This is a genomic window from Phycisphaerae bacterium, assembly GCA_035275405.1.
In the GTDB taxonomy this organism is placed as follows: Bacteria; Planctomycetota; Phycisphaerae; order UBA1845; family UTPLA1; genus DATEMU01.
On sequence record DATEMU010000001.1, the window covers coordinates 173,014 to 230,684 of the forward strand.

The window sequence follows — 57,671 nt, forward strand, 5'->3', positions numbered from 1 at the left end:
ATTGAAAGAGGGACAAATCCCGCCCCTTGCGGATCGGCCCGTGGTCCCCTAGTATTCCCCGGTGCTCCTTGGCGGCCCACAGGAGGCCGGAAGTCGATGATCCGGCGAACGGTCCTCTTTTCCGGCCGCGTTCAGGGCGTGGGTTTCCGTTATACGACCTGTGGCGTTGCCGAGGATTACGCCGTCACCGGTTATGTCAGAAACCTCACGGACGGTCGTGTGGAAACCGTCGTCGAGGGCGACACATCCGAGGTCGAACGATTCCTGACGGCATTGAAGGCGGAGATGGCAAGTTATATCCGGGATGTGCAGCAGCACGATGGCCCGGCCGCGGGCGAGTTTCGCCGTTTTGAAGTCCGCTTTTGAAAAGGAATTCAGGGAGACCCGGGGGTCTCCGGCGCGACACACGATCCAAATTGCTTCCGGTCATGAGCGGCTGAGCCGCTGCCGGAGGTGCCGCACACCGCAGATCGGGGAAGCATCCCGACAGGTTTTCGCCGACCGCGATTACAGGTCAGGCGAGAATCGTTTGTATCCAAGGAAAGACCCATCGATGGATCATCAAGATCAGACGGTCGCAGGAACATTGGAGCTAAATGAGAGCGGAACGGGGTTTCTGCGCGATCCCGCACGTAATTACGCCGTCGGCCCCAACGACGCCCAGGTCCCGCGCGAAGCAGCCAAACGTTTTAATCTCCGCGGCGGCGAGACGCTCAAGTGTCTGGCCAGCCGGGGCAAAAAAGGACGAGGCCCGCTGACGGTCGTGCGAATCCTGGAGATCAGCGGTAAACCGCCGGAGGCCTATGGCGCGGTTAAGCCGTTCGACGAACTGCAGGTCATACATCCCACGCAAATCCTCCGCTTCGAGACTCCCGGCGGGCCCGGTTCAACGCGGATCGTCGACCTGTTGGCGCCGATCGGCAAAGGGCAGCGCGGGCTGATCGTCGCGCCGCCGCGGACCGGCAAGACCGTGCTGCTCAAACAGATGGCCGAGGGGATTCGCGCCAACCATCCCGAGATCTTCCTGATGATGCTGCTCATCGACGAGCGGCCGGAAGAAGTGACGGAGATGAAGCAAATCGTCCTTAAGGAGGGTTCCGGCTGGCGACACGGCGCGCCCGAGGTCGTCTATTCCAGCAACGATCACGACGCCAAGAGCCATGCCCGCATCGCCCGGCTCATGATCGAGAAGGCCAAGCGCCACGTCGAGCAGGGCGAGGATGTGCTCATCCTCCTCGACTCGCTCACGCGGTTGGGACGGGCGTTCAATCAACTCGTCGGATCCAGCGGCCGGACCATGACCGGCGGGCTGGACATCCGCGCGCTGGAGCATCCCAAGCAGATGTTTGGCTCAGCGCGCAAAATCGAGAACGGCGGCAGCCTGACGATCATCGCCTCCGTCTTGATTGAGACCGGTAGCCGCATGGACGACTTCATCTTCCAGGAATTTAAGGGCACGGGGAACATGGAATTGGTCCTCTCGCGTGAGCTGGCGAACTATCGCATCTGGCCCGCCATGAACTTGTCGGAATCCGGCACGCGCAAAGAGGAATTGCTTCTGGGTCAGTCGACGTACGACAAGATGTCGCGCGTCCGACGCCGGCTGCTTTCCATGACGCCTCAAAAGCAGATGGAGACGATGCTGGAGGAACTGGGCAAGTATTCGACGAACAAGGAGTTCGTCGATCGGCTCGCATAACTGAATCCATACCTGTTAGGTAGCGATCAATTGGGACGAATCCCACTTTGACGACCCCTTTTCCGATTCGTATAGTTCTTAGGAAGGCGCAGTCAGAAAAACACACCCCCCATACGCCGCGTGCTGGAATGAGGCTGCGGCGGGCCTTCAGTTCCCATATCGGAGAGGGAAGTGTATCGCGGAAATCGGTCTGCGATGACAAGAATGGAGTTCACCAATGTTCAAAAGAACCTTCCGGTACGCGATCGCCCCGCTATTATTCGGTGCTGTTTCCTTACTCGGTTGCATGGCCTTTCCGTCGAACTTCGGGGCCACGGGCAAACTCGTCCTGCAGGTGACCGACAAGCCCTTTCCCGTCGATTTCATCGCCGAGGCCCTCGTGACCGTCACGCGGGTCGAGGTGCGGCAGGCGTCGGAGGACGAAAACGCCGAAGATGGATTCGTCGTCATCTTCGAGGGAGAGCGAACGCTCGATCTGCTTGACCTCCGCAATGGTCGCACCGATCTCCTGGCCGAAGCCGACATCCCCGTCGGCATGTACGACCAGATGCGGCTCGTCGTGACGGAGGGCCACATCACGTTGACCGATGACAGCGAATTCGATCTCAAGGTCCCTAGCGGCGAGTCATCGGGGATCAAGTTGAATTTCGAGTTTGAGATCGTCGAGGACGAGGAGCTGGTCCTGCTGCTGGACGTCGACCTCAGCCGCGCCTTCTCGGCCATCCCCAGCGGTCACATCGATGATGTCAGCACGATTACCGGTTTCCACTTCCATCCCGCCTTCGCCATGCGGCTGATCAGCGTGCTGGAGGCCGGTCAGATCACCGGAATCGTCAACGACAACGCGGATCCGGCCAATCCCGTTGCCAACGCCCTGGTCACGGCCTTCAAGGACGATGTAGAAGTCACCAGCACCGTGACCGAAGCGGACGGCGCGTTCACCCTGATGGGCCTTCCCACCGGCACCTACCGCGTCGAGTTCTCCGCCACCGGCTTCGACGACCTGACGGTCAACGACGTCGAAGTCATGGCCGGCGAAACGACAGACCTGGGCGCGGTGGTAATGACGCCGACACCGCCGTGACAGTCGTTTGGGTGGCACGGTCTCGCAGCAGCGAGGCGATGTTGCGCTTATCCAACACGGCCCGTGCAATCATCGGGCGCAGTTTTCAACAGCATTATTCCCATAGTTGCGAATCAGCAAACGGGCGTTTTCAATGAGGTAAAGGTGCCGCATGAAAACCGCCCGCTACCATCAGACCGGTCAGCCTGACGTCATCAAACTCGAGGAGGTCCCCGACCCCAAGCCCGCCTCGGGCGAGGTCGTCATCCGCGTCAAGGCCGCGGCCCTGAATCGACTCGATATCTTCATCCGCTCCGGCGCCTCGACCATGCCGGGGTTCAAGATGCCCCACACCGGCGGCTTCGACGTCGCCGGTGAGGTCGCCGAGATCGGCCCCGATGTCGCCAACGTGAAAGTCGGCGATCCCGTCGTCGTCGACGCGCGGGTCACGGGCGAGCGGGCGAAGGGCAAGCTCGACATCATCGGCATCACCCGCCCCGGCGGATTCGCGGAAAAAGTCGTCGTGCCCGCCCATTGCCTGCGAACCAAGCCGACCGGTTATTCCTTTGAGGAGGCCGCCGCCTTCGGCTGCGTCTATCTGACGGCCTATCGCGGCTTCGCGATGTACGCCGCCGTCAAGCCCGGCGAGGTCGTCCTCGTTCACGCCGGCGGCAGCGGCGCGGGCACCGCCGCCATCCAGGTTGCCAAGGCCATGGGCGCGACCGTCATCACCACCGTCGGCAGCGACGACAAGGCCGCCAAGGCGAAGGAACTCGCCGGCGCCGATTACGCGGTCAACTACCGCACGCAGGATTACGCCAAGACCGTTCACGACGTCACCTGCGGCCGCGGCGTGGACGTGGCGTTCGATCCCGTCTGGGGACCGACGACCAAAAAGACGCTCGAAGCGCTGGCCCTCGGCGGCCGCTGGATCGTCATCGGCATGGTCGGCGGCTTCGACGCCACCCTCCCGGTCGGTCTCCTCCTCTTCCGCGAGGTCCGTATCCAGGGCGTCGTCGAGTTCTACACGGACAAAGACCGGATCGACGCGGCCTGGGCCATGGCCCATCGCGGCCTCGTCCGCCCGATCATCGCCAAGACCTGGCCCCTCGCCCAACTCGCCGAGGCCCACCGCCAGATGGAGCAGGGCGACGTCTTCGGCAAGATCGTCGTCACACCATAGATGGAGTTCAGCTGCCCTCGGCTGTTATTGGAGTCGGGCAGTCCACACCTGATTCTGGCCCTGGGGCCGGTAGGCCCACGGATCATCGCCATGGGCGCGTAGCCCGTGATCAGGAGACCCTCAAAAAAAACTCACCTCGGCCCGAATCGGACGAAGGAAACCCATAGCCGAATTTCCTTGACTTTTCCCTGTAGAGTGTTAGGATATTGTTAGGAAGCGAGGCTCCCATCAGTGCGGGCCGCTGGATGTGGCGTTTCTGTTCCTCGGCGGTTGGTGGACGTCCCAGCTAGTCCCAGCCAGTAGCGCCTAAGAAAAAAAAATAGATTTCAAGAGGGGGTAGCAGCATGAATCGATCGCCGACCTACAACCAGGGCAATCAATCTTCGGTCTTCGCCCGGCTCGACCCCGATCTAAGAAAAAAGCTCGACCACGCCATCGTCGACCGTAAGCCGGCCACCCTCCAGGCTTGTTACGACGAATTCTCACTCGCCGACCTCAGCGTCAGCCGCGCTGCCTTCTACCGCTATGCCCGAAAGCTCCGCGGCCAGGCCGAACTCCACCACGTCGCCGAACTCGTCCACCCCGACGACCCCGACCCCAGACGCTACAACCACCGCCTGATCCAGCGCCGCCTCCTGGACCTCCTCCTGAACCACAAGGACGCGTCGGCCAAACAAATCCACAGCCTCGTCAACGCCGCCGCCCGCGTCACCCGAAGCCCTCGCGATTAGGAGCGTAACAGCTTGGCAACGCAACGCACATGTCTGTCCCTTACGTCCCTTTTGTCCCTTCAGTCCCTTTCTCTTCCCCCTTACGATGATCGCACTATGATCCAACTCGCCGGAAAAACGCTCCCCTCCCTCGGCGCCGGCATCGGTCTCCGCCGCCAGCACTTTACCGAGATCATCGAACGCAAGCCGACCGTCCGCTGGTTCGAGGTCATCCCCGAGAACTTCCTCAATCGCGGCGGCTTCTGCGCCGATGCGCTGCGAAAAATCGCCGCGAACTACACGCTCGTCGCCCATGGCGTCTCGCTCTCCATCGGCAGCACCGACCCGCTCGACATGGACCACCTTCGCAGCCTCAAGCGGTTCTGCGATGACATCAACAGCCCCTGGTTCGGCGACCACCTCTGCTTCACCATGGTCGATCACGTGAATCTCAACGACCTTATCCCCTTGCCGTTCACCGAGGAGACCGTCCATCACGTCGCCGAGCGGTCGCGGATCGTGCAGGACGTCCTTGAGCGGCCCTTCCTCCTCGAAAACGTCACCTACTACATGGCCCCGTCGCGCTCGCACATGACCGAGGACCAGTTCATCACCAACATCCTCGAAGAGGCCGACTGCGGACTGCTGCTCGACGTCTCCAACGTGCTGCTCAACTCCAAGAACCACGGCTTCGATCCCGTCGCGTTTCTGGATTCGATCCCGCTTCATCGCGTGGGTCAGGTCCACTTGGCGGGCTTCGAGCGGCAGGGGGATATCCTGCTCGACACGCACGCCAGACCGGTCGACGCCGAGACGTGGGAGCTGTACCGCCGCGTGCTGGAGCGGATCGGCCCGACCTCCGCCCTGGTCGAATGGGATGCCGAGATCCCGACGCTCGATCGCCTCCTGCAAGAGGCCGACATGGCCCAGACGCTCATGGACGAAGTCACGTCGGTTTCGGCGGGTTGACGATGGCCCTCGCGGACTTTCTCTCGGCCATGCGTGTCCTGATCCTGGACGGCCCGGCGCTTCCCGAGGCTGCGGCCGAACGCCGGCGATCGCTGGCCGAGCGATTCCCACGGCTCAGCCAGATGGAGATCGACGATCTCGCGACCCTTCCACCTGATCGCCTTCAGGTCTATTCCGACCTCGTCTTCGGCGGCGAGCGCTCCATGCTCCGTTGGGCCTTCCCTATGACGTTCGCAGCGATCCAGGCGATAGACCCGTCGACGGACCTCGCGCGCCTCGTCCGCGACCTGCACCACCATCGCACCTGGCACAGCGCCTCATCGCGCGAACTCGCCCGCATTTTTCAGGCTTACCTGATCGAAGACCGGCGGGACTTGATCGAGAGATGGCCCGGTCTGGCGGACCTCGCGGACTATGAACGCACCGACCTCGAGGTCTTCTACGCGGCGGATGTACCCTACGCCCCCTGGAACAGCGACGAAGAGTCGCGGCTCAGGGCCCTCTCCGTGGAGGCCCTTCTGAATCAGCGCGTCTTTCGGCCCACGTACGCCGCGGTGAGGGAGTTTTCTGTCGACGTACTGGTCATCGTTGACCAGTGGCGAGCGAGCCAATCCCTGCCGACTCCGTTACCGCCGCCTACGAAAGGCTCCGCCGCCTGCGGCCGAGCACCCGCCAACCTCATGCCTGCCTGGGTCCGACTAACACCCGCCGGTCTGGCCGCACTCTCGGCAGTCAATCCCGATGTGCCAACATGCCTCAACGACCTTGCGGGCCGCTATGTGGAATCAGTCGCGGTCTCCCCATCCCTCAGCGAGGAGCGCATCTTCGCGGACTTCTATGCCGATCTAACGCGCTGGCTGTCGGCCGGAGTGCTCCTCCGCGTCCCCGAGGATCGGTAACACTCGACCCTTCACGCCCGAAAAGTCAGCCTCCGGACGGGGCGTTGTCCTTGGCTTAACCCATGCCCTTGAAAGACCGATCAGAACCCCGGTCGCCGGGTCGTGCGGCGCTGGCCAACAACCGCACGTGCCACTCGCAGCGCTGATTGGTATCCGGGACCCGTTAAGGAGAAGCCCCAAATGTCCTTTAGCACCTGTCCCTACTGCAAGGCCGCTGGGTTGATCGAGGGAACGCTCCAATCGACCGGCACCCTCCACTTTCGCCCCGGCGGCGTGAAGTTCCTCACCTTTCGCACGGCCGATATCGGCGTGAGTTCATTTATGTGCCCGGACTGCGGTGGAATCACCATCAAGGGCAACACCCAGAAGCTCGAACTCGTCCAGCAGACCAAGGGCCGGCAGACCGTGCCTCAGACCGTCGGTTAGCCAGAACCGATTCGAACGTTTTCCGGAGCTTTCCGGAAGGGGAAACGCGGGCGGTCCTAATAGGCCGCCCGCGTGACTTTTACAGCTCCGATATCCATTTCCGTACGCTTGCTTCCCTCCCTTTACGGCCGATATACTGATTCTGTCGCCTGTTGAGGCGACGGTCAGCCGGGACGGATGCCCGGCGTTTCGTAGTGCCGAAAGGAGTCGGACCATGTCCCCCCAAAAAACTCGTAAGTACTTGGTCATCGCGCTGGCCCTCGCCATCGGCGGATGCGCGAAGCCCCAGCCGCTTCCCCTTGTCGATATCAAGAAAGACTACGACCGACCGCTGCCGCCCGGTCAATTCGCCCTGCGACAGATCGATCCGTCGCAATACCCGGCCTTCGGCGAGGGATGGTACAAGGCCAAGGGAACGACCCTACGCGAGGCCATCACCAACAGCATCAACTACCTGAATAAGCCGTCCAGCAAGAAGTACTACCCGCTCGGCCCGATTACGCATGAACGAGCGATGGCCAGCCTGCACACGTTCCTTCAGATCCTCGATCAGGCAAACAGCCCCGAGGCGTTGGACCAGCTCATCCGCGACAACTTCGACGTGTACATGTCCATCGGCTGCGACGACGAGGGCACGGTCCTGTTCACCGGCTATTACTCGCCGATCTTCGACGGCAGCCTGACGCAGACCGAGCAGTTCAACGTCCCGCTTTATCGGCTACCGCCCGATTTGCAAAAGGATGAAGAAGGCAATCCCATCGGCGGCCCATGGAAGACGCGCGAGGAGATCGAGACGAGCGGAATCCTCGCGGGCCAGGAGATCGCGTGGGTCGGTGATCGCTTCGAGGCGTATGTCTTTACGGTGCAAGGCTCCGGGTTCATCCGCCTGCCGGACGGCTCGCTGACCGAAATCGGCTACGCCGGTCACAACGGCCACGAGTACACGCCCATCGGCAAACAACTGATCGCCGATGGCAAGATCGATCGATTCAAGCTCTCGCTCGACACGATGATCCGCCATTTCAAGGAACATCCGGAAGACCTCGACGTCTATCTGTTTCAGAATCAACGCTACGTGTTCTTCCGCGAATCCGCGGGTGGGCCGTACGGCTGTCTGGCCGAACGCGTTATCCCGTATCACAGCATCGCGACGGATAAGGAGATCTTTCCTCGTGCGTGTCTGGCCTTTACCGACACACGGATTCCGCATGAGCCCGGGGTTTCGATGCGACCGTTCCGATCGTTCGTGCTGGATCAGGACCGTGGTGCCGCGATCCGCGCGCCGGGTCGCACCGACATCTACATGGGCGTGGGCGAGGACGCCGGCAAGATGGCTGGCTTCACCTACAGCGAGGGCAAGCTCTATTACCTTTTCGTCAAGGAAGGCGTGAGCCCGCAACAGTCCATCGCCCAGCAAACCCCGCCGCCGACCGACGAGGTCCCCGTCGAAACGGTTTCCGATCAATAGTGGCTGCGTCTTTGATCAGCCGCCACGTCGTGCCGGATGGACATGCTTTGCCGCCCGCCTTAAAATAAGTCCATGCCTCGTCCCGATGGACGTGGGCAGGGTTCAGCTCGAGATGGGCCATTGCGATGTTCCGTCGCGAGATGAGCTGTGGAGAGGTGGCTGAGTGGCTTAAAGCAACGGTTTGCTAAATCGTCGTACGGGTAACACTGTACCGGGGGTTCGAATCCCCCCCTCTCCGATTCATCGCGGGCGGTTTGTGCAAGTGCTGATGACCATGGCGTTTGCGCAGGCTGTTTCTCCTTGGCACAGTCGAGTGTGCCAGGATTGTGTCATTTTGGCCTCCCGACGCTACAAACCGCCGCTTTGTCCTTGATTCCTTACTTGCGTTTGATGCGATTTCCGTCGTCTTCTTGCCAACCGTCTTATTCAACATGTTCATCGCTTGGTTCCGCCCGTGCGGCGGCTCCTGTGTTAATTACGCGGCCGGCGTGTCATGGGCGACGCTGCCCGTTTCTCCGTCCGCAAAGGTCAACTCCGTCATATGTCTCTGCGATTCGCGATCACTTAGGTGGTGGTAGATGTCGATAATAGAACTGTCGCGGAACCGAAACTTGAGAGGCTCGATCACGTCCCGCACGAAGGCTAACCCAGGCGATCTACCTGTTCTGTCGACTGAGTAAACACGCTAGTGTTGTTATGCCCAGCCACGGGCACTACGTTGGGGCGTCATCCTATCCTATCACAAAGCACAAAAAGCAGACTGGCGACAGAATCGGGCTCAGCGCCCGTGCATCTAGCCGCCCAATGAGACCATGGCCGTATCCTGTCGCAACGGGCCGGCTTGCTTCTTACCGTTGACGACGTCGCAAACAAGAGACATTGCTCGGCGCGCCTGAAATGCGCCGCTTCGCCAACACGATGACAAATCGACGTGGCGAGAATCCAACAGGCAAGGGAACAACTTTCCGTCGGCGGTTACTCGGATACGTCTACACTGGCTGCAGAACGATTCGCTGAGCGGGGCGATGATGCCGATGATGCCTTCACCAAACTCGCTCACGGCAGTGAACCGGGCGGCGGTTTCACCAGCCTGACGGGGCAACGGCCGCAGTTCAAAGTCCGCGCCGAGTCTCTTTTTGATCTCGCTGCCCAAGAGACAATGTGCGCGGTTGAAATTCGCCGCCGGCCCGATGGGCATGGCTTCGAGGAAGCGGATTTCGAATCCCCGGCGAAAGGCCCACTGGGCGAGACGGGCTAGTTCGTCGTCATTAACACCGCGAAGCGCGACCACGTTGATCTTCGGCGCCGGGAATCCTTCGGCCACGGCGGATTCGAGACCTTCGAGAACGGGCCGCAATTCGCCACCCGTCAAATTGCGGTAACGTTCGGGAGCCAAGGTGTCGAGCGAGACATTCAACCGGTCGAGCCCCGCGCGGTGGAGGACACGGGCAGTTTGTGCCAGGCGTTGCCCATTGGTTGTCATGGCGATTTCCAGGTTGGGTGCCGCGCTGCGAATCGCCGACAACAAAGGAGCGAGCGTAGGGTGCAAGAGCGGCTCACCGCCGGTAATCCGCAATTGCTTCAATCCGTGGGCTTCATAAAGCAGTCGCACCAAATCGACCCGCTGAGCATCTGATAGCGCGCGGGCGAGCGCGGAGTACCCCGCTTTGCCGGCCGGCCGGCAATAGGCACACCGCAAATCGCACGCGCCCGTTACCGACAAGCGCAGGTGATCGATGACTCGACCGCAGCCGTCGATGAGTGGACCGGCGGGGGACTCTTCCGCGTCGGCGGTCGCGACGATCGCCTCTTCCACGGACATCACGGGTAGCGCGATCATGGTGGTCATCAGAACTTGAACTGGTATTGCAAATAGAGAAAGTCCGCGTCGCGGGAGAACCCCGAACTGTTGATGAAGTTGCTCGGCCAGAAGTGCGACCAGCCGAAAAGGAAGGAAGAATGGACGTCGACCTGCCAGTTCACCGTGAGGTCGAGTTCGTCGCCCACGTCATTGCCTGACGATCCGGTCGCATTACGCCGGATTGGCACCCCTCCCGCGTTGTACAGGGCGTCCAGGTTCGAATCGAGCCAAAAGTGGTAGTAAAACGCCTTGACGGTCACATCTTTGAAGGGCTTGAATGAGAAATTGACGTTGGGGGCGATGATGTTCTGCCGCCCGACGAGATCGATGTAGCCCAAAAAGGCGTGACCGGTGGGGAAAAGCTGGTGAAACGTGTCGTGGCTGTTGTCGCGCGGCGTGTCGTCGCCGGTCGCGTAATCGAAGCCGAGCCCCGCGCGCGGCGTCATGGGCACATCCTTGAAGGTGTAGCCGCCCTCGCTGCCTACCATCCATGCGTGCACCTCATCGCCATCCCATTTGCCAAACTGACCCGCACCCTCGACGTCAGAATCGAAGCCGCAACTCGCTCCTCCGAATCTCCCGCCGAGGGTGTAGATATTCAAATCGCCCATCCGGTTGTTGGCGTTGGTAAGGAACCCGTCATCGTTGAGACCGAAAAAGTACAGGTCCACGACGTGGTCGGCGATTCCCTTGTAGCTCGCGTAGGTACCGTAGAACTGCTGCTCTTCCCGCCAATGATCGATCTTGTGGTTCATGCCCTCGTTGATGTGCGTGTTCCAGGGGTTGGAAAACGGCTTGGTCGCGAACACGACCGGCTTGGCCCAGAAGAAGTCGATGTCGAGCTTTGAGCTGGTGTAAAAGAGCTTGGCGCCGTCGAACCGCCGCCCCTCGTTCATCCAATCCAATGCGCCGACGAGTCGTTCCTTTCCGTAGCTCAGTTTCTGACGGCCGGCGCGCAGCGTCAGCGGCGTCTGTTCGCCAAGTATGCGCAGGTCCGCAAACAACTGTTCAAAGTCGAATGTGTTCTCCATCCCCGGGACCTGCGGCAGGTCGCGGTCGGCGACGCGAGCGTCGATCCCCTCGAAGAAAACTCGAAAGAGGTCGCGATAGCGCAGGTCTGCGTGCAACAGGTGGCGATAAAGAAGGTACGTGTCTTGCGTGGGATGGCGGAACCCGAAATTGAGGTTCGTCTGCGACTCCATTCGATACCGCGCCTCGCCGCCCAGCCGGAGCGTCCAGTCGGGACCGAGGTGGATGCGCTTGATCGGATCGAAGAAATCGGGCTTGTAGCTGCCGGGCGGTCCGTCAAGGTAAGAAAAATCCTCGTTGTAGCGCAGGGCGAGGTACTTCGGCCCGGGCAACGCCGCCGGAGCGGTTGTCGTCGGCTTTACTGTCTCTGCCGGATGACTCGTCGGGACTGGAGCGGAGTTCTGTGCCGTTGCTCGATTGGCAAGAACGCAGAAGCCCGTCAGCGCGGCAAATAGACGAACACAGATCGACATAGGAGCCCGACCCATTACATTCCGGTGCCGAACAGGCTCTCAAGGAATGGCGAAATGACGTTGGTCACAAACGAGCCGAAGAGCGATACAAAGACTCCACTCAGGATGGTCCCAATGGTGTTGATAATTACCGCCGTGAATTGATCGCCAAAGCTGTCAACAAATGGGGGCATGTCCGTTCCTTTCTATTTTCTATCTCACCCTTAGACTGCCACCGGGACGCATCCGGCAGTCTCTATCGAATACACTTCCGCACATCGGCCGCAAAGCCCGTCCTCCGGGCGCCAGCCGGGCAAGTTTTCGCGAACGACATTGTCAATCTGCTCAAGTTGTGACGCGGACGCCCAATCAAATGTCTTGAACTTACAGGCCGGACACGGATCGCCGGGCAGGATCGCACGCCGATGAGGGCTTGCGCCGTCGTTCTCCGCTACGCCCGTCCAAGTGGCGCGCGTCCAGGCGAGTAATTCCTGATGCGTGGGCCGGCCGGCGGCGAACTTCGTCCAGAAATGGTCGAAAACTTCATCCGCCGCCTGCGAATCGCAGATGCCCCAGGCCAGCGCGAACTCCCTTTGCCGCTGGGTCTTCAGAAGCCGGGCGGTAGGATTGGACTGCGCGAGTCGGGCATCAATACTGAGGGCCCAGAGCAACGCGTAACGATCGCGCCCGAGGTTGCGGGCGGCCAAACTGGAACCGGATGGCCGCGCGGCCACATCGTATTCAAAACCAGGATCGAGCATGTCATCGATGTGCAGTAACTCGTGGCGCGCCCAATAGGCGAAGGCCGCGTCGTCAAGCAGCGTCGCCGCGGCGACGGTCAAGACCACGGAATAAGTTCCGGGCTTCCCGAACAACTCCGCCGACTGCCCGCCGCGCCCTCCGGCCGGGGTGATTACGACGCGCGATACTTCACGAGTGATGAACCTGAACTCATTGACGATATCGTTTATGCGTCGGTGGAAGCCGAGTTGCTCAAACCAGCGCTCGTGAAATTGGCGGAAGACGGCGTCGCGCGCTTCGCCCTCCGGCTCATTGTGGCAGCGGGCGAATTCGCGGTGATAGGCCCGCGATTGTGCGGCGTCGCCGCGGACCGCCTCGAACACGACGCGCTCGACCAGATCGGGCTGAATGACAAGTAACATCGGTCTACCTTTCCGCCATCGCCGCGGCAAGCGTCGGGCCGAGTTCGACCGTTCCCTCGCCGGGCGCGCCACACGTGATCGTGCTGTCCTCTTCGCTGATCGGCCGCAATTCGATCCAGCGCGCCCCCATCGGAACGGCCAGTGCCGCGCACCATTCACTGAGAACGCGATCGGCGATGTTGGCCGCCGCCAGAAAGAAGGGTGGCGGCTCGGCGCGACGAATCCTCTCGAAAAAGGCCGGCATCCACGTCGCCGCATGGTCCTTCAGAAACGAGCGCTGTGCCGAATGACAACTCGCCGCGTCCTCCAGTCGGCCGTCGGCAAGCGCCTGCGCCTCCCGCAGCGCAAGGACGAAGAGAAACTCCCATTGCGCAACCACGTGATCGGGGCGTTCGGCGATCAGCCCGGCCGTCTCGAATCCGAACGCGGCATAAAACCCGGAAATATCCGCGAGCCGCTGGCTTTGCTGAAAGACCTCCGCCTGACCGTACTCCAATTCATAGGGGGGGCAGGCCGAGCGAACGGTGTGGCCGAGCAACCGATTGCGTGCGTCGAGGATGTGGTCGAAGGGCGGTCGATCGGCAAAGAGTGGCCGGAGGTTGGCCTCGTCGATTGACAATACACCGGCCGCCAACGAGAGTTCGCGATGGAGCGCCTCGTCCCCGAGCCGCTCAAACACGCCGACGTCATCGACTCCAAAAAGCTCCGCGAGGAAACGGGCGCATCGCGCCCGCGCCAGGCACTGCACGGAGTATTCAGTGCGTGTGTCTTCGTGAGCGGGGCGTGACGCCGCTTCGGACTCAGATTGAGTTGGCATGTTTGTCGGGTCGGACATGGACCGGCTCCTCCACCTGCGTCCGGAAGATCTCGCGATTCTTTCGGTCGAAGGCGATGATGGTGTCGTTGAACATCTCGAACTTCTTGCCGTCGCGCGTCGTCTCATACACCTTCGGCCCTTCCTTCATTTCATACCGCGCGATGATGCGGTTCGAGCGCCGGAAGAGCTGCAACACGGCCAGGAGTTCGCGATCGGGATAGCGATAGCGCTCGACGGCCTGCTGCACGCAGGGTCCGAACATCTGTTCGAGGTACTTCGTGGGCACCCAGCGGGGCGGGATGTAATAGCCGTTGGGCTCTGTGCCGAATTGCGGGTAGAGCGGCAGGGCCACTTTAGCAACGTGAATCAAGTAGAACAGCGGATTGTGCCGGTCTTCGACCCACACATTGTCGGGATCGACCTTGACGAGTCCCTGCATGCGGACCTGACCGATGCATGCCGCCATACAGCGCGTTTCCATCGGCACGCCGTCAGACTCCGGGTCGGTCCCTTCGATGCGGGGATAGCAGGCGATGCACTTCTCACTCGTCCGCGTCGTGCCGCGGTACATCGACTTTTTGTACGGACAGGCCTCGACGCATTTGCGATAACCGCGGCATTCCTTCTGGTCGATCAGGACAATGCCGTCCTCCGGCCGCTTGTAGATCGCGTTGCGCGGGCACGCCGCCAGACACGCGGGATACGAACAGTGGTTGCAAAGACGGGCGAGGTAATAGAACCACGCCTTGTGCTTCTTGTCGCCGGTCGCATCCTCGCCGCTGCCGAAGTCCATCGGGCGCGTCCGGCCGCCCGTGGGTGTGTCTTCGTGGATGTTGGGCGCTGTCCATTCCTCCTCCGTGGGGAGATAACCCAGAACGAGATTGGGTTGGCCGTTTCGGGCGATCACCTCCGGCGATTCGAAGATGTTCTTGCCCTTGAGTTCGCCATAGGGTCGGCGGCGGTCATCATTCGGCGCACCGTCCCACGACATCCCGTTGGGATTGGCCTGGCTGAGCAGGTCCAGGATCTTGACGTCCCAGTGCTGGGGATATCCGCCGTAGGGCTTCGTCTCGACATTGGTCCACCACATGTTCTCCTGGCCTTTGGAGAACGTCCACGTGCTTTTGCAGGCCATGGTGCAGGTCTGGCACCCGATGCAGCGGTTAATGTTGATGACGAAGGCGAACTGCTCCTTTGGCGCCGCCGGGGCGTAGGGATAATTCATCGCTCGACCGAGTTGCCAGTTATAGACAGCAGGCATGGCGCACTCCTAGGGTTGAAGGACTGGCAGGCTCATGCCGGCGGCCGTCTGATCTACGGCCAGCCGCCTCGCCCGCGGACCCCACAGTCCAAATTGCTCTTCAATCATCGAATGGATCACGCCGCGGCCCAGATGATGTAAGGCCATGGTCGGTCCGGCAAAATCGCCGTTCGTAAACAGTTCCAGGATCGTCTCGGCGCTGTGTCCCAGCCGCACATATTCCTCGATGAAGCACAACGCCATCTCCCTCATCGTCGACGGATCGTCCGTCTCGATCTCGACGCCATTCAGCGTCATCGGGTCCGTCTCGTCCGGGTCGTTGTAAGGCATGATTCGTCTTCCTGCGGCGCTCACGCCGCGCTTTACGCACTCGTCCGATTCAAAACTCTTCGATCACCGGCTGATCGGTCGCCCCGTCGCCGCCGACGAATCCGCCGGCGAGATAACGCTTCATCACATCGCTCTCCCCGGCGGGCGACATCCCCGTCGTCGCCGGCAGCCAGATGCCCTTACCGCCCAGACCGCCGTCCTCCGCCTTGGTCACGCGAACGAGCGTCTCCTTGGGCACGGTGTTGATGGCGTGGTTGTCCGCCTCGCCGCCGAAGATGAAGCCCATGAACACCTTGGCCTTGTGGAACAGGGTGTCCGTCTGGTGCATGGGCATGTGCCAGTTGCGCGTCAGGCTCTGTTGTGACCCGTAGCGCAGGTTCGCCTGGTAGCCGTCATCCGAAAGGGCCCGGCCGTCGGGCCGCGTTTCGTGGGCCTTGACGCTCTTCTCCGTCGCGATGTAGGGCGAGTGCTTGATCATGATCGTGTTGTACGGATAGGCCGGATTAAAGACGGCCCGAAGCATGAGCCGCGCGACCTTGTAGAACGGATCGTCGGGCTTCGCGCCGATGTAGGGCCGATCCGCCGGATTGGCGTCGACATAGACATAGTCGCCGTTGTTGACGCCCAAGTCGCGCGCCGCCTGCGGGTTGATGTGCATCTGCTGCTCGCCGACATAGGGCGAACGCTTGTCCATGCGGTGCGGGTCGCCGAAGCTGCTATCGTAGATCATGTGCCAGTCGACGTTGCTCCATGTCGAGTGCACGCGATGCCGCGTTTTTGGCGTCAGGCAGAAGAACTTGAAGCCGCGCCCCCAGAGGAAGTTCTGCGTCTGCCGGACCTGTTTCCATGGCATCTTGATGTTGCGGACGGTCCGCTGGTCCCAATGCTCGGCGTCGGGCGAGATGCCGTAGTCGTTGGGCCGCACGTAGGGATTGCTCGACACGATCACGTTCGGCAGGTAGGGCGTGGCCTCCGCGCCTTCGCGGTGGACGATGAAGTTTTCGCCGTATTCGATCGCCTCGGGGACGTCGCTGTAGGAATTGAGCCGGCCGGTATCGGTGTAGAACGGCTCGTCGCAGTTGATCTGCTCCCAGAAGGGAATCCGCGGGTAGGTGCGGAAGAGCATTAGCGCCGAGCCCGGCGGGCCGTATTTGCCGGCCATGATGTCGTCCAGCTTGTACCCGCAGGTCGTCGTGCACGTATCCAGCAGTCGCTGAATGTAGATGCCGCGTTTGCCCTCGTGCTCGAACTTGAAGTAATCGTAGAACTTCTGCTTCCACGCCCCGCCGAGTTCCTCGCCCACGGCCTTGGCGATGTTCGCCAGGATCCAGAGGTCGTCCCGCGTATCGAAAACGGGCTTGATCCCTCCCTTCCAGATTTGCAGAAATGGATTCGAGCACGACGCCGTCACTTCCAGATCCTGAAACTCCACCCAACTGTTGGCCGGCAGTCCGAAGTCGGAGTATTGCACCGACGACGTCATCACGATGTCCTGCGCGATGATCATCTCGATGTTCGGGTTGACGTTCTTGAACATCTCGTAGGCGTGCTTGGCGTTGTTGAACAGATTGACGTTCGTGAAGTGCAGGGCCTTGGTCGGCGTCGGCATGTGGGTCTGACCGGTAAATATCTTCCGGCCCGCCTTGGGCGTATCCACGATCAGCGGTCGGTCGCCGTGGTTCCAATAGGCCGGTTCTTCGTCCTTTGTGTAGCCGTGCGCGTGGATCTCCTTGCCGTGCGCCTTCTCGTCGAGGTTCGCCTCGAACGGGTCCTCTGCGACCCAGCCCTTGAAGCCCGGGCCGGTGATGGCGCTGCCCTGGAATAGCGCGGCCTTGTAGTTACCTGCCCAGCCGTGAACGCCAGCGCCCTTTTTTCCAATGTTGCCGGTCAGCAGCATCGGCAACAGCGCCGAGCGATTGGCCTCCGTCGCATGGAACCAGTGGTTGATGCCCTCGCCCTGATGAATCGCCACGGGGCCGCCGCTCTTCGTGGTTTCCCAGATGTCTTTCGCGAGTTGCTCGATCTGCTCTTTCGGCGAGTGCGTGATCTCCGCGACACTGTCGAGGTCGTAGTCCTTGAGGTGTATGCGATACATCGACCAAAGCGTCATGACCTCGACCGACGACCCGTCGACCAGCTTGATCGTCCACTTGCCGTCCAGCGCGGGGTCGATGCCCTTGGCGGTGAGTCGTTTCCCGACGTCGTCGCGCGTGATCGCGGCCGGCTTGCCCGACTTGGCGTCCCACACGACGCGATCGCCAATCTTCTCGTATTGATCCGGCTTAAGACCCTGAATCTTCATGCTGGCCCCGTCGGCCTTCAGTGCGCCCTTGTAACCGGGGAAGACCTCGTCCGCGCGGAGCCGCTTAAGCGTGTCGGTCCGAACGAGCAGCGGGAAGTCCGTGAATTCTTTCACAAATTTTTCGTCAAACCAACTATTGTCGATCATCAAGCGCGTGACACCGAGCCACAGCGCCGCATCCGTCGCCGGACGAATCGGGATCCAGTAGTCCGCCTTCGTGCTCGGCGCTCCGTACTCCGGGGCAATGACGACGATCCGACCGCCGCGTTCCATGCACTCGATGAACCAGTGCGAGTCGGGCAGCTTGTTCTCCACCAGGTTCTTGCCATCCATGATGATGAGCTTGCTGAAGCGCAGGTCGTTGAAATCGCAGTCGGAGTTTTGCAGACCGTGCACCCAGGGCTGCCCCGGCGTCTGGTCGCCGTGCCAGGTGTAATTGCTCCAGTTGCGGCCTGCCCGGGCCTTGTCGGGACCGACGTTGCGGATAGCGGCATCGAGCATGGCCATCGAATTGTTCAGCCGGTACATGCCGTACTTGCCAATCACGCCGAGCAGGCCCATGCCGCCGCGCATCTTGAGCGTCCGCGTCCCCGCGCCGCCCATCTCCGCGATCATCTCCTCGGGGTAGCTCTGCGCGCGAAGCAGCTTCGCGCCAGCGTCGCCGCTGTAACGCTTGGCGATCGCAAGGTACCCCTTCGCGATGTACTTCAGCGCGCTGTCCCAGTCGATCCGCAGTTGAACATCCGTCCCCCGGCTGTCGAACTTATAATTGGTCTTGTTCTCCGCCGTCAGCTCCGGGAAGCCATCATCGGCCCATTGCTTCCAGCCTTTGCGAATAATCGGGTGCTTCAGGCGGTAGGGCCCGTAGAGGAGGCGATGAAACGTGTACCCCTTCGCACACTGCCGCGGGTTCCAGTTCGCCGTCGCTTTGTTGCCGTACAGATCGCTGTAGTTCTCGTAGTCGTACTGCGTACCCATCCGAACGATGATGCCGTTACGCGTGTACGCCTTGACGCGGCAGGCGTGCGTATCGTTCGGCGAGCAGACCCAACTGAACGAACCGTCGTAGGCATATTGATCGCGGTAGATCTTTTCCCAGTCGCGGGCCGGATAGCCGCCCAGTGGATTGCCTACGTCCGGTCGCGCCGCGAGGGCCTTGAGCGACCATGTCAGCACACTGCTGCCGCCGATGGCCGTCAGGCAGCCCGCCTGGATAAGTTCCCGTCGAGATAGACCTGCGTTTTTGGGGTTCGACATGGTGTCGCTCCAGTATGAGGCCGGCCGCATTCGATGGGCCGGCGCAGTTCGTTACTCAATGACCATCTTCTGCCAGATGCTGATGTTCTTCTTTCCGTCGCGATCGCCGGCCTTTCCATCCCAGATGGCAAACGACACCGGCAGATAGTCGCCGGAGGAGAACGCCCGTTCGTCCGCGTTGTTCGCGGAGTGCTCGTGATCGCACGGTAGTTCCAGCGTTCGCTGCATCTGCACCATCCATACGCCGCGCTCGTAAACGGCCTGTCCCTGGACCATCTGGACGTTGGCCGGCTTACCGGACAGCGTCCCCGGCCCTCGCGCCACCAGGCACTCCACCGGCGTCTTCAACGTCGGATCCGCTACGAGATTGCCCGCGCCCCACGCGCTGATGAACTCCGGGTTGTGCTCGGTCACCTTGCCGTGCGGCCAATCCACCGACGACATGTCCTTCGCGCGAATCGGGCACTCGCCATACATGTCCGCCGCGCGTTGCGGGAACGCGGCGTCGACGTCCTGATATCCCTCGGCGATGTTCTTCTGCCGATCCGCCTTCCACATCCAGATGTTCACGCCGCCGTGATCGGTCTTGTCGCCCATGTAAAAAGGCGGATCGCTGGACAACGAAAACTGGATCGCCACGGCATCGCGGAATTCCTCCACCTTGACGGCTCGATCGTCCTGCGTCGCATCGAGCCACGTCATTCGCAGCGCGAGTTCCTCGCCATTGTGCAGGGCCTGCACCACCAATCCCTCCACGCGCTCGTCCGTCCACCACAGCGGCGTCATGCCAACATAGAGCGGTCGGGCCTGGCCCCAGCCCGAATCCTTGGGGCCCACGGGCAACGGGCCGCTGACTTTGGAAGCCGTGAATGTGCCCTGATGGAGCTGCGCACGATCTTGCGAACCCTCGCGAGCCAACGATTGGACGTAGTGGATCAGGTCCCACACCTCGTCGTCGGTATAGGTCCCTTCCGACGCGGGCATCGGCGTTCCGGGCATGCCTTTCATGATGCGACAATAAAGATCGGGCCCGTCCATGCCACCCTTGAAAATCCCGTTGACGAATGATCGCGGTGGATCGGGAAATCCTTCCTCATCAAACTTCACCGCCTCGGGCAGCGGATGGCCGTCGGGACCGTGACAGGACGCGCACGCCTCCAGATATACGCGCCGCCCGTTGAACCATCGCAAATCGTCCGACTTCGGCTCGGGCGGCACGACGATTGCCGGACCTGGATGCGTCCGCTCGGCAAGCAGTTCCGGAACTTCCGCCGACTTGAATGTGCCGTCCTTGACGCCGAGTTCCAACTCGGCCTTCACGGCCGCTTCGCGGATGGAGCGGAGATAGGCAACCAGCGCCTTCAGGTCTGCCACGGGTAAGTGGCCCCACGGCGGCATCGCCGAACCGGGCATCCCGCGGATGATGGTGCGTTCCAGGTCGGCATCCGAAGGGACCTGATTCTGCGTCGTGACGAGTTTGAACTTGCCCTTGAGGAAATTGCGCGGCCGGGGGTTCATCAGATACGCGAACGGTCCCGCGCCGTCGCCCGTTTCACCGTGGCAAATGACGCACTGTCGGGCAAAGAGCAGGCGGCCTCGCGCCACGAGCGGGTCGCCGGTCGGCTCGGCAACGTCGTGCCGTTGAGCGGGCGCCGCGTGATCTTGTCCGGGCTCGGCGGGAGTCGTTGGGCGCGGCGAGGCGGCCTGCGCGCTTGGCCCGTCAGCCCAGCGCGGCGGACCCTGAACGAGTTGGGCGCCGCAGGCGAGGAAGATTGCAACAACGGCCACGATCCACAGCGTCGGCAGAATCCTCGCGCGCCAAGCTGCGGCGACCCGCGCCTGGGGCTTCGCCGAAGGCCGCGCTTCTCGTCGTGTCAAACGGCTTGGGCAGTCGGTTGGGGTTGATTGAGACATTGGGTCACACCTCGTGGCAGGCAGGCATTTATCTATTTATAGATCGTCTTATAGAGAATTACGGCAAAAAAAGCAAGTCTTCAGGCCCCCCTCCGTTTTTTGGAACCGATCAGGCCCTCCAGGCCTACGTGGTCGAGGGTCGTCTGTTCCAGCATTCGCCGATACGCAACGGAAATCGGCTTCCAATACTCGTGAAAGCCGCACGGTTGGTCGTCGTTACAGCGCGGCTGACCGAAGGGGCACTTCGACCGATCCAGGACGTCGTCAAACGGCGCCAACACGTCAAGAAGCTTGATTCTGCTGGCTGGTTTGGCCAGCTTGAACCCCCCGCCAACGCCCCGGGCGGACTCCAAAAGCCCCTCGCGAACCGCATCTCGCAGAATCCGAGACAGGTAATGAGACGGCACCCCGGTTTTCAGGGCGATCTCCCGCGCCAAGACCGGCCGGCCCGCCTCCTGCGCGGCCACATAGACCATTGCACGCAGGGCATATTGGGCGGTCATGGAGAGCATAATTTACCTATTGACTAAATAGTCAATATATAGATTATCTTCCCTTGCCGTCTCCGTCAAGAGGGTTTTTGCGAGATTCTTTCTTGAAACGTCGCGGAGGCCAGAAAGTGTCCCGTTTTCGAGCGCGGGGCGTTGCCTTAAGGCTTGATCATCGCACCCCCTGAATGTCCGGTTCGAACTCGCGCTTGCTCCGGCGGGGGAGTTTCCATTATAATGATAACTGGATATATAAATCAATATTCGTCCGATTCTTACGGAATCGGCAGGGGTATCGCACCAAAGAAACAAAAAGGCCCGCAGAGGACGACTCGATTGAGAAAGGCGCCGAGAGATCACGTTGGCCCCCGCGCCGCCGGCCGGCTCAAGTCCGCCGACGCCCGACAAAGCGCGCGGAGCACGGACCGCGCCCCGGTTGGCCCCGGCCGGCCTGATCGTTACAGCCGATGGCGCGCCGCCTCTCTCGCCACTGTCTATCTCCTCATGACGGCGCACGTTGTCCACTGGAAGCTCGCCGGTCGCACTCTCGCCCCCCTTGAACTCAACGAAGTGATGTACACCCTCGAACTCGGCATCCTCACCGCCGGCTTCATCTTCATGGCCCTCGCCGTCCTCGCCACGCTCCTCTTCGGGAGATTTTTCTGCTCCTGGGGTTGTCACATTCTCGCACTCGAAGACCTCTGCGCGTGGCTGCTGGCGAAGCTGCACATTCGCCCTCTACCCATCCGCTCCCGACTGCTCGCCTTTGTTCCACTTGGGGCAATGCTCTACATGTTCGCGTGGCCGCAAGTTTCGCGCGTCCTGGCCGGTCGGCCCTTGCCGGAATTGAAAATCTACTCCGACGCGCAGGGCTGGGCCTCGTTCCTGACCACGGACTTCTGGCGAAATCTGCCCAGCCCCTGGATCACCGCCCTGACTTTCTTTGTCTGCGGTTTCCTGATGGTCTATGTCCTCGGGTCGCGTGCCTTCTGCACCTATGGCTGCCCCTATGGCGTTCTCTTCGGCCTCGCCGACCGATTCGCCCCGGGGCGAATCGTCGCCAAAGGCGACTGTGCCCAATGCGGGATCTGCACCGCCACGTGCCAATCCCATGTTCGCGTCCATGAAGAGGCCCAGCTCTACGGAAGAGTGATCAATCCCGCGTGTCTAAAAGACCTCGATTGCGTAGCCGTTTGTCCGAACGGGAATCTCGCGTACGGCTTGGCCAAGCCTTCCATTCTTTCGTTCTGGTCAAGGGTCAAGCTTTCTGCAAAACCCTACGACCTTACGCTCGCCGAGGACCTGCTCGTGGCGGCGATCTTTCTGGCCGCACTGTTCATCTTCCGCGGGCTGTACGACGCGATCCCCTTCCTGATGACGCTCGCCATTGGCGGAATCCTCGGTTACGTCGCCGTCCTGGCGATTCGTTTGACGCGGCGTACTCACGTGCGTCTCAACAACTTTCACCTGAAAATCGCCGGTCACCTCACTCGAAGCGGTTGGCTGTTTATCATTTTGGCCTGCTCCTTAGCCCTGTTTGCGACCCACAGCGCCGTGATTCGATATCATGAGTTTTTCGGGCACCGCGGATTTGATGCCGTGCAAGCCGCCATCGCCACGGGACAGATCGCGCCACGAGCGGTTGTCGACGATTCGATCCGACACTTGCAAATGTGTGACCAATGGGGGTTGTTTCGGCCGGATCGGCTGGCCCCGCGGCTGGCGTCGCTTCACCTGACCGCCGAACAACCCGCGCTGGCGGCGCCGTATATCCGCCGCGCCCTTTCGCCCCCCTCCGTGAACTCATTGCCGACCAATGAGCAGGCCCGGCTCAACGCCGCCATGGGGGAGTTCCTCATCGAAGGCGGTGATCTGGCCAACGCCATTCGCTACTTGCAGCAAGCCTGCGCCCTGGCGCCGGCGAGCGCGTCGCCCCATTACAACCTGGCGATTGCCCTGGCCGCGTCGGGCCGGTCAGACGATGCCATCGAGTCCTATCGTCGCACCATCGCCATCGACCCGCGAGAGGCCGAGGCGCACAACAACCTCGGCCTCCTGTTGGCCCAGCGCGGGCAGTTTGCCGAAGCGGAGGTAACGCTTCGCAAGGCTATTGAACTAAAGGCCGACTTTTCACACCCGCATTTCAACCTCGGCCGCGTGCTGGAGGCTTTGGGCCGACCGGCCGAAGCGCTTGATCATTACCGCGCCGCTGCACGCCTGGACGCGACCTATGCCGAGATTCTTGCGCACAGATTAAAGTCCTGACCAGGCAACCCCTGCCACGAAGGAAACCACGATGACCAAACGATCCTGGGCGGAACCCTACAAGATCAAGATGGTCGAGCGCTTGCGAATGACGACACGCGACGAGCGCGAGCGGGCCATCGCCGAGGCGGGATTCAACACGTTCCTCCTCCGCAGCGAAGACGTCTACATCGATCTTCTCACAGATTCGGGAACCTCGGCGATGAGCGACCGCCAATGGGCCGGCCTGATGCTCGGCGATGAGGCCTATGCCGGCTCATCCAATTTCTACCGTTTGGAAGAGACGGTACGGGAGTTCTATGGTCATCGTCATGTCATTCCCACACATCAGGGCCGCGGCGCCGAGCATATTCTCAGCCGCCTGCTCATCAAGGAAGGCGATGTGATCCCCGGCAACATGTATTTCACGACGACCAAGCTGCATCAGGAACTTGCCGGGGGCCGGTTTGTCGACGTCGTCTGCGATGCGGCGCACGATCCCGAGAGTGACCTTCCTTTCAAGGGCAACATCGACCTGCTGAAGCTGGACCGGCTGATCAACGAAGTTGGCCCGCGGCGAATTCCCTATCTTTCCGTGGCGACCAATGTCAACATGGCCGGCGGCCAGCCCATCAGTCTCTCTAACCTCCGTGAAACCGCTGCCCTGTGCCATCGCCACGGCATCAAGGTGATTCACGACGCCACACGGGCCGTGGAGAATTGTTATTTCATCAAGCTGCGCGAGGCGGGATTCGCCGACAAGAGCCTCGCCGAAATCCTCCGCGAGATATGTTTCCATACCGACGGTTGCACGATCTCTGCGAAAAAGGATTGTCTTGTCAACATAGGCGGGATCCTCGCGGTCAATGACGATGAACTGGCCGACGCGGCCCGGAACATGGTCGTGGTCTATGAGGGCCTGCACACCTACGGCGGCCTGGCCGGTCGCGACATGGAAGCGATGTCCATCGGCATCCGCGAATCCGTGGAGTACGACCACATGCGCGCCCGCATCGGCCAGGTGGAGTACCTTGGCCGGATGTTGTTGGAGGCCGGCGTCCCGATGGTCCGTCCCATCGGCGGACACGGCGTCTTTCTGAATGCCCTGAAGTTCCTGCCGCACATCCCCCGCGAACAATTCCCCGCACAGGCCCTGGCCGCGGCGCTGTACGTCGATTCCGGGGTCCGCGCGATGGAACGCGGGGCCGTCTCTGCCGGACGCGATACCCGCACGGGTCAAAACGTCTACCCGCCGTTGGAACTCGTGCGGTTGACCATTCCTCGGCGCGTTTATACCCAAGCCCACATGGACGTGACCGCCGAGTCCGTAATCGAACTTTTTGAACACCGGGACCGCATTGTCGGACTCAGATTTACCTTTGAGCCCAAACATCTGCGGTTTTTCCAGGCGCGGTTCGCGCCCGTCGGCGGTGAGAGAGTGGTACGCGGCCCGTAGTCTAAGGCGACACTGGACAACTGTTGTTGTTCGACTCTACTCTGCGACCGTACCGTCCTGGTCGCCGCAGCGAGGATGCACACATGAAAGACCACCGAAGGATGCCGCAAGAGCCTCACTCTCGTCGCACGTTCGCTACATGGGTATTGATGTTTGCCGGGCTGATCGCGGGTTACGGGGCCGGCGCACTGCACTTTTTCCAATATCTCGTCCCGCTTCGCCACGAACGCCGTCGCCGGGAGATGTTCATTGGGACGCTCGACTCGCTTCCCGTCGGTTCGACGCGGACGGTTCAGGATCCCCGCGGACAGGGCATCATCATTGCCCGTACGTCCAGCAACCCTGACGACCCGAAAAGGGACTTTCGCGCCCTGTCCACGAAATGCCCGCACCTGGGGTGCAAAGTCCATTGGGAGGAGGGCCAGGGCCGATTTCGATGTCCGTGCCACGAAGGCATCTTCGACAAGGACGGCAAGGCCGTCTCCGGGCCGCCCGCACAGGAGGGAAAAAACCTCCTGGAATACGAAATTCGCGTGGATCGAAAAACGGGATGGGTCTATGTAATGGTGGCCCAGGAGATGCCCTATGGCGCGTGAACCCGCGGGCCGTGAACAACACGTCCGCGCAGCGGGCGGCCGTCTCTGGCAATTGCTCCCTGTCGATTGGGGCAAGGTCCAGGAAGTCACCAACGAGCCGGTTCCCGGTCATATCAAACGCTGGTGGTTCGCTCTCGGCGGAACGCCCGCGTATCTGTTTTTCATCCAGATCACAACCGGCATCCTTCTTTCGTTTTACTACGTTCCGTCGTCCGACCATGCCTACGACAGCGTCGCCGCGATCACACACACGGTTCCGTTTGGATGGTTCATCCGCAGCATCCACAAATGGGCGGCCAACCTGATGATCATCACAGTTCTGCTGCACATGTGCCGCGTGTTTTTCTCGTGCGCGTTCCGCCATCCGAGGCAGTTCAACTGGGTCATCGGCTGCGGCCTGCTCTTATGTACGCTGTCGCTCGGCTTCACGGGTTATTCGTTAATCCAGGAGCAGCTCAGCTACTGGGGCATCACGGTAGCCTCCGAACTGGTTTCCAATGTCCCGCTGATCGGCCCGACGCTCGCCACCTTCATGCGCGGCGGAGAGGACATCGGCCCCAACACGCTGACGCGAATGTTCAATCTCCACGTCGGGATACTCCCGGTTGTGACCATCATCCTCATCGGCCTGCACATTGCGGTCCTCCGCCTCCACGGCGTTTCGGAGTTGTCGTTCACCCATTCGCGCCTCTGGCCGATGGACGAGGTGCGGCGCGCGGGACGACTTCCGGGCGTGCATTTAATGGCCCTAGTGGCGGCCGTCGGCGCGCTGGCGTGCCTTTACGTCGGGGCTTTTCGCGCCGGGCCTCTGACCATCGTGGCTTATGAACTAAGCCTGCAAAGCGCCCGACTGCTTTGGATGATCGGAGGCGTCTTGTTGGCCGTCGCTTCCGTCTTGCTCGCCCGCGGTCACATGTACGGCCTGCTTCTCTGGTTGGCCATCAGTATCCTCGCCATCGCCAAGCTCATTTTCGATCTCACGCATAAGGAAGCGGCAAACGTTGCGGGGTGGGTGGCCATGGCCGTCGTTCTGGCGGTCACCGCCATTTATGGCATCGCCCGCCACGACCGATTCAGGGAGGGCAAGGACCCGGATAAGCCGTTCAACTTTTTCCCCGACCATATCATCACCGAGCTTCTCATCGGCACACTGCTGCTCTTTTTGTTGACACTGATGACGCTCGTCTTCCCCGCCGAGCTGGGCGAGAAGGCCAACCCCCTGGTCACGCCCGATCACATCAAGCCCGAGTGGTATTTTTACTTCCAGTTTCGCGCCTTAAAACTCACCGGGCTCAATACGGCCGTCGTCCTGAGCGGCGCGCTCCTCTTGATGATCGTCCTGTGGCCGTGGATCGACGCCCTGCTGGAGCGGATCGCCCCCAAAAAGGACATCGGCATTTACATCGGAATCGTGGCCTTTCTGACATTTCTTACGTTCACCGTGTGGGAAGCCATGATGTGAACAACACCGAATGAGGATTCCTCCATGTCACTTGATTTCAAGCGGATCATCGTCTTTGTTTTGGGTGTAGCGCTATGCGCCGCGCTGATTATGGTCGCCGAGACCGAGTCGCGCCGCCATCAGTCACCCCAAAAGATGCCCATCTCCACCGTCCTCGCCCTGACGCCCGAGGCCAGCCGCAACTGCGTCGATTGCCACGCCAACTCGTCGCCGGCCATCATCGAACACTGGAAGGGCAGTACCCATGCGCAGAAAGGCGTGGGCTGCGTCGAGTGCCACACGGCCGACAAGGGCGATGCCGATGGCTTTGATCACTACGGCGTGCACATCGCTACCGTCGTGTCGCCGCGCGATTGTGCGCGATGCCATGTGAAAGAATCCGAGGAATTCGCCCGCAGCCACCATTCCAAGGGCGGAAACATCCTGTCCTCGCTGGATAACATCCTGGCGGAGAACGCCGAGGGAATGCGGGGCTTCTTCAATCCCCATTCGCCCACGCCGGGGATGGAAGTCACGCAGGTCAACGGCATGGCCAGCGCCAACCTCGGATGCCGTCAATGTCACGGCGGAAAGGTCGGCCTGATGACCAAGGATGGAGGAATGGTCACCGTCGATGACCTCAAGCCCGGTTCCGACGGCAAGCCGACCAACACAGCGGTGCTGGCGAACCTGGTGCGCAACGACGAGGGCCGCCCCCGCTATCACCCCTCCACCTGGCCAAACACCGGCATCGGTCGCATCAATCTCGACGGCTCTTTGGGGTCTTGCTCCGCCTGCCATAGCCGCCACGACTTTTCGCCGCGCCGCGCGCGGCAACCCGAAAGTTGCGGAAAATGCCACATGGGACCGGACCATCCGCAAAAGGAAATCTACGAGGAATCCAAGCACGGCATTGCCTTCCGCGACTTGAAGGACCAGATGAACCTGGATTCCGAATCGTGGATCCTCGGCAAGGATTATGCCGCAGCCCCGACCTGCGCGACCTGCCACATGTCCGGCAACACCAAGAATGGCGGCCGCATCACTCACGATCCCGGCGAGCGGATTTCCTGGACGAATCGCCCGCCAATCAGTCTGGTCATGGACGTCGACAAGGACCACAAGATCGTGACCGAGACCGACATGACCAAGCGTCCCTTGTTGATTGCGGACACCGCCGAACAGAAACGCAATCGCATGAAGGACGTTTGCCTGCACTGCCATACGCCCGACTACGTGAACGGCTTTTACAAACAGTACGATGACCTCGTCGTGCTCTACAACGAGAAATTTGCCAAGGCGGGCAAGAAGATCATGACCGCGTTTTACGATCAGGGGCTGCTCACCAAACTGGATTTCGACGAAGAGATCGAGTGGACGTGGTATTTGCTTTGGCACCACGAAGGCCGGCGGGCGCGGATGGGCGCCTCCATGATGGGACCGGATTACACGCACTGGCACGGTATGTTCGAAGTGGCCGAACGCTTCTATCAGGAGTTTATCCCCCAGGCCCAACATCTGGTTTCGGAAGCCCTGGCGGCCGGCAAGAGAAAAGAAGCGGAGGCGACGAACGCCGTCATCCGCGAGGTTCTCAGCCGCCCCGAACATCAATGGAAGGCCTATTCGGACCCCTTTACCGCCAAGCGAACAACGGATTAGGAACAGGGCGTGAAGACCATCATCGAGCCCTTCCGTATCAAGTCGGTCGAGCCGATCCGGATGACCACGTGCGATGAGCGCGAACAAATCCTTCGCGAAGCCGGGTTCAACCTCTTCTTAATTCGCGCCGACGACGTCATCATTGATTTACTCACTGACAGCGGCACCGGCGCGATGTCCGCGGAACAGTGGGCGGGAATGATGCGTGGCGATGAGTCCTACGCCGGCGCGAGGAGCTTCTACCGCTTTCAGGAGCGAATCCAGGAGCTGACCGGCTTTCAGCATATCCTGCCGACCCATCAGGGCCGGGCCAGCGAGCGGATCCTTTTCGAACTCGTCGGCGGCCCCGGCAAGATCGTCCCCAATAACGCCCACTTCGACACGACGCGGGCGAATATCGAACACTCCGGCGCGCAGGCGATTGATCTGCCGATCCCCGAGGCCCGCGAACCGGCCAATCGCTACCCATTCAAAGGCAATATGGATGTTGGCGCACTGGAGCGGCTGATCGCGGATGTCGGTCGCGACCGGATTCCGCTCGTCATGGTCACAGTTACCAACAATAGCGGCGGCGGTCAGCCCGTGAGCATGGAAAACCTCCGCGCCGTCCGTGCCGTCTGCGACCGGTACAAGTTGCCGCTCTTTCTCGACGCCTGCCGCTTCGCGGAAAACGCCTACATGATCAAGCGCCGGGAGAAGGCCTGGGCCGATCGCTCGGTTCGCGAGATCGTCCATGAGATGTTTGCCTTGGCCGATGGCGCGACGATCAGCGCCAAGAAGGACGGCTTGGTCAACATCGGCGGTCTGCTGCTCCTGCGAAACGAAGAACTTCTGCACCGGGCCAGCAACTTGCTGATTCTCACTGAAGGTTTCATCACCTACGGCGGCCTGGCCGGTCGCGATCTCGAGGCGATGGCTCAGGGCTTTGAGGAGGTCGTGCACGAGGACTATCTCGCCTATCGGATCCGCAGCGTCGAATACCTCGGCGAAAAGCTGATTGCCGCGGGCGTCCCCATCGTCGAGCCGCCCGGCGGACACGCGATCTACATCGATGCCGCGCGGATGTGTCCGCACATCCCCGCGCACCAATTTCCCGGACAGGCGGTCGTCTGCGGCCTGTACCGAACGGGCGGCATTCGTTCCGTGGAGATTGGCTCCGTCATGTTCGGGCGCTCGCCGTCGCAAACGGAAGGGCGGCCACGCTTGGAACTGGTCCGCCTCGCGATACCGCGGCGAGTTTATACGCAGAGCCACATTGACTACGTCGTGGAGGCGTGCGTTGAACTGTTCGGCCATTGCGGCGAGCTGCGGGGGCTGCACATGGTGTACGAGCCGCCCGTCCTCCGGCACTTCACGGCTCGGTTCGAGGAACGCGGATGACCAACGTCGCTTTGCCTGATACCGGGTATCGCGTTCCTAGGCGATCCCTCGTCACGGCGGCAATCAGCACCACCCCCCATTAATCGCACTGCAGGTCTTGACACCGAACCATCGCGGGCGGTATGATTCTTGATAACTAGATCAACAAATATTGTTATCGGTTGGTGAGGCGTGGCCAGGCCCCCGATTAGATGTGGTCTCCGCACCTCACCTCAATTGCAGGAGTCGCTTAGCATGCCGGGCAACCCAACCCTCCAAACGCCCCGTTTTCGTGGCGCGCTTTGGTTTGTCGTACTCGGCGCCGCGACGCTGGCCGGCGCGGCCGTGATTCCCATGACGCTCGAGGACTTTCACCTCTCGGGCACCCAGCCCGGCGGCGTGCCGATCGGAAACTTCTTTGATTCCGACAATTGCTCCGACTGTCACGGGTATTTCGAACCGGCGAGCGAACCCTGGTTCGCCTGGAAAGGCAGCCTCATGGGCAACGCCGGACGCGACCCGCTCTTTTATGCCCAGCTCGCGACGGCGAATCAGGACGTCACCAACGTCGGTTACTATTGTCTCCGCTGTCACGTGCCCATGTCCTTCGTCACCGGCCACGCCTACCAGGCCGACGGCAGCACGCTCGACGACATGGACCGCGATGGCGTGTCGTGCCACTTCTGCCACTCCATGGTGGACCCCATTTACAAGCCCGGGATCAGCCCGATCCAAGATCAGAGCATTCTCGCTTCACTGGCCGATGTGCCGGGCTATTACGGGAACGCCATGTTTGTCCTGGACCCCAACGGTGTGCGCCGCGGGCCCTATGCCGATGCGTTCCCACCGCATCCGCGAATCTACTCGCCCTTCCATACCAGCGGCGATTTCTGCGGGACCTGCCACGATGTCGGCAACGTTGCCACGATTCGTCTGCCGGACGGCACTTATCAATACAACAACATTGACGAGCAGACGCCTGACGAAAACCCGCACTCCCAATTCCCGCTGGAGCGGACGTTCACCGAGTGGAAGCTCAGCGCGTTCGCCAACGGCGGCGTCGACATGGGCGGCCGGTTCGGCGGCACTGGGGCTACCGTCGTGAGCACGTGCCAGGACTGTCATATGCCGCGGACCACGGGCAAGGGCTGCTTCTTCGGGCCGACCCGGAGCGATCTGGCCCAGCATGATTTTGCCGGCGCTTCGGCGTGGGTGTTGGAGATCATCGGCATTCACTATCAGAACGACGGCCACGTGGACCAGGACGCGTTGATTGCCGGGCGGGATAAGGCCGTTGACATGCTCGAACGCGCCGCCTCGGTGGAGACCGAGCAGATCTGCGGGGCGCTACGCGTCCGCGTCATCAACGAATCCGGTCACAAACTCCCGACGGGGCACATCGAGGGCCGGCGAGTCTGGCTCAACGTGAAGTTCTACGATGCCGCAGACGCCTTGTTGCACGAATACGGCCACTACGACGCCGCCGAGGCGCACCTGGATGAGGAATCGACGCGCATCTATGAGATGAAGATCGGCCTGAGCCCGCAGGCGGCGCAGCTGACCGGTCATCCCGCGGGAGAGACGACGCACATGAGCCTGGCGGACATCATCGTGAAGGATTCGCGCATTCCGCCTCGGGGCTTCAATAACGCGGCGTTCAACGCGGGCGGCGCGCCGGTCGTGGCAACGAGCTACGCCGACGGCCAATATTGGGACGACGCTTACTTCGCCGTGCCTTCGGGCGCGGCAAGCGCGGAGGTGACCGTCAACTACCAGACCGTCACACGCCATTACATCGAAGCGTTGCGCGACGGAAACGTCACCAACCAATGGGGAGTCATCCTGCACAACCTCTGGCTTCAGACCGACAAGGGGCCGCCGATCCCGATGACAGCCGCCCAGCCAGCCATCGGCTCATTCGTGGCGGGCGATCTGGATTGTGATGACGATGCGGACTTGGAAGACGTCAACCTGATCGTTGAAGTTCTCCTCGGGTTGGATTCCGATCCGCGGCGCGCCGTTGCTGCAGACCTGAATCGCGACGGACAGACCAACGGCAACGACCTCGCATGGATGATCACGGCCATTTTAGGAGTCTAAAATCGTTCACTTCCCATTCCTGAACCGGCGCGAACGGCCGAGAGAGTTGGAGAATCCTCCGTTCCTCTCTCCTCGATCAACTGTTCCGTCAGTTTCATGCGCGTCGTTCGACCCTCGATATGGACTCCCCGCCTTGCATTTTGTCGGTCGTCGTCTCATCGCGTAGAGAAACCAACGAAAGGTACCCATCACATGTCAATGACTACCACTCTGATACCTACCCGGCTTCCACTGGCCCCGGCCCATCCCATTCACCCAATGAGATCGAGAGCCCGAGTTCTGTTGACCAGCGTGTTTGGGCCGTATGCCCAGGACGACGAATACGGCAGCCGAACAATCAACCCGATGGAGCTGTATCACAACCAGGTCACGCGGGTGCAGGGTCCATTCTCGCTTCGAATGTTCCACCGCTCCTGGGGGCTCATGCTAATCCAGGCCAACATCCTCGCCCCCTGCACGCTTCTGGATTTCCCGGACTTGAAACGCTTTATCGAACAAATCGCGACGAATGAGTATGACATTATTGGAATCAGTTCGATCATGCCGAACGTCGGGAAGGTGCGGGAGATGTGCCGGCTCATCCGCGTGCACCAGCCAGCGGCGACCATTATCGTCGGCGGACACATTGCCAACATGCCGGAGTTGGACGAACTGATCGACGCCGACCACATCGTCAAGGGCGAAGGCGTGCGCTGGATGCGCCGGTTCCTGGGCGAAGACGAAGGCCGTCCGATCGAGCACCCGCGAATCTATTCGGGCATCGGTGCGCGCATCCTGGGGATCACTCAGTCGGTCAAGCCGGGCGAAATCGCCGCTACCCTGATTCCTTCGGTAGGCTGCCCGCTGGGGTGCAACTTCTGTTCGACGTCGGCCATGTTCGGCGGCAAGGGAAACTGCGTGCATTTCTACGAGACCGGCGACGAGCTGTTCCAAATCATGTGCGACCTGGAGCGGGACCTTCGCGTGCGGTCGTTCTTTGTCATGGACGAAAACTTTCTGATGCACCGAAAGCGGGCGCTGCAATTGCTGGCCTTAATGACAGAACACGGCAAGTCGTGGGCGCTGTACGTCTTCAGCTCGGCGAACGTGCTGCGGTTGTACGAAATGGAGCAGTTGGTGGGCCTGGGTATCACCTGGGTCTGGATGGGCCTGGAGGGCAAGGACTCGCAATACGGCAAGCTCAAGGGCCTGGATACCCACGCATTGGTGCGCACGCTCCAGGCGCACGGCATCCGCGTGCTCGGCTCGAGCATCATCGGGCTGGAAGAGCATTGCCCGGACAACATCGACGCGGCGATTAATCATGCGATCAGCCACGACACGGATTTCCACCAGTTCATGCTGTATACACCCATCCCCGGCACTCCTCTTTACGCCGAGCTACAGGCCGCAGGTACTTTGGTGGATCGCGGCGAACTGGACTACGCCGACTCCCACGGTCAGTACCGGTTTAACTACCGACATGCCCACATAAAGGATGGCCGGGAGACCGAGTACCTGCTTCGGGCCTTTCGCCGCGACTTTGAGGTGAACGGCCCCAGTCTCGTTCGGATGGCGCGGACGATGCTTCAGGGTTGGCGTCGCTACAAGGATCATCCCAACGACGCTATCCGCAGGCGCTTCGTATGGGACTGTCGCGGGTTGGCCACCCTGTACGCCGGGGCCTTGTGGGCGACCCGGCACTATTACCGAAAGGATGCCGCGATGTCGGCGAAAATCTCGCGGATTTTGGAAGATGTGTATGACGAGTTTGGGTTGAAGTCGCGATTGTCGGCGCCGCTCATCGGCCGCTACATTCGGTGGACGATGGGGCAAGAAGAGCGCCGCCTGCGCCGCGGCTGGACGTACGAGCCGCCGACGTTCTGTGAGACTGCAAACTGCGATTCAAAGTTGAGTTGCCACGGGGAGACTGGCCGGCAGCAAAGGCGATGAGTCTGGCAGTGGCGGGGATCCAAATACGACAAATCGCCACTTAGTTTTCAAGTTGATGGCGACGCATCGCCCTCTCATGTCACGCCTGAAAGACGCAGATCAGGTCCGTACTTTGCTCGCGATGGTAGGGCTCCTCCTGATAGCCTCCGTACAATCGAAGGTTCCGGCCGCCGTTGGAGCCAATCGCCGCCGACAGACTTTCGGCTTCGATTCCCTGAAAACTCGTCGAGTCCATGCGTCTGGCCGCTCCGGCGGGGCTCATCCGTAGGTCGATCAATTCAATGTACCCTCGAGATCCGACGCGATGAAGCCCCTTTAGTAAGACTCGCTTTTCATCGTCGTCGGTACCTACGTGGCGTTCTTTCCAGAGTTTCGGTCCCTCAAGCACTTTCCACAGGTTTAGTACCTGGATCACGCCAAGACCTCCCGCCCGGATCATCGACATCAATGACACGACGGCTCGCGAGACAGACTCCGCATCCTCGACCAACGCGAGGGAGTTTCCGATGCAAATCACGGCGTCAAATCGCCGTGGCGGTTCACAGGAGTTCTCAAACGACCGCTCAACCCAATGAAGGCGCTCCCGCTCTCCGAATCGTTCCCGACACCGTTGGATCATGGCCGGGCTGATATCCGCTCCCTCGACGTTGAGGCCCCAGTTGTAAAACATCTCAGCGTGCCGGCCCGTGCCGCAGGCTGCATCGAGTACGCGTTCAACCCCTGCCTCGGCGAACCGCTTCCGAAAAAACGGTGCCTCATTGGCCAGGCGTTTTGGCCAATCGATCAGCAAGTCGTACGCATCGACGAATTCGTTGAGAAACATTAGTGATGGGTTCTCAGCCATGATTCAGTACGGGCAGCGAGATTTTTGACTTTGGTAAAGCACCGATTGAACCGCAACAAGATTCGCCGAATGCCGTGGCGTTTAGCTCGGCCAACAACTGTTCAACGTCCAGGCCGTGATGGCTCGCGGCCGTTTCAACAGAGATTGCGCGGGCCATCGTCCGCCGCATCACCGGGTTGGCGAGCGGCGTAAAACCCTTGGAAAGCAGCAGCGGCAGCGTGGCCGGGAACCACTCGACAATCAGGCCGATCTTGTCAGTCGCGGAAATCCGCGACGGCCGCTCCGTCGCCACCTGTTCAGTCGGTTTCCATCCATTCATGATGCGCCAAAGGTGGACACCCCAGATCGCGATGCCGCTCACTTCAAACAGCCCGCTGACGCCCGCGATGGGATAGGCCGCTTCGCGGAAATCGGTGCCGATCTGAAAGGCTACGCGCATCAGGCAGCCGATGTTGACCAGTGCAAACGGCAGCCAGAGCTTTCGCAAACCTCGAATGTCCACACCGTTCAGCGTCGGTACGACCTTCGCTGCCATGCCCAGGATCATCATGCTGATGAAGCCGACAGTAATGGCGTGTCGGACTGCCCCGTAGTACGCGTGCGAGAACCCCAGCGCCGCCGCATCCTGCCCGCTGACCGAGAGCGATGCCGCGCCCGGCAGAATTACCCGCATGTACACGGGCGCGAAGACCAGCATCAGCATCGACGTGTGCAACCACGCGACCGCTACCCGCACGAACTTCGTGCTGCGATCGCGTTCCCTGGGCTGGGCCAATAGACCCCAGCGCAGCGTTAAGGCGATGCTCGCCCCCGCGAGCAGGATCATCGCCGCGTACATCGGCCATGCCCACTGATGATCGCCCGTTCGCCGCATCAGGATGAAGAAGACCGCCTCGCCCAGCACGCCCGCAAGCAGAAGAATGAAGGAGTTACGAACGAGCTTCCGGCCGGGCGCGGCCAGACCAAAGAGAGGTGGGAACATGCGAATTCCCACGCCCAGAATCATGAGCATCGCAAAGCCGTGGATCTGGAAATCGCGCAGCGGGGCCTGGTAGGTGGCGATGATTGCCAGCAGGGCCTCGCGCGTCGGCGCGGCTGTCGTGGCATACAGTAGCCAGAGATCGTAGACGGCCTGCACGACAAAAAATGCCAATGAAGCAAGCACATACGCATCATGCCGTTCGAGCGGCTTGCCGCTGCGCACGATGGTGTTGAGCAGGATGGCGACGAACAATCCGATCGCCGCCAGTTCCGCCATCCCCGCGCACAACGCCAACTCGCGGAACATGGGCGTCTCAAACAATGGCTCGCCGACGGCCCGCGCGAACACCCCGAACACCATCAAGTAAAACGAGAGATTGGCCAAGTCTGGTCGCCACAGGATTGTGTGCCGCATCCGCGGAAAGGCCTGATACGCGAAGCCCATGACAAACAGCCCCACCCAACCGAAGATCTGCGCATGCCCGTGGGCATTAATGTCGTGAATCGAAATGGCCGTGAAAGCCCGGTTCGCCCCAATCCTGAGCAACAGGAGCGCGCCCCACACTGCACCGGCCGTAAGTACGACGACTACGCCTGCCTTGAAAAACCGCCGATAGATCGTGTCGGCCAATTGGTCGAGCGGATGTGCCGTAGGCTCCGCCGTCGTGCTCGGCGGATGGACCATCGCCTGATTCAACTCCGCAATCAGTGTTTCCTCATCCACGCCATGAGCCCCCGCGAAGTAACCGATGGACTCCGCCGGTCCATGCGCGCCGCCGCAGCCGCGAAGCCCATAACGGTCAAAGACCGGCCGTACGCCGGGAAATCGGTGCAGGAGATCGGGCAGCATCGTGTCCCGACTGATACTAAAAGGCTGATAAGCAGTATTCATGGAAGGCTCCTATTGCTGCGCCGATCAGTGACGGCGACGGCCGTTGACCGCTCGAGCGGTGGCCTGACGTTTTTTCTCTCTGACCATAACACGTCGCCCATCACACAGCGGCTTGCTCGAAGTGGGCGTGGCGATCAGTTCCGCAATGGTGGATTTCGCAAACGCCTCCTCGACCATGGCCATCGCCTCGTCGAGTCGTTTGTGCAACGGGCACAACTCGCGACTGTGCGAGTGAAGCCCGAGCGGGCACTGTCGAATTCGCTGTATGCCGTCCACAGCGTTGATGACGTCGAGCACGCGGATTCGCTCCGCGTCTTGCGCCAGCAAAAACCCGCCGCCGCGCCCCGGGTTTGATACGACGAGCCCTGCCCGCGCCAGCCCCTGGAGTACCTTGGACAGGTATCCCGCCGGGACCTTGGTTGCCGTCGAGATTTCCTGCGTGGACAGCGCCCTCCCTGGTCGGCTGGCCAACCATACCACCGCCCGCAGGGCGTATTCGGCAGTCTGTGAAGTCATGGCAACTCCTGAGGGTGCAATCGACCACCCCTGCAAAAGGTGTGCCAGCCGAGGCGGCGGGCTAACTGGACCTTGACATCCAGTTTAGCGGCGTTAACCTTAAACGTCAACCTGGATGTCCAGGTTTGGTTGTCGCGGCGGCCCCACGCCTATATTCCGCGGTCGGGGACTGGAGTGCTGGTTTATGCGATATTTGCGACTCTGGATTGCCCTTGGCGTAGTAATTCTCGGGTCCTTCGCGGTCCTGGGTTACTACGGCCTCGAACTTTATCACCAGGCTCCGCCCATCCCGCAGCGGATCCTGGCGTCGGATGGCCGCGTCCTCTTCACTGGGCAGGACATTCGCGATGGCCAAAACGTCTGGCAATCCATGGGCGGCCAGGAAGTCGGCACCATCTGGGGCCACGGCGCTTACGTCGCGCCGGATTGGTCGGCCGATTGGCTTCATCGCGAAGCCATGTTCTTCCTGCAGCAATGGGCGCAGAGCGAACACAAAGAAGATTGGGACGACGTCGGCGCGCCCGCGCAGGCCGCTTTGCAAGCCAAGCTCATGCAGGAGCTGCGCACGAACACCTATGACGCCGCCACGGGCGACCTGACAGTCTCAAGCCAGCGGGCGGAGGCGATTGCCAACGTCGGCCGCCACTATGATGCGCTTTTCGGCAATGACGCCACCATGGACGAGCTTCGCGAAGCCTATGCCATGGCGACGAATTCGGTCCCCGACCCGGCGCGACGCCAGAAACTCAACGCCTTTTTCTTTTGGACGGCCTGGGCCTGCGTGACGAACCGCCCCCACGCCGCCATCAGCTACACGAACAACTGGCCGTCGGAGGCCCTGGTCGGCAATCGACCAAGCGCATCGATCGTCGTCTGGTCGGTCGTGAGCTTCGTGTTGTTACTGGCCGGTATCGGCGCCCTCGCCTGGCACTCCGCCATCACCCGCGAATCGGAGGAACCCTTCGAAGGGGCGCCAGCGACGGACCCGCTCCTCGCGCTGAAGCCGACGCCATCGATGAAGGCGACGCTCAAGTATTTTTGGGTCGTCGCGCTACTCATCGTCGTGCAAGTCGGGCTCGGCGCGATTACCGCGCACTATGGCGTGGAGGGCTCTGGCTTCTACGGCTTTCCCCTGGCCGACATCCTGCCTTACGCGGTGACGCGAACGTGGCACACGCAACTGGGTATCTTCTGGATCGCCACGGCCTGGCTCGCTACCGGTCTCTTCGTCGCCCCGGCCGTCTCCGGCCGCGAGCCGCGATTCCAGAGGGCCGGCGTCAATTTACTATTCGCCTGCCTGCTCCTCATCGTCGGCGGCAGCATGTTTGGCACCTGGTATGCCACGCGCCAGCGGATGGGACTGGAAATGAACTTCTGGTTCGGCCACCAGGGCTATGAATACGTCGATCTCGGCCGGTTCTGGCAGATATTCCTGTTTGTGGGTTTATGGTTGTGGCTCGCGTTAACGGCGCGGGCGCTCTGGCCCGCCTTCCGTCAGCCCGGACAACATCGCCACCTTCTGGCGCTGTTTCTGATCGCCTCGACCGCCATCGCACTCTTCTACGGCGCCGGCCTGATGTGGGGACGGCAGACAAATCTGGCGATCGCCGAGTACTGGCGCTGGTGGGTTGTTCATCTTTGGGTCGAGGGCTTCTTCGAAGTCTTTGCCACCGTGGTGATCGCATTTCTCTTCACCCGATTGGGCCTGCTTCGTATCGCCTCCGCGACCTCGGCGGTGCTTTTCTCAACGATCATCTTCCTCTCCGGGGGGATCATTGGGACGTTCCATCATCTTTACTTCACCGGCACACCCACCGTGGTGCTCGCCCTCGGAGCCGTCTTTAGTGCCCTGGAGGTGGTACCTCTCACCTTGATCGGGTTTGAGGCATACGAGAACTGGAAGCTGACCGGCGCAAGGCCCTGGGTCAGCGCATACAGATGGCCGATTTACTTTTTCGTCGCCGTGGCCTTCTGGAACCTCGTCGGCGCTGGGCTCTTCGGCTTCTTCATCAACCCCCCAATCGCCCTCTATTACATGCAGGGCCTGAACACCACGCCTGTCCACGGTCACACCGCGCTGTTCGGCGTATATGGCATGCTCGGCATCGGCCTGATGCTCTTCTGCCTTCGCGGCCTGACCACCCGACAGGCGTGGAAAACCGGCGCGCTCTCGCTCTCCTTTTGGGCGATTAACATCGGATTGGCCTTGATGGTACTCCTCAGTCTACTGCCTGTCGGCCTTTTGCAGACCTGGGCCAGTGTCGAACACGGCACGTGGTACGCTCGCTCAGCCGCGTTCCTCCAGACTGACACGATGGAGACCCTGCGCTGGATGCGCGTCATCGGCGATTCGATCTTCGCCGTCGGTGTTATGGCCCTTGGCTGGTTCGTCCTCGGCCTCAAGACCGGCTGGTCGCTCCAACGCGAGGCCGATGCCGTAAGCTTGTCACTCACCCATGCGGCAGTTACCAAATCTTGACCGAACGGGCTTGCCTCGTTCGGCCCGATTGCCGAGCGAGGTATCGCGCTCTCGCGGCTATCAGACAAGCGCCAGAAATCTCGGCTTCTTGTTGTTAGCCTGTTCGAGACGATTGCGGTCGAGGAGATCGCCGAGCCACCGTGAAGCGAGGTGGCCAGCTCATTGACGCGGGACAGCGATTGGGCCGTTGACGACACCCCTGAAACTTCGGCTGGGTTTACCCAGGATTAAGCCGCTAACGGGGACGCTAGACGTTCCTATTCCCAGGTAACACCATTTGCGTTCTAACTCACCGTCCATACATGGGTTAACCGTTTCCAACCAGTGCCCAGTCGGTCCCGATTCCGTCCCATGACCGAGACCGACCGGCACTTTGTGGCCAGCGGTTCCCTGAGTCCCCTTCTAATGCAGTTCGATCAGTGCGATTAGGTTGAGCGTAAAATGCGCGCGGGGTCGAATTTTGTCTGCGCCAAAAACTCTGTACGGGAAAACCCGAATTGGAGTGGTCACGCCGCCGACGCGGAATCGCCCGCGCGGCCTCGTACGACGGACCTTCGCCATGGCAAGAAACTCCTGGGCACCCGATGTGCACCATGTGTGCACCAGGAGGTCGTCGCAAGCTTTCCAAGAATTGCTCTAAGCGCAGTACGCCGCAGTAATTACTGTTTTGTACCGAAAGGGATGAACGGAGAGGGGGGGATTCGAACCCCCGGTGCAGTTTGACCCGCACACGCGCTTTCCAAGCGCGTACCTTAAGCCGCTCGGACACCTCTCCATTCGGCAGCGCCGGTCTTTGGCGCGCCGAAACAATTACTATAGGAGGAATTGCGGCGTCGGCAAGCGGGGCGGTTGGTGCCGAAATTGAGGATTCCTTTGAGTGGATTGACCCACTCGAATCCCGGCTAAATCTCGTCCGTCATCGCCCGAATTCGAATTCAAAGACTTTCTCATGGCGAACCTCCAAGGCTCCGGATCGAGCCGCAACGGTTCGCGAATCGACCTGTCGCCATCCTGGTGCGAGGGGATCGGCTTTGCCGGCTTCATCGCGGGGTAGCATAGCGACGTTAAGCGACGCGCCCCTGGCCGGGTGCTTTCCATCTGTCACCAGCCGGACTTCAATTGGCCTTCGTGCGGGCGCCCCCTCAAAATCTCCTTCCGATGGCTCAATGATGACGTCTATCATGGGTCCCGATATCCGCTGGCGAATCTTTGTCTTCCGGACCTTGCCGCGTTGGTACGCCGTCGTCGTCCCATCGTCTTCGTAAAGGGTGAATTCCGTGGCGTCATCTCCCGCGAAGACGCGAACGATGAGTTCATTGCGGCGCGTCCCGTCCCGCCGCTGGCCGATCGCGTTCATCGTCTGGTCGTCGACGTACATGAGCGGGATAATCGCCCCCGCGCGGGCAAACATCGGCAGCGTCAGCCGACCGTCGCACTGTAGCGGTACATCCCGGATCCATTGGCCGTCGCTCTCGATACGCACGCCGGTGTGATAGTCATACCAGACGCCCGCCGGCAAATACACATCGCGCGACTTTGCCCCGTATTGATAGGCGGCGGCGACAAGAAGGTCGCGGCCGATCAACTTCACATCGCCAATCTCGCGGACCTGCGGATCATCCTGGAAGTAATAGACGAGCGGCGGCACGAGGGGCTCGCCGAATTCGTAGGCCCGGTGGGCGAGCGAATAAAGGTAGGGGATCAATTCGTATCGCCGCCGCAGGTTCGCCAGGTTGGATTCGCGGTCGCCGATCCGGTCGGGCGCGGTCTGATAGCGATTCGTCGTGTTCGCCGTATGCGGTCGCACCGGAACGTCGAACGCGCACGCATTCGCCAGCCACATCGTGTACAACTCGTTCTCGTCGCCATCGAGGGCCTTACGCTTGAACCCGCCGACATCCGAGCCGAAGTAATCCACGCCGGAGAGCGACATGTGCATCTGGGCGTTGAGATGCGTCGCCAGGCTGCCGACGTTGGAGCCGATGTCGCCGGACCACATGCTGGCGCCGAATCGCTGCACACCCGAGATGCCGGATCGACTCATTGTGAAGGGTCGTTTCTCCGGGGAATTCCGCGCGTAGCCGCGTTGGATGCTCTCCAGCCAGCGGAAGTTCAGCAGATTATGAACCTCGCGATGGGGACTGCTGCCGGTGGCGTCGAGGCCGGCGTACACGGACTTCGCGTCGTAATCCTCGGGCTCGCCCAGATCGGTCCAATGACCCTGGATGCCCATGTCGACCAGCGGCTGACGCTTCTTGTCGTGCCAATCATCCGCGCCGACCCGATTGGTCCAGTCGATCATCCCGCCTTCTCCCCACCAACTCCTGAGCACGGTCGCCGAGCCATCGTCGTCGCGCGCGACATAGCCGGCCTTTTCCATTCTCCGAAACGCCGGTTGGCCGCGGGACACATAGGACTCTTCAATCAGGACCAGGCCGACGCCGTCTTTTTCCGCGAGGCGCTGGATTGTACGACGCGGTGCGGGGAATCGTTTCGTGTCCCACGTCAGGCTTCCCATGCGGCTCTCGGGCTTCTCGAAGACAATGCCACCAAACCATTGCAAGTCCATGATGAGACCATCGACGGGAAACCGATGTTCGCGCAGCGTGGCGAGCTTGTCCTTCAACTCCGCCCAATCGTCGAAGCCGTATTCGGACACCCACAGGCCGAACGTTTTCTTTGGCGGCACCGGTGGTCGACCGACGAGTTCCATGTAATCGCGGCGCAAGTCCGGCAGGTCGGGGCCGGTCAGGAAGTAGCCGCGAATCGTGTTGCCGGTCGACTGAACTGTCCAAGGGTCTTTGGTCAGGTCCCATGTTTGTGCGTGGACGTCGTCGAAGAAGATCGCGTAGTTTTCGCCGGGGCCGCCGAGGGCATAGAGGATGGGGAACATGGCGTTTCCGACCGCGCCTCCGCCGAACGGAACCATGCGATTTCCAAACTCGCAACCCGGCGTACGGACGCGGCCGACCCAATCGCCGTTGGGTTGACCCAATTCCACGAACTGCTCGCCTAGGCCGTAGGCGTGGGTCATGGAGCCGGCGGCGAGCGTGAACGAAGGGTGAGTCCCTTCAACGGGGGTAAGTGCTGAAAGGAGCTTGGATGGGTTCGTCCGCGCGTCAAGCAACGTCATGCGAAGCGAAGCGGGTTCGATCCGAAGCTCGAACTCCGCGGTCTTGACTGTGCCATCGGCGGCAGTGGAGACCCGAGACGGCCCGGAATAATCCCGCTTTGCCACCATAGGCGTGAGTTCGATACGCTCGGATACCTTCGCGCCGGCTGGCGCATATTCGAACAGGACGAGATCGTCATCCAAAACCTCGATTCGCAAATGCCACGATTTGGATTCGTAATTCTCGCTCCACACACGTCGTGGCGGCTCGGTCGCGTGGCCCCGCTCAGTTCGCAAGACGGGTGCGCAGAGCGCGATCAAGCTAATCACGATCAGGCGAACATCGTTCATGATCCCTTCCTGTTGAGTTGGTCCAGCGCCCGCCATGCATCTTCGTCGCTCGGATCGATCCGCAGGACCTGCTGATATTCTCGGGCGGCCTCCAGGATTTGACCCGACCGCGCGAGTGTCCCGGCGAGGTTGAAATGCGCCTCGGCGTAATCTGGCGAAAAGCGGATGGCCTCGCGGAAATGATGGATCGCTTCGTCCACTCGTCCCTGACGGGCGAGCACCACAGCCAGATTGTTGTGCGCATCCGGATAGGGGTACCGGTATTCCAGCGCTTTCCTAAAAGAGACCACCGCTTCGTTCGTTCGGCCGAGGCTGACGAGCGTCGTGGCGAGATTGTAATGAGCATCGGCGAGTTTCGGGACGCGTCGGATCGCCTCCTGAAAAAAATCCAGGGCCTCCTTTGCGCGGCCCTGACTGACGAGCAGCGCGCCGAGATTGCTGTACGGCTCGGCGAAATCGGGCTGCAATCGCAGGGCCTCGGCGTATTCGGCAATCGCCTCGTCAAACTTTCCCTGTGACTTCAGGGCGTTGGCCAGGTCGTTGTGAATCGGCGCGAAGTTCGGCGCCAGCCGCGCCGCCTCCCGGAGCTCGGCGACGGCGTCTTCCGTCCGGCCCTGTTCCAGGTACAGGTTTCCGAGGCGAGCGCGAAGCGTTTCGGCTTGCGGCGCCAGCGCAATCATGTGCCGATAGAGCGTCTCCGTATCACGCCAAACGGTCAGGTATTGGCGCGTGCCATAGGCCTCCGCGCAGAAGATCAGCGCGCCGATTCCGCCCAGTAGACCGATTCGCCACGTGCGATCGGCGGGGTTCGTCGCGCGCGATGAATACTGCGCGAGCCCGCAGGCGAGCGCGAGGAGCAGTCCTATCGCCGGCAAATACGCATACTTGTCCGAGGCGATCACATTGGAGAATCCGATGATCTGAATTGTGGGGAGCAGCATGAGAGAGTAGATCAATAAACCGGCGACCAGCGAGCGCGTCCGCCGCAGCGACCAGATCATCAGCGGGACCAGGACGCAGGTGCCGATTACACCCGCCAGGATCCACGGCTCGGTCAATCGAAACGGCGCAGGCAGCGGATTGTGTGAAGTAAGATTCGCGGGCCACACGAGCTTATAGAGATAGAACATGATGTTGTGGCAGATCATCATGGGAATTTCGACGAAGTTGTATTCGCCCGGCAAGGCGACGACGGCGGTCCGCTGCTGCGAAGTGAACGTCACCAGCGAGGAGACCGCGGCGAGCGCCAGGAGCGGCAGCTTCTCGAAGATGGCGCGGCGGCTGAAGCGTTGCAAGGGCCACCAATCCAGGACCAGCATCGCCAGCGGAAGCGGGGTGCTGGTCGGCTTGGAGAGCAGCGCCAGGCAATAACCAAGCGTCGCACACAGGAACCAGCGCAGCTGATGGGTCCTGGCATAGCGGACATACGCAATCAGGGCGAGCAGCGAAAAAAACGCGGCCAGCAATGTCTTTCGCTCGCCCACCCAAGGAATGGGCTCGACGGTCAGGGGATGCGCGCCGAACAGAATGCCGACGATCGCCGCGGGCCAGGGCTGCCCAAAGAGGAGGTAGAGCAGGGTGATGATCAGCAGCGTATTGGCGACGTGCAGGGTCAAGCTGGTCGCATGAAACGGCGTCAGGTCATCGATGCGGCCGCCCAACCCATAATCGATCATCAGCGAGATCATCGCCAATGGCTGGTAATATCCGCCGATGGTCGATGGTTCCAGCACCTCGCTGACGAAACGCCACGCCGAAGTCAGACTCGGGTTGCGGACCAGGGGGTTGTCAACGAGATAATCCTGATCGTCGAACGATAGCGCCTGTGCGGAAAGCGCCGGCCAATGCACTGCCGTCACCAATACCGCCGAGACGGCGAGGAGGATGAGCAGGGCTCGGGTCGATGAGGGCTCGGCGGGGGAGTGGGCAACCACCGGGGCCGGTGCGGGAGCGTGCCGCTGTTGAACGGGCTTACGATTCCGCCTCATCCCGCAAGTCTATCAGCGCGGCGACCGTACGTCGCAGGCTCGCCGTGGCGGGGGAGTGGCGCGGGGGCACCAATCAGCGGGGTGCGGTTAGATCCTCGTAGCGTTACGTGCCGCCGGAGGGCACAGGCGCCCGCAGGCCGGCCTGCGCGCCCTGATGCGCGGGATTGAGCCGCAGGGCCTCGCGAAACTCCCGCGCCGCGTCCTCAAACTGACCGGTCTGGCGCAGGGCCTCACCAAGCTGGTAGTGGGCGTTTGCCGAGTTTGGCCATAACGCGATGGATTCGCGCAGATGCGCCGCCGCTTCGGACGGCTCGCCCATTTGTATCAGAATGGCCGCCAGATTGGTTCGCGCCTGAGGATGGCCCGGTCGCAATCGCACGGCCGACTCGAGGTACTGCCGGGCCTCCGGCAGTTGGCTTTGTTCGGCGTACCAGGTGCCGAGGTTGTAGGTGGCCGTGAAATTGGACGGGTCCTGTTCGAGCGTACGATTCCAACACGAATACGCCTCGGCGTGGCGTCCGAGTTCGGAATAGGCGTTTCCCAGGTTGTTGCGGGCCTCGACATGGTTCGGATTGTCTTTCAATGCCTGCTTGTATTGCGCGACGGCTTCGTTCCATCGACCTTGCCCGGCCAGATACAGCCCCAGGTGATTACGGACGCTGGCCGCTTTTGGTGTCAGGGTGAGCATGTGCCCGCACAGCGACTCGGTGTCTTTCCAGACCGCCAGATATCGGCGCGTCGCCAGCACTTCCGCGCTCGCCGCGACAATGAGCAGGGCTTCCACGCCGATGACCAACGCCCCGCGCCGCCGAGCCGGCGAAAACACCCGCCAACGGCCGAGAAGCCAGGCCAGCGCGATGAGGATGCCGACCGCCGGGAGATACGCGTACTTGTCCGCGGCGATGGCATCGGAAAACCCGATGATCTGCACGGTGGGGAGCAAGAGTACGAGGTATATCAGGAGGCCGACGGCAAGCGCGCGGGTGTAGCGCAGCGTCACCCATGCGAGCGGCACCAGGATCAGTATTCCGATCAGCCCGACGAATAGACCGCGATCGGACAGGTTGAACGGATCGGGCACGGGATAGTGTGAGGAGAGATGGCGCGGCCAGATCATCTTCTCCAGATAGAAGACGACGTTATGAAAGAGCCGCAGTGGAGCGTAGAACCAGGGGACATCCGTCGGCAGGACCGTCGCCGCTGTGCGGTCCTGCGAGACAAACGTGATGACCGCCGAGATGGCACCGATGGCCAAGAGCGGGGCTTTTTCCCAGAGCGCCCGCCGCCCCCAACGGTTCAGCGGCCAGTAATCGAGGAGCAGCATTGCCAACGGCAGAGGTGTACTCGTCGGTTTGGAGAGCAACGCCAGGGCATAACCGATGATCGCACCGGCGAAATAAGCCCAACGCCGCGTCTGCGTGTAACGCACATACGCGACTAGCGCGGCGAGCGCGAAAAAAGCCGCAAGCAGCGTCTTCCGCTCCCCAACCCACGGGATCGGCTCGACCGTCAGCGGGTGCAACCCGAAAAGCAGCCCAGCGACGGCCGCGGGCCACGGTCGCCCGAACAGCGTGTACAGCAGGAGCACGATCAGAAGCGTGTTGGCCACGTGCAGAATCAGGCTCGTCCGGTGGAACGGCCGCAGGTTGTCGACGCTCCCGCCCGTCGCCGCGTCGATCATCAGCGAGATCATGGAGAGCGGCTGGTAATAGCCCGCGACGGTCGAGGGTTCGAGCACCTCCGTCAGCGCCCGCCGCGCCGAGGCCCAGCTTGGGTTGCGGACCAGGAGATTGTCCGCAAGATACTGCTGATCGTCGCAGGACATCGCCCGCGCAGACAGCGCCGGCCAATGCGTGGCGAGGACCGCCCCGGCGACGAGGAGCATCAGCACGATGAGGATGATTCGCGGAGGTCCCGCGGGTTCGGTCTTGACCATTGCGCGTGCCCATTCGTGCCGCGCCGCCTTTCGCCGAGCCCTCTTTGATCCCATCAAGCGTCCTTCACAAGTCGGCCTCATGGCCGGCTCCTGAAGTATAAGAACCCTCAAAGACTTGGCACAACGGCGCGGTGGCCGGTTTGTGTGCGAAGGTTTATGCCTTACGGTCCGATCGCCAGTAACCAATGAGCGCGGCGATGGCTCCCGCCCAAAAGATCGAGACCCCAACGCAAACCAATGAAAACCGGCCGGGACCGAACATGACGTTGCCGATCATCAGGAGGACTCCGAAGACCATGATTGACACGCCTACTCGAATCAGAGTCGTTCGGTCGCCCTTGGCCGGGCTGCTCAGTTTTTCCGACATGCTCTGCTGCGCGATGACATCTACGAAATCGCCCCCGGAGCGTACGGCCGAAATGACCTGACCGAACAGTTTTCGCTCGACATCCGAATCAAAGAATCCCCGCAATGAGACGGTGCGATCCTGGCCCTTTTGCTTTAGCCAGGGCTGGATATCGTCCAGCGCCACCATCGAACACTCGGGCCAGGGAATTCTCTCCAGTTCGTCAAAATTCCGCACAAACAGGGCGTCGTGGCGGATCGCCGCGAAGCGGCCCCGGCGATGTGCATGCACAACCCACCAGATCGTCAAACCGGGCATGGCGGCAAACGCAGCAAGGATACCGATCGATGCGATCGATCCGGCCATTCGATAGGCCATCGCCATCAAATTGAATCCCACGAAGTAGAAGATGAAAAACTGCGTGCTTAACAGGCTCACACAGGTCTTCCACGGCGTCTTCGGCCGGAATACGATCGTTTGTTCGTCATATTCGAACCCGCACTCCGGGCAACGATGCGCCGTCGGTAGGCCTTGGAGCGAGTACTTGCAGACGGGGCAATTCGCGAGAGGTGGGCGGAGGATCATGGTTCTTGAGTGACGTGGTCGCGCTAGAAACATCCCTGTGCGCGCTGTTAGTAAATTCAGTTCGACGGCTGAGTCGTAGTTCTTTCTTGATCCGCGAAACGCCATTTCTCCTCTGCATCTCGGCACTTCGGGCAAAAGCGAACCAGAGCCCGCATTGCAGGCCGCCCAACACAGCCTCCTCGATAGGACCTATTAGAGTTGGGGAATTCTCTAAACCTCGCATGAGTTTCTGACATTTCGGAAAGATCCACGCGGATCAGCCCGTACTCTATCGGAACAAAGTCATCCGGCATTAATTCGTCGTGGAGGCTGCACCGATCGGAGTACTTGTACCGATGATCTTCTTCAATCGCAGAGCACGGTAACTCCGGAATCGGCTTTGTGTCGACGCGAGAGTCTCGAAAGCAGAACGAGAATGTGCCCGGCTTGACTCGCGGTCGCAATACGAGTTCGTCTAATCGGCCAAGTAGACCAGAATCCAGGAGGATAACGGTGCGTGGATCGTCCGCGCGCCGCGACACCTTTAGCTGGCCCCGGAACGGGATGTGGACGAAGGTGTCGGGCAGAAGCAGGTCTCCCGGACAGACCTTGAACCATTCGCTATCGATCCGCGGGTTCGCCTCGTTCAACGAGCCTCGCACCTTCCCGCGGACTTCCAGCACCTCAAACGTGTTCAACGCGTTGGGTTGCGTCGTCGGTGATGGGTTTGGCGTTTCGCTTGGCGCTTTCTGCGATGTCGGTACTTTGCAGCCAAAAAGACAGGCCACAAACAACGGCAAGCAGGACAATAGGATTGGCAAATGTGCGTTCACAGCGATATGTCCTGTCCTGAGCGAACGCGAGGTCTTCTCATTGTAGCAGGGAAGTCAAGCTCGCCGCGCGGCTTTGATAAACCCCGCCACGCGCTTCGCATCCAGCGTTGCCGTCGTCACGCCGCCGCGCTTCAAGGACGTCCCCACGATCACGCCGTCCGCAATCTCCAGGTACTCGCCCACCGTCTCCGTCGTTACGCCCGAGCCGATCCACACCGGCACGCGCGGCACCGCCTCCTTGACCCTCCGCACCGCGTCCATATCCGTCGGCGAGCCGGTCGCCGCGCCGCTGACGATCAGGATGTCCGCGCCTCCGCGCCCCGCCGTTTCCTCGGCGGCCAGCGCGATATCCGGCTGGTTGATGGGCACGGCGTGCTTTACGTGGACGTCGGCCGCGATCCGCACGCCCGGCGCGAGCGCCGCCCGTTGCCGCGCCAGCTCATGCGCCCGGCCGGTGATTAGGCCCTGATCCGTCGCGTAAGTGCCGGAGAGGACGTTAACGCGGATGAACGCCGCGTCCGCCGCCGCGGCCACCGCAAGCCCCGCCAACCCGTCGTTGCGCAGCACATTGACCCCGACCGGCACGCCGCACGTGCACACGACGTGATCGACGACGATGCTCATGGCCGCGATCGTCTCCCGCGGCACGCAGTCCGCCGCGAACGGCGCGTCGCCGAAGTTCTCGACGATGACCGCGTCGAACCCGGCCCGCGCCAGCATCCGTGCCTCGTCCACCGCCCGCCGAATCGTCGCCGCCATCGGCCCCGCCTTCGGCGCGCCCGGAAGCGGCGAAAGGTGGACCATGCCGATCAGACGCAGTCGAGCGAGGTTAGTTTTTTTTGCCATTGCCTACCCGATAGTATTCGCAGGGACGCAGCCGCCGGCTCTTCGCCTCATTGACCGTGACCGTCGCCGGTTCTATTAAATGCTCGACGTGCGGACAATCCGCCGCGTGGTACTCGTGCGTATGCTTGCCGGTCACGACCTCCGCCGCGCCTTCGGGGCCGTCGAGTTTTTTCCATATCCCCCGACCGGCCCATGCCGCGTCGTCCTCGTGCTTGAGATAGTCGTCGAGCCGCTCGAATTCTATCGACCGATCGACCGCGGCCAGGCCCTCGTTGACCAGCGCGCCACCGAGGTCGGAATCCCCGCTGCTGATGGCGATGTAAGCGAGTGTTCGCCCCAGCCGGTCACGGCGCGGCTTCGCCTCGCGATCCTCGACGGGTATGAGCTGGAGCGTCCGGCCCTTGACTCGCTTTTCGATAAAGCGAATGGTCTCGTCGGCGAGGGATTGCCCCGATTGCGGTGCGGCGATGCCGAACAGCCGCGCTTTGTCGCCGTTATCCAGGAGCACCGTACCGCCGGTCAGGACCTTCTTGACGCGGACTTGGATGAGACTGCCGCCTGAGTTATCGACATTTTCCGGCTCCTCCGATTCCGCGGCGCTCGGACGCCTGGAATTGGCAGGGCGTTCGGTGTCCGACGGCCCAGCCGCTTTCTTTTTGGCACGCTCGTCCAATTTGGCACACGATTTGCACAGTCGCCGGCCCTCTTTTTTGGCCTCGCTCTCCGAGGCCCAGCGGACAATATTGTCGTCGTTGATATTCTTCGCGGCGGAGCAATCGTCGGGATGCGTGTGATAGACCTTGCCCTTTTTTGCGCCGACGACTCCATCGGCCTCCGCGCGAACCGTCGGCACGACGATCATGCCCAATGCGACCAGCCAACTCAGTCTTTTTAATGCCCTGCGCATCCACGCGCGTCGTGGAGTCATGACGAGCCCTCCTGCCGAAATCAGCGGTCGCCATGATAGGCGTGAGGCGTCGGAAATGGAATACTTTGCGGGACTGAAAAGGGGGCGTAAATCAGCCGCCGGCCTTGCGGAAAACCGCCACGACATCTTCGACCGGCACGACGAAGAGCTGGTTGTCGCCCTCGAAGTCGACGGGGATGGCGCGCTTGGGGTTGAACAGCACCCGGTCGTACTGCTTGATCGGAAAATCCTCGTCGCGATCCACCTGGCAGGACACCGCCACGATCCGGCCCGTGATCGTGGGAATCTCGATGTTGTCCGGCAGTTGAATCCCGCCCTTGGTCTGCTTCTTGTCGGCGTCCTTGCGGATCAGGACGCGCTTGCCGATCGGCTCGACGGTCTCGAGTTTGACGGGGCGGAGCTTGGTGTTTTCCTTTTCCATCAACGATATTGTATCGGCCGGTGGCGTGTTTTGCCATGATCGGCGCGAGGTGTCGAGTCTGTCGCGAGCCGTTATAATCGGAACCCTCTGGGGCGGGGATTCACTCATGTCCAAAACAGCCGCGGCTCGTGCGACGCTCGCCCTCTTTATCTTCGCCTTGCGCGCCGGCGGCCAGACTTTTCCCCAAGGGGTGGCGTGTGGCGACGTGACGGAGACCTCCGCCATTTGCTGGACGCGGGTTTCCCTCCCGGGGAGCGTCCGTATCGACATCGCCACCGACGATCAATTTCAACAGATCGTAGTTTCGAATCTGGTGCAGGCGTCCGATGATGCAGACCGGACCGTCCACCACGACGCTGTGGGCCTTTCGCCCGGGACGCGTTACTTCTATCGCTTCACCCACCTCGGCACCGACGAGACCAGCCCGCCGGGCACATTCAAGACTGCGCCGCAGGGCCCGACGTCCTTCCGTTTTGTCTATACCGGCGATTCCAACGCTGCCGACCAGCCGTTCCGCGTCCTCAGCCATGCCGCCGCCGAGCAAGCCGAATTGTGGTTTTGGGCCGGTGACACGGCGTACTGCGATGGCTCGGCAGGGGGGTTACCACCGGCGACCGACCTTGCCGGCTATCGCGCAAAGCACAGCCAGAACCGCGACGATCCGTTCTTGCAGGCGCTGATGGCCGCCGTGCCTGTGTGGGTGCAATGGGATGACCACGAAGTCGCCAATGACTACGACGGGGGGGACCTGGAGCCCCACATCACCCCGCAGCAGCGCGCTGACGCCTATCGCGCCTTCTTCGATTACATGCCGATCCGGCGGCAGGGGGTCGCTGACGATCCCGACCGCACCTACCGCTCGATCCGTTATGGCGATCTTGCCGAGTTCTTCATCCTCGACTGCCGCCAGTATCGTTCGCGTGATCTTTCGCGCGACGGTGGCGGAATCGACCCGCGAGCGTTCTTCCTCCCGACGCTCGAGATTGGCACCATCCTTCGACTCTCCGATCCGTCGCGAACGATGCTCGGCAAGAGGCAGCTCTCCTGGCTCAAGGACGGCTTGCAGCGCTCGACCGCGACGTGGAAGTTCGTGCTCAGCTCCTTGCCGTTCACGTCACTTCTCGTCATGCCCTACGATCGTTGGGACGGCTACGACGTCGAGCGTTACGACCTCCTGCGGTTCGTTGATGAGCAGGCCATTACCGGCGTCGTCCTTCTTTCCGCCGATATTCACGGGAACGTATACAATCCCGACGTCACCCATTTTCTCCGAAATACGCTGCAAGAAGGCTTCTCGCTGGGCTTCGTCATCCCGGAGTTCATCGCCGGTCCCATCGCCACCGAGTCCATCCGGCGTGAAATCGGACTCATCGGCCCGCTCCTCTTTGACACGGCCGTATCCGAATTCATCGCCACGCCGTTGTTTGATTTCGGCTTTGACTTTCTCATGAACACGATCATCGGCGAAAACAAACTGGCCTTTGTCGAGCCGGACCGGTTCGCCTACCTCGTCGTCGATGTCACCCCGGAGCAGTTGACTTTGACGCACCGCGGAGTCGTGGCGGATTCAAGCATCCACGACCCGCCGCTGGAGACGCTTCATCAAGTCGTGCTCGCGCCGCCCGGCCCGACGTCATGCTTCCCCGCACCGCTCTTGCCCACCTTTTGTTGCCTCATGCTCGCGCCGCTCGCCCGCACGCGCTGTAGGGCGGGCTCCGCCCGCCGTCGCGCGGCCCGAACCTTGCGACTCGTCGCCGATTCCGCTCAAATCTGACGAGTTCGAGCCGCCCACCCCGTTGCGGAGCAGGAAGAACGAATTTCCAGGGAGTCAGCATGTCCTTTTCGCGTGCGTCGGTTTTCTGCATTTTTTTGTTTCTTGGATTTGTCGGAATCGCGAACGCCGACTACGAGCCGCCCATCATCATCGCCAACGCCCGAGTCGTCGCCTCGCCCGATCGCGTTCTGGATCGCGGTTCCGTGCTTATTGTCAAAGGTCGCATCGCCGAGGTCGGCGCGTCAGTCGCCACTCCGCCCGACGCTCTGCAAATCGACGCCGAGGGCCTAGTTGTCTATCCGGGCTTCATCGATGCCAATACCCATGCGGGTCTCCCCTCGGTCGAACCCACTGACGAAGAACGCGCTCGTTGGGAAGATGAGAACCCCGATGTGCTGGAAAGCCCGCAATCGGCGACCGTCCAGGCTCATCGCCGTTTGATGCACCCTCACTGGCGATCCGAGGAATTGTACGACCCCAAGACGGCCAAGTCGGAGGATCACCGCGCCGCCGGTTTCACAACCGCCCTGGTTTCGCCGCAGCCCGCGATCTTTTCGGGTGCGAGTGCGGTCATCGAACTTGGCGATATGCCCGTCAGGCGCTCCGTCATAAAGGCCGGCTTCGCCCAGCATGCCGCCTTTGTCACAGGGGCGGATGCCGATCGCGGTCGGACGCGTCGCGAGCGCCGCGAGCGTCGCGAATTCGACATGCCCCAATACCCCACGACGACGATGGGCGCGATGGCGGCCTTCCGACAGGTCATGATGGACGCGCAGTGGCATCGCGATCTGCTGGAATGGAGCCGCCGCAACCCCAACGGCGAACGCCCCGCCATCGACGCAAACCTGGAGGCATTGTGGCCGCTGATCGATCCCGGCGCGCCGGGAATGCCGGTGGTCTTCATCGCCAATTCCGAGAATGAAATCCACCGCGCGTTGAACATGGCCGCCGAGTTCGGGTTGAAGCCCATTATCGCCGGCGCCCGCGAAGGCTGGAAAGCGGCTAAGCGACTCCATGATGAGAAGGTCCCGGTCATTGTCAGCCTGAAATGGACCGAGGAACCCAAGCGGCCCGGCGAAATGAAAGAAGACGAGTGGCCGCCGAAGGAACCGACCGAGCCGCGGCCGGAAAGTCTGCGCCCAATCTTTGACGAGACATGGGAGAAAAAAGCGTTCGAACCCGAGCGGCTCTTTCAGGAGCGCGTCCGGCTTTGGCAGGAAGAGGTGGACAACGCCAAACTTCTGCACGAGGCCGGCGTCGAATTCGCCATTGGTTCCTTCGAGATGAAGAGTACGGCCGACCTGATGAAGAACCTCCGCAAAGCGATCGCCCGGGGCCTGCCGGAGTCCGTCGCCCTCGCGGCCCTGACGCGGGATGCCGCCAAACTAATGGGGCTGTCGGATCAGCTCGGTGAGATCGCCCCGAACCATTTGGCCAATCTCACGATCCTCGACAAGCCGCTGGCCGACGAGAAGTCGAAGGTGCAACTCGTCTTTATCGAAGGCAAGCGCTTCGACCCGCTCCTCGCTCCCAAGCCCGACTTCAAGGGCCGCCGGCGCGACAGGGGCGGCCCAGCGTCATCCCAGCCCACAACGGCCGAGGCGGCCTCGCGGCCAACCTCTGCGCCCACGACCCAGAGAGTCGACTGGCCGTCCTTCGCCTGCGAAATCGAAGCGGATCGCAAGCCGAAGGTGCAGACCGGCGGCGACTTGCTCATCAAACATGCCACGCTCCTCACGATCACGCGCGGCGACGTGGTCGACACCGACATCATGATTCAGGATGGAAAGATTTCCGCCATCGGCCGCGGTCTCACGGCGCCGCCCGGCATGAAGTCGATCGACCTGACCGGCTACTGCGTCATGCCCGGCATCATCGATCCGCACTCGCACATGTGCAGCGACGGCGGTCTCAACGAATTCTCGCTCTCGGTCACACCGGAGGTCCGCGTCGGCGACGTCATTGACCCCAAGGATGTCTCCGCATTTCGCGCGCTGGCGGGAGGCGTTACGACGATCCACACGATGCACGGCTCTGCCAACACGATCGGCGGACAAAACGTCACGCTTCGCCTCAAGTACGGACGGCCCGCGGCGGAGTGGGTCTTTAAGGAGGCCCCCAAAACGGTCAAATTCGCCCTCGGCGAAAACGTCAAGCAGTCCAACTTCGGCCGCCGGGGCACACGCTTCCCCAACACGCGGATGGGCGTCGAGGCGGTTCTTCGCCGTTCCTTCGACGCTGCCCGTAAGTACAAGGCCGATTGGGCCAGGTATGAAAAGGAAAAAGCCGCCGGCAAGAATCCTCGCCCGGTACGTCGCGATCTTCGCCTCGACGCGCTCGCCGCGATTCATGACGGCGCGATTTGGGTCCATTGCCATTGTTATCGCGCCGACGAAATCCTGCGGCTTCTGGCTGTCGCGGAGGAATACGGATTTCGAATTGCCGTCCTGCAGCACATCCTCGAAGGCTATCGCATCATTCCCGAGATCGTCCGCCACGGTTGCGGCGCTTCGACCTTCTCTGACTGGTGGGCCTACAAAATCGAGGCCTACGACGCCATCCCCCACAACGCATCGCGTATGACGCAGGGTGGTGTGAATGCCACCGTCAACTCCGACTCGCCCGAACTCGTCCGCCACTTGAACTTCGAGGCCGCCAAATCCCTCCACTACGGCGGTCTGTCCGCCAACGATGCGCTGAAGCTCTGCACGCTCAACGGTGCGATTCAATTGGGGGTCGACAAGTACGTCGGTTCCATCGAACCCGGCAAGTTCGCCGACCTGGCGATCTTCGAGGGTCATCCGCTCGATACTTTCTCGAAATGCATCCTGACGCTCATTGACGGTGAAATCTACTTCCAGCACGAATCACTGGATTTCGAAAAGCCCGCGCCGCCGCTCGCCGCCCGGTCTTTTGGTTCGCCGCCGCCGCTCATCGACGTGCCCTCCTCGCAAAACAGCGAATATTGGATCGTCGAGGCGACCATCCATCCGGTGACGGGTCCGGCGATTTCAAACGGTCGCATCGTTATCAAAGACGGACTCATCAAGGAAATCGGTCCCAATGATGGTCGGGCGGCTCCTTCGAAGGCGGCCGTCGTGAGCGCAAAGGGCCTCCACGTTTTTCCCGGCCTCATCAACGCCGACACCACGCTGGGCCTGATGGAAATTGAATCCGTCGCCGGGACGATGGACGAGCAGGAGATCGGCGATTTCCAGCCGGACCTGGCCGTTCTCTCCGCGTACAACCCCTTTGCCAGCGCGATCGAAGTCGCGCGATGCGATGGCGTTACCAGCGCCCTCATCGCGCCCGGTGTCGGCACGATCGGCGGACGGGCAGGCTTCGTGCGGCTCGACGGATGGTCGATGCCCGAGGCCGCTGTTGCTTCGCCGCTCGGCCTTTGCGTCGCGCTCCCTTCGCTGCCTATCCGCTTCCCCGACGACCTCGAAGAAGACCGTAAGAAGGAACAGATCGACGAGTATCGCAAGAAGCTCGCCAAGATCGAAGACTTTTTCCGCAAGGCCTCTCGTTACGCCAAGGCCGTCGCCGCGGCGGGCGGTAATGCCGAAAAAATGCCGGAGTTTGACCGCCGTCTCGACGCCATGATCCCCTTCGTCCGCAGCGAGGCCCCGGTCCTCTTCCGCGCCGATAGTTACAAGCAGATCAAGGAGGCCCTTCACTTCGCCGAGCATTACCAACTGAAGCCCGTCATCCGCGGCGGTCGCGAGGCATGGAAACTCGCCGACGAGCTCTCCGAGAAGAAAATCGACGTGATCCTTGGCCGGACCACGAGCTACCTCGGCGACAGGTTTGAGCCCTGGGACAGCGTCTATCGCGCCCCGGCCATTCTCCACCGGCACGGAATCCGCTTCTGCATCACGACCGGCGACGCCACGCTCGCCAAGCACGTCGGCATCGAGGCCGGCTTTGCCGTGTCGCATGGCCTCTCCGAGGCCGCCGCGCTCGCGTCGGTCACGATCGTGCCGGCGCGAATCCTCGGAGTGGGCGACCGCTATGGCAGCCTCGAAGTCGGCAAGGTCGCCGATGTCATTGTGACGACCGACACGCCCCTCCAAGCCTCCACCGTAGTCGTTGCCGAATTCATCGCCGGTCGCCCCATCGACCTCTCCAGCAAGCATTCGCGTACCGACGACAAGTTCCGGGCTCGCCCCCAACCAAAACTTGCGCCGGAATCACCCCTCCGAGGCCCTCCGGCGATGCGGGCGGCACGTTAGTTTCCCATCCCAAACCGTGACCATATGGCGATTCAAAAGGTGCTTGACAACCTCCGGGGCCTCTGTTCCGATAGTACGCAGTTTTAGAGGGCACGACCGCCGATCTTTTCCAGGAGCATCCTTTCCCCACTAGCTGCGGCCGCTCGGCCGACGGATCCCCCCAAAAAAATCGCCGGATCGCCACTCGCGAGGGATTATCCCATGGAGTACACCGACAAAACCCTGATCTGCGTCGATTGCAACGCGGAGTTTATCCATTCCGCCGACGATCAGGCGCGCTATGCCGAGCGCGGTTTCACCAACGAGCCCAAGCGCTGTCGCGCCTGCCGTGAGAAGCGGAAGACGATGGGTGGCGGCGGAGGGGGGGGTGGGGGTGGCGGCGGACGACGCGGTGGCGGCGGTGGTGGGGGCGGCCGCGGTGGATACGGTGGCGGCGGCGGCGCGCGTCCCCCTCGACAGATGTTTCAAGTGACCTGCTCGGAGTGTGGTCAGCCGACCGAGGTGCCGTTCAAGCCCACCGAGGGCCGGCCGGTCTATTGCCGCAATT

At 61.5% G+C, this 57,671-nt stretch carries 41 protein-coding genes and 2 tRNA genes (1 of these 43 running past the window's edge); 22 read left to right on the forward strand and 21 right to left on the reverse strand.

The features are described from left to right. Window positions 1–96: 96 nt before the first annotated feature. The 10 genes from VJZ71_00685 (at window position 97) to VJZ71_00730 (ending at window position 8,655) form a co-directional block, all read left to right on the forward strand. Entirely contained in the window at window positions 97–366 is a 270-nt protein-coding gene (locus tag VJZ71_00685) for an acylphosphatase (protein ID HKQ46567.1), read from the forward strand. Window positions 367–553: 187 nt separating this feature from the next. Beyond that, entirely contained in the window at window positions 554–1,699 is a 1,146-nt protein-coding gene (gene rho, locus VJZ71_00690; GenBank protein HKQ46568.1) for a transcription termination factor Rho, read from the forward strand. 217 nt (window positions 1,700–1,916) lie between these two features. Then, window positions 1,917–2,783 carry a DUF4382 domain-containing protein gene (locus tag VJZ71_00695; protein ID HKQ46569.1) on the forward strand — a complete coding sequence of 289 codons (867 nt, stop codon included), beginning with the start codon at window positions 1,917–1,919 and terminating at the stop codon, window positions 2,781–2,783. A gap of 151 nt (window positions 2,784–2,934) precedes the next feature. Then, on the forward strand, window positions 2,935–3,945 hold the full coding sequence (locus tag VJZ71_00700; protein ID HKQ46570.1) for a zinc-binding dehydrogenase: 1,011 nt from the start codon (window positions 2,935–2,937) through the stop codon (window positions 3,943–3,945). 344 nt (window positions 3,946–4,289) lie between these two features. Beyond that, the gene (locus VJZ71_00705; protein HKQ46571.1) at window positions 4,290–4,676 is read left to right on the forward strand and encodes a hypothetical protein; all 387 of its coding nucleotides are present in this window, start codon (window positions 4,290–4,292) and stop codon (window positions 4,674–4,676) included. Window positions 4,677–4,772: 96 nt separating this feature from the next. Continuing rightward, window positions 4,773–5,624 (forward strand): DUF692 domain-containing protein, encoded by an 852-nt coding sequence (locus VJZ71_00710; GenBank protein ID HKQ46572.1) that lies wholly within the window; start codon window positions 4,773–4,775, stop codon window positions 5,622–5,624. Window positions 5,625–5,626: 2 nt separating this feature from the next. Next, a complete protein-coding gene (locus VJZ71_00715; GenBank protein HKQ46573.1) occupies window positions 5,627–6,523 on the forward strand; it encodes a hypothetical protein in 897 nt (298 codons plus the stop codon). Window positions 6,524–6,703: 180 nt separating this feature from the next. Next, window positions 6,704–6,949: a hypothetical protein gene (locus VJZ71_00720; GenBank protein ID HKQ46574.1), complete on the forward strand. Its 246-nt coding sequence runs from the start codon at window positions 6,704–6,706 to the stop codon at window positions 6,947–6,949. A 214-nt stretch (window positions 6,950–7,163) separates the two neighbouring features. Continuing rightward, on the forward strand, window positions 7,164–8,417 hold the full coding sequence (locus VJZ71_00725; protein ID HKQ46575.1) for an MltA domain-containing protein: 1,254 nt from the start codon (window positions 7,164–7,166) through the stop codon (window positions 8,415–8,417). A gap of 149 nt (window positions 8,418–8,566) precedes the next feature. Further along, window positions 8,567–8,655, forward strand: a tRNA-Ser gene (locus VJZ71_00730). A gap of 555 nt (window positions 8,656–9,210) precedes the next feature. Here VJZ71_00730 and VJZ71_00735 read toward each other — a convergent pair. From VJZ71_00735 to VJZ71_00780, 10 genes are all read right to left on the reverse strand, one after another. Next, entirely contained in the window at window positions 9,211–10,257 is a 1,047-nt protein-coding gene (locus VJZ71_00735; protein HKQ46576.1) for a radical SAM protein, read from the reverse strand. 8 nt (window positions 10,258–10,265) lie between these two features. Continuing rightward, the gene (locus VJZ71_00740; protein HKQ46577.1) at window positions 10,266–11,780 is read right to left on the reverse strand and encodes an alginate export family protein; all 1,515 of its coding nucleotides are present in this window, start codon (window positions 11,778–11,780) and stop codon (window positions 10,266–10,268) included. 14 nt (window positions 11,781–11,794) lie between these two features. Next, window positions 11,795–11,953 carry a hypothetical protein gene (locus VJZ71_00745; protein ID HKQ46578.1) on the reverse strand — a complete coding sequence of 53 codons (159 nt, stop codon included), beginning with the start codon at window positions 11,951–11,953 and terminating at the stop codon, window positions 11,795–11,797. A gap of 30 nt (window positions 11,954–11,983) precedes the next feature. Then, complete coding sequence (locus VJZ71_00750) at window positions 11,984–12,922, reverse strand: hypothetical protein (GenBank protein ID HKQ46579.1); 939 nt, start codon at window positions 12,920–12,922, stop codon at window positions 11,984–11,986. 4 nt (window positions 12,923–12,926) lie between these two features. Then, window positions 12,927–13,757 carry a molecular chaperone TorD family protein gene (locus VJZ71_00755; protein ID HKQ46580.1) on the reverse strand — a complete coding sequence of 277 codons (831 nt, stop codon included), beginning with the start codon at window positions 13,755–13,757 and terminating at the stop codon, window positions 12,927–12,929. Then, a complete protein-coding gene (locus VJZ71_00760) occupies window positions 13,723–15,000 on the reverse strand; it encodes a 4Fe-4S dicluster domain-containing protein (protein ID HKQ46581.1) in 1,278 nt (425 codons plus the stop codon). The genes VJZ71_00755 and VJZ71_00760 overlap by 35 nt, the downstream gene beginning before the upstream one ends. A gap of 9 nt (window positions 15,001–15,009) precedes the next feature. Further along, window positions 15,010–15,330: a hypothetical protein gene (locus tag VJZ71_00765; protein HKQ46582.1), complete on the reverse strand. Its 321-nt coding sequence runs from the start codon at window positions 15,328–15,330 to the stop codon at window positions 15,010–15,012. A gap of 49 nt (window positions 15,331–15,379) precedes the next feature. Next, on the reverse strand, window positions 15,380–18,889 hold the full coding sequence (locus tag VJZ71_00770; GenBank protein ID HKQ46583.1) for a molybdopterin-dependent oxidoreductase: 3,510 nt from the start codon (window positions 18,887–18,889) through the stop codon (window positions 15,380–15,382). Between the two features lie 51 nt (window positions 18,890–18,940). Next, on the reverse strand, window positions 18,941–20,677 hold the full coding sequence (locus tag VJZ71_00775) for an ethylbenzene dehydrogenase-related protein (GenBank protein HKQ46584.1): 1,737 nt from the start codon (window positions 20,675–20,677) through the stop codon (window positions 18,941–18,943). A 206-nt stretch (window positions 20,678–20,883) separates the two neighbouring features. Further along, window positions 20,884–21,306, reverse strand: coding sequence for an Rrf2 family transcriptional regulator (locus VJZ71_00780; protein ID HKQ46585.1), 423 nt, complete (start codon window positions 21,304–21,306; stop codon window positions 20,884–20,886). 321 nt (window positions 21,307–21,627) lie between these two features. Here VJZ71_00780 and VJZ71_00785 point away from each other — a divergent pair, with 321 nt between their 5' ends. From VJZ71_00785 to VJZ71_00820, 8 genes are all read left to right on the forward strand, one after another. Then, window positions 21,628–23,556, forward strand: coding sequence for a tetratricopeptide repeat protein (locus tag VJZ71_00785; GenBank protein HKQ46586.1), 1,929 nt, complete (start codon window positions 21,628–21,630; stop codon window positions 23,554–23,556). Window positions 23,557–23,587: 31 nt separating this feature from the next. Further along, the gene (locus tag VJZ71_00790) at window positions 23,588–24,991 is read left to right on the forward strand and encodes a tyrosine phenol-lyase (protein ID HKQ46587.1); all 1,404 of its coding nucleotides are present in this window, start codon (window positions 23,588–23,590) and stop codon (window positions 24,989–24,991) included. Window positions 24,992–25,074: 83 nt separating this feature from the next. Next, entirely contained in the window at window positions 25,075–25,587 is a 513-nt protein-coding gene (locus VJZ71_00795) for a ubiquinol-cytochrome c reductase iron-sulfur subunit (GenBank protein HKQ46588.1), read from the forward strand. Continuing rightward, window positions 25,577–27,049, forward strand: coding sequence for a cytochrome b N-terminal domain-containing protein (locus VJZ71_00800; GenBank protein ID HKQ46589.1), 1,473 nt, complete (start codon window positions 25,577–25,579; stop codon window positions 27,047–27,049). Before VJZ71_00795 ends, VJZ71_00800 begins: the two co-directional genes overlap by 11 nt. Window positions 27,050–27,073: 24 nt before the next feature. Then, a complete protein-coding gene (locus tag VJZ71_00805; protein ID HKQ46590.1) occupies window positions 27,074–28,687 on the forward strand; it encodes a multiheme c-type cytochrome in 1,614 nt (537 codons plus the stop codon). Between the two features lie 9 nt (window positions 28,688–28,696). Further along, window positions 28,697–30,067 carry a tryptophanase gene (locus tag VJZ71_00810; GenBank protein HKQ46591.1) on the forward strand — a complete coding sequence of 457 codons (1,371 nt, stop codon included), beginning with the start codon at window positions 28,697–28,699 and terminating at the stop codon, window positions 30,065–30,067. A gap of 234 nt (window positions 30,068–30,301) precedes the next feature. Then, window positions 30,302–32,146 (forward strand): hypothetical protein, encoded by a 1,845-nt coding sequence (locus VJZ71_00815; protein ID HKQ46592.1) that lies wholly within the window; start codon window positions 30,302–30,304, stop codon window positions 32,144–32,146. A 291-nt stretch (window positions 32,147–32,437) separates the two neighbouring features. Then, the gene (locus tag VJZ71_00820; protein ID HKQ46593.1) at window positions 32,438–34,078 is read left to right on the forward strand and encodes a cobalamin-dependent protein; all 1,641 of its coding nucleotides are present in this window, start codon (window positions 32,438–32,440) and stop codon (window positions 34,076–34,078) included. A gap of 79 nt (window positions 34,079–34,157) precedes the next feature. Here VJZ71_00820 and VJZ71_00825 read toward each other — a convergent pair whose 3' ends face one another. From VJZ71_00825 to VJZ71_00835, 3 genes are read right to left on the reverse strand one after another with little or no spacing between them, the layout of a single operon-like run. Next, a complete protein-coding gene (locus VJZ71_00825; protein HKQ46594.1) occupies window positions 34,158–34,901 on the reverse strand; it encodes a class I SAM-dependent methyltransferase in 744 nt (247 codons plus the stop codon). Window positions 34,902–34,914: 13 nt separating this feature from the next. After that, window positions 34,915–36,795, reverse strand: coding sequence for a DUF1858 domain-containing protein (locus VJZ71_00830; protein ID HKQ46595.1), 1,881 nt, complete (start codon window positions 36,793–36,795; stop codon window positions 34,915–34,917). Window positions 36,796–36,819: 24 nt separating this feature from the next. Further along, entirely contained in the window at window positions 36,820–37,311 is a 492-nt protein-coding gene (locus VJZ71_00835) for an Rrf2 family transcriptional regulator (GenBank protein ID HKQ46596.1), read from the reverse strand. Window positions 37,312–37,495: 184 nt separating this feature from the next. On the opposite strand from VJZ71_00835, the gene VJZ71_00840 reads away from it, so the two are divergent. Beyond that, a complete protein-coding gene (locus VJZ71_00840; GenBank protein HKQ46597.1) occupies window positions 37,496–39,790 on the forward strand; it encodes a nitric-oxide reductase large subunit in 2,295 nt (764 codons plus the stop codon). A gap of 686 nt (window positions 39,791–40,476) precedes the next feature. Here VJZ71_00840 and VJZ71_00845 read toward each other — a convergent pair. The 8 genes from VJZ71_00845 to VJZ71_00880 form a co-directional block, all read right to left on the reverse strand. Further along, window positions 40,477–40,565: transfer RNA gene (locus tag VJZ71_00845), tRNA-Ser, on the reverse strand. A gap of 141 nt (window positions 40,566–40,706) precedes the next feature. Further along, the gene (locus VJZ71_00850; protein ID HKQ46598.1) at window positions 40,707–43,253 is read right to left on the reverse strand and encodes a TIM-barrel domain-containing protein; all 2,547 of its coding nucleotides are present in this window, start codon (window positions 43,251–43,253) and stop codon (window positions 40,707–40,709) included. Beyond that, complete coding sequence (locus VJZ71_00855; GenBank protein ID HKQ46599.1) at window positions 43,250–45,241, reverse strand: tetratricopeptide repeat protein; 1,992 nt, start codon at window positions 45,239–45,241, stop codon at window positions 43,250–43,252. The genes VJZ71_00850 and VJZ71_00855 overlap by 4 nt, the downstream gene beginning before the upstream one ends. 103 nt (window positions 45,242–45,344) lie before the next feature. Beyond that, window positions 45,345–47,231: a tetratricopeptide repeat protein gene (locus tag VJZ71_00860; GenBank protein ID HKQ46600.1), complete on the reverse strand. Its 1,887-nt coding sequence runs from the start codon at window positions 47,229–47,231 to the stop codon at window positions 45,345–45,347. Between the two features lie 100 nt (window positions 47,232–47,331). Further along, the gene (locus tag VJZ71_00865; protein ID HKQ46601.1) at window positions 47,332–47,961 is read right to left on the reverse strand and encodes a hypothetical protein; all 630 of its coding nucleotides are present in this window, start codon (window positions 47,959–47,961) and stop codon (window positions 47,332–47,334) included. A gap of 1,013 nt (window positions 47,962–48,974) precedes the next feature. Then, window positions 48,975–49,766: a BtpA/SgcQ family protein gene (locus VJZ71_00870; GenBank protein ID HKQ46602.1), complete on the reverse strand. Its 792-nt coding sequence runs from the start codon at window positions 49,764–49,766 to the stop codon at window positions 48,975–48,977. Next, the gene (locus VJZ71_00875; GenBank protein HKQ46603.1) at window positions 49,750–50,694 is read right to left on the reverse strand and encodes a thermonuclease family protein; all 945 of its coding nucleotides are present in this window, start codon (window positions 50,692–50,694) and stop codon (window positions 49,750–49,752) included. Before VJZ71_00875 ends, VJZ71_00870 begins: the two co-directional genes overlap by 17 nt. 91 nt (window positions 50,695–50,785) lie before the next feature. Beyond that, window positions 50,786–51,115 (reverse strand): co-chaperone GroES, encoded by a 330-nt coding sequence (locus tag VJZ71_00880; GenBank protein HKQ46604.1) that lies wholly within the window; start codon window positions 51,113–51,115, stop codon window positions 50,786–50,788. 106 nt (window positions 51,116–51,221) lie between these two features. On the opposite strand from VJZ71_00880, the gene VJZ71_00885 reads away from it, so the two are divergent. The 3 genes from VJZ71_00885 to VJZ71_00895 all read left to right on the forward strand — a co-directional run. Further along, window positions 51,222–52,889, forward strand: a complete 1,668-nt coding sequence (locus tag VJZ71_00885) for an alkaline phosphatase D family protein (protein ID HKQ46605.1) — start codon at window positions 51,222–51,224, stop codon at window positions 52,887–52,889. A 59-nt stretch (window positions 52,890–52,948) separates the two neighbouring features. Then, window positions 52,949–57,124, forward strand: a complete 4,176-nt coding sequence (locus tag VJZ71_00890) for an amidohydrolase family protein (protein HKQ46606.1) — start codon at window positions 52,949–52,951, stop codon at window positions 57,122–57,124. A gap of 201 nt (window positions 57,125–57,325) precedes the next feature. Further along, window positions 57,326–57,671 carry the 5' portion of a CxxC-x17-CxxC domain-containing protein gene (locus VJZ71_00895; GenBank protein HKQ46607.1) on the forward strand. Its footprint extends 41 nt past the window's final position, so the window shows 346 of its 387 coding nt (coding positions 1–346); its start codon is at window positions 57,326–57,328; its stop codon lies off the right edge, out of view.

Bases quoted from the DNA above. Each gene is read 5' to 3' on its own strand.
- VJZ71_00745 (HKQ46578.1), bottom strand. From the start codon at position 11,953: ATGCCCCCATTTGTTGACAGCTTTGGCGATCAATTCACGGCGGTAATT.
- VJZ71_00725 (HKQ46575.1), top strand. From the start codon at position 7,164: ATGTCCCCCCAAAAAACTCGTAAGTACTTGGTCATCGCGCTGGCCCTC.
- VJZ71_00890 (HKQ46606.1), top strand. From the start codon at position 52,949: ATGTCCTTTTCGCGTGCGTCGGTTTTCTGCATTTTTTTGTTTCTTGGA.
- VJZ71_00795 (HKQ46588.1), top strand. From the start codon at position 25,075: ATGAAAGACCACCGAAGGATGCCGCAAGAGCCTCACTCTCGTCGCACG.
- VJZ71_00750 (HKQ46579.1), bottom strand. From the start codon at position 12,922: ATGTTACTTGTCATTCAGCCCGATCTGGTCGAGCGCGTCGTGTTCGAG.
- VJZ71_00825 (HKQ46594.1), bottom strand. From the start codon at position 34,901: ATGTTTCTCAACGAATTCGTCGATGCGTACGACTTGCTGATCGATTGG.
- rho (HKQ46568.1), top strand. From the start codon at position 554: ATGGATCATCAAGATCAGACGGTCGCAGGAACATTGGAGCTAAATGAG.
- VJZ71_00850 (HKQ46598.1), bottom strand. From the start codon at position 43,253: ATGAACGATGTTCGCCTGATCGTGATTAGCTTGATCGCGCTCTGCGCA.
- VJZ71_00740 (HKQ46577.1), bottom strand. From the start codon at position 11,780: ATGTCGATCTGTGTTCGTCTATTTGCCGCGCTGACGGGCTTCTGCGTT.
- VJZ71_00870 (HKQ46602.1), bottom strand. From the start codon at position 49,766: ATGGCAAAAAAAACTAACCTCGCTCGACTGCGTCTGATCGGCATGGTC.
- VJZ71_00760 (HKQ46581.1), bottom strand. From the start codon at position 15,000: ATGCCTGCTGTCTATAACTGGCAACTCGGTCGAGCGATGAATTATCCC.
- VJZ71_00770 (HKQ46583.1), bottom strand. From the start codon at position 18,889: ATGTCGAACCCCAAAAACGCAGGTCTATCTCGACGGGAACTTATCCAG.
- VJZ71_00790 (HKQ46587.1), top strand. From the start codon at position 23,588: ATGACCAAACGATCCTGGGCGGAACCCTACAAGATCAAGATGGTCGAG.
- VJZ71_00780 (HKQ46585.1), bottom strand. From the start codon at position 21,306: ATGACCGCCCAATATGCCCTGCGTGCAATGGTCTATGTGGCCGCGCAG.
- VJZ71_00715 (HKQ46573.1), top strand. From the start codon at position 5,627: ATGGCCCTCGCGGACTTTCTCTCGGCCATGCGTGTCCTGATCCTGGAC.
- VJZ71_00885 (HKQ46605.1), top strand. From the start codon at position 51,222: ATGTCCAAAACAGCCGCGGCTCGTGCGACGCTCGCCCTCTTTATCTTC.
- VJZ71_00720 (HKQ46574.1), top strand. From the start codon at position 6,704: ATGTCCTTTAGCACCTGTCCCTACTGCAAGGCCGCTGGGTTGATCGAG.
- VJZ71_00685 (HKQ46567.1), top strand. From the start codon at position 97: ATGATCCGGCGAACGGTCCTCTTTTCCGGCCGCGTTCAGGGCGTGGGT.
- VJZ71_00705 (HKQ46571.1), top strand. From the start codon at position 4,290: ATGAATCGATCGCCGACCTACAACCAGGGCAATCAATCTTCGGTCTTC.
- VJZ71_00735 (HKQ46576.1), bottom strand. From the start codon at position 10,257: ATGATCGCGCTACCCGTGATGTCCGTGGAAGAGGCGATCGTCGCGACC.
- VJZ71_00765 (HKQ46582.1), bottom strand. From the start codon at position 15,330: ATGCCTTACAACGACCCGGACGAGACGGACCCGATGACGCTGAATGGC.
- VJZ71_00875 (HKQ46603.1), bottom strand. From the start codon at position 50,694: ATGACTCCACGACGCGCGTGGATGCGCAGGGCATTAAAAAGACTGAGT.
- VJZ71_00800 (HKQ46589.1), top strand. From the start codon at position 25,577: ATGGCGCGTGAACCCGCGGGCCGTGAACAACACGTCCGCGCAGCGGGC.
- VJZ71_00855 (HKQ46599.1), bottom strand. From the start codon at position 45,241: ATGAGGCGGAATCGTAAGCCCGTTCAACAGCGGCACGCTCCCGCACCG.
- VJZ71_00880 (HKQ46604.1), bottom strand. From the start codon at position 51,115: ATGGAAAAGGAAAACACCAAGCTCCGCCCCGTCAAACTCGAGACCGTC.
- VJZ71_00840 (HKQ46597.1), top strand. From the start codon at position 37,496: ATGCGATATTTGCGACTCTGGATTGCCCTTGGCGTAGTAATTCTCGGG.
- VJZ71_00860 (HKQ46600.1), bottom strand. From the start codon at position 47,231: ATGGGATCAAAGAGGGCTCGGCGAAAGGCGGCGCGGCACGAATGGGCA.
- VJZ71_00805 (HKQ46590.1), top strand. From the start codon at position 27,074: ATGTCACTTGATTTCAAGCGGATCATCGTCTTTGTTTTGGGTGTAGCG.
- VJZ71_00815 (HKQ46592.1), top strand. From the start codon at position 30,302: ATGCCGGGCAACCCAACCCTCCAAACGCCCCGTTTTCGTGGCGCGCTT.
- VJZ71_00700 (HKQ46570.1), top strand. From the start codon at position 2,935: ATGAAAACCGCCCGCTACCATCAGACCGGTCAGCCTGACGTCATCAAA.
- VJZ71_00755 (HKQ46580.1), bottom strand. From the start codon at position 13,757: ATGTCCGACCCGACAAACATGCCAACTCAATCTGAGTCCGAAGCGGCG.
- VJZ71_00830 (HKQ46595.1), bottom strand. From the start codon at position 36,795: ATGAATACTGCTTATCAGCCTTTTAGTATCAGTCGGGACACGATGCTG.
- VJZ71_00695 (HKQ46569.1), top strand. From the start codon at position 1,917: ATGTTCAAAAGAACCTTCCGGTACGCGATCGCCCCGCTATTATTCGGT.
- VJZ71_00710 (HKQ46572.1), top strand. From the start codon at position 4,773: ATGATCCAACTCGCCGGAAAAACGCTCCCCTCCCTCGGCGCCGGCATC.
- VJZ71_00835 (HKQ46596.1), bottom strand. From the start codon at position 37,311: ATGACTTCACAGACTGCCGAATACGCCCTGCGGGCGGTGGTATGGTTG.